The sequence below is a fragment of the Nostoc sp. genome (assembly GCF_036919575.1).
GTDB lineage: Bacteria > Cyanobacteriota > Cyanobacteriia > Cyanobacteriales > Nostocaceae > Nostoc.
The window spans coordinates 1-57,671 of the sequence record NZ_JBALBY010000022.1 but is presented as its reverse complement, the minus strand read 5'-3'; the positions used below and the strand labels follow the sequence as shown (position 1 = coordinate 57,671).

Genomic DNA, 57,671 nt, shown 5'->3' with positions numbered 1-57,671 from the left:
AGTCAGAAGTCAGGAGTCAGAATTCAGGAGTCAGAATTCAGAATTCAGAATTCAGGAGTCAGAATTCAGAATTCAGGAGTCAGAAGTTAATACTTATTCTCCCTCATCCCCCCCATCCCCCTCATCCCCCTCATCCCCCTCATCCCCCTCATCCCCCTCATCCCCCCCATCCCCCTCATCCCCCTCATCCCCCTCATCCCCCTCATCTCAGACACCACTACAAAACTTAACTCAGCTAAATATTTTTCAGATGCTGTTTTATCTAGGAATTATCCCAGCTTTTATCTACAGCATCATCTGGATTCCCCACCTTCAGCTAGATAAAACCTATGGATTTATTGCAGTACATCAGCAAATTTTGAAGTTTCACTTACAGTTAGGTGGCAATAGTCCTAATGTGCATCCTTACTGTGCTGCTTGGTACAAATGGCCGTTAATGACTCGGCCAATGGCATATTATTATCAAACGGCTGAAAGTATCACCGAACGCTTACCTGTGATGGGGCCACCTTTGCCTGCTGGTGCTGGGCAAGTTGTTTATGATGTCCATGCAATGGGCAATCCATTTTTGTGGTGGTTTGGTGTTGCTGCCATGTTGTTTTTAGTCGGGATGCTGCTGTCGCAAGTCGTAATTCATTGGGTGAAGGGAAAGCGTTTTTCTGTACCTGCTACTCTTAGTATTGATACTTGGATTGCTTTGTATTTAGTTATCAATTATGTTGCTAACCTATTACCTTGGGTAGAGGTGACGAGGTGCGCTTTTATTTACCATTATATGTGTGCAGTGGTGTTTGTATTTTTAGCGATCGCTTGGTTTGTTGATCAGTGTCTTCGCAGTTATTATCAACAACTCCGGGCGCTAGGTGTCACTATCACTTTTATCATTCTGGTTGCTTTTATCTTCTGGATGCCCATTTATTTGGGTTTACCTCTCTCCCCTAACGGTTATAAGCTGCGAATGTGGTTCAACTCTTGGATTTAATTAAATAAAGTGGTATTGGGCATTGGGCATTGGGCATTGGGCATGGGGTATCGGAAGAATAATAACTCCTAATTGTACAGACGCGATTAATCGCGTCTCTCCAAACTCCTAACTAATTTCTCAAGTTAATATAGATACATATATATAGATTTGCTTAATACATTGTTTTCACATTTCTTATCACTATGTAGCTTTAATTACTGTTAGACTGTTCAAAGCGCTAGCAGATAATATTAAAGCTGCAAAACGTAACACCAGGGCATGGTGAATTAGATATTAAGTAAAAATAATGAATGAGAAATTATAAAACTTTTTGCATTTATCATTCTCCGTTATTATACATACCTAGTTTTGATGCTCCTGAACAATAGAGGAGGATCGTCATGAAAATGAACTTAGAATTGCCAGGTATTAATTTAATTAGCTTAAAAGAGGCATCGATTCATCTTTCTAGTCAAATTCAGCCTCATGGTGTCTTGTTAGTCTTGGAGGAGCCTGAGCTAAAAATATTACAAGTTAGCACTAATGCGTTAAATATTTTCGGAATCACTGCCGAAACTATGTTACAAAAAAAACTAGAAGATTTACTCGACCCATTCCAAATAGAGAGAATTAAAACAGGGCTATCCGGGACAAATCTTGATTTAATCAATTCCACCAAAGTTTGGGTGCGAAAAACGGGTGATGATTACATCGTATTTGATGCAGTATTTCACCGCAATGAAGAGGGATTTTTAATTATGGAATTAGAACCCGCTATTACTCAGGAAACTATTCCATTTTTAAGCTTTTATCATCTAGCTCAAGGTTCCATAAATCAACTAAAAAAAACATCAAATTTCCGGGAATTTTGTCAAGTTATCGTTGAAGAAGTTCGGAAAATAACGGAATTTGACAGGGTAATGCTATATAAATTTGATGATGATGGACATGGTTCTGTTGTCGCTGAAGAAAAACTAGAAAGCCTAGAACCATACTTAGGACTGCATTACCCAGAGTCAGATATTCCCAAACCAGCGAAAAAATTATTCGCTGTCAATTCGATTAGAATCATCCCGGATTCTTATTGTGAGCCAGTACAAGTTTTTCCTGTCAATAATCCAATTAGCGATCGCCCGATTGATTTAACCAACTCTATCCTCAGAAGTGCTGCTGCCTGTCACATCGAGTACTTGCATAATATGGGTGTTGCGGCAACGCTTACTATCTCTTTAATTAAAGACCAAAAACTCTGGGGGCTAATTGCTTGTCATCATCAGTCCCCTAAATATATTTCCTACGAATTGCGTAAAGCTTGCGAATTTTTGGGGCGATTAATATTTGCTGAAATCTCAGCTAGAGAAGAGACAGAAGACCACGATCGCCAGATAAATCTGACACATATTCAATCACTCTTAATTGAATATATGTCTCAAGACGAAAACTTTATTGATGGTTTAGTTAAAAACCCCCAAAATCTTTTAGATTTGGCTAACGCTCAAGGTGCAGCCGTGTGTTTTGGGGGAAATTGCACGTTAGTTGGTGAAACACCTAAAGAAGAAGACCTGAATTTTTTACTTCAATGGCTGAAGAATAACGTTGAGGAAGAAGTATTCCATACAAATTCTTTGCCACAAATTTATCCAGATGCCGAAAGTTTTAAAAACGTCGCTAGCGGTTTATTAGCTATTCCCATCGCCAAGCGTAATTATGTTTTGTGGTTTCGACCGGAAGTAATTCAAACTGTAAATTGGGGTGGCGATCCTAATCAGGCGTTTGAAGTTAGCCACTCAGAAGGAAATGTCAGTTTATGTCCACGTAAATCATTTGAACTGTGGAAAGAAACGGTTCACTTAACATCTTTACCTTGGAAAGATGTAGAAGTTAAAGCAGCATTGGAACTGCGGAAAGCAATTGTCAATATTGTGCTACGTCAAGCCGATGAACTTGCCCAGTTAGCGCAGGATTTAGAACGTTCTAACGCAGACCTGAAAAAGTTTGCCTACGTCGCCTCCCATGACTTGCAAGAACCTCTTAATCAAGTTGTGAATTACGTGCAGCTGTTGGAGATGCGCTATCGCGAACAACTCGACGAAGAAGCCCAGGAGTTTATCAGCTATGCTGTAGAAGGAGTTAGCCTGATGCAGACTTTGATTGATGACGTGCTGGCATACTCGAAAGTGGATATGCAGGCGATCGCATTTCAAATGACCGAGGTAAAAACAACCTTAGATCGGGCGCTGGGCAATTTGCGTCAACGCATTAATGAAACTGGGGCGACGATCACCCACGACGCCTTACCAACTGTGATGGCTGACAACACCCAACTGATGCAGCTATTCCAAAACCTCATCGGTAACGCCCTTAAGTTCCACAGTGAACAGCCGCCACAAATCCATCTGGGGGCACAAAGGATAGAAGATGCATGGCTGTTTTCAGTTCAGGATAATGGTATTGGCATTGACCCACAATTTAGCGATCGCATTTTCGTGATCTTTCAGCGCCTACACACACGAGATGAATATATCGGTACAGGTATGGGTTTAGCCATCTGTAAGAAGATTGTCGAATGCCACCGAGGGCGGATCTGGGTAGAGTCAATACTGGGTGAAGGCGCAACCTTCTACTTTACTATTCCAGTTGGAGGACGTGAACTTGAGCGTAGAAAGGGGAGAAAAACACAAAATGATTTTTTTGGTCGAGGACAATAAAGCCGACATTCGCTTAATTCAAGAGGCGTTGAAAAATAGTTCAGTGCCACACGAGGTTGTCACAGTCAGGGATGGCATAGATGCTATGGCTTATTTACGCCAAGAAGGGGAATATGCTAATGCACCGCGCCCTGACCTCATCCTCCTAGATTTGAATTTGCCCAAGAAAGATGGTAGAGAAGTGCTGGCGGAAATTAAAACTGACCCAGCACTAAAACGGATTCCAGTTGTTGTCTTAACAACCTCAAAAAATGAGGATGATATTATTGAGAGTTACAACTTGCATGTGAATTGCTATATCACTAAATCCCGCAACCTTAATCAGTTATTCCAAATCGTTAAGAGTATTGAAGATTTTTGGCTCTCTATTGTGACTCTGCCATTGGAGTAAAACCCGAAGATTATGGTTGCGAACTACTTAGTAAAAATCTTGTTAATTGAGGATAACCTAGCTTATGCTAGGTTGTTACAAGAGTTTTTGATGCAAGCCCAGTTCCAAGAGTTTACTCTGGTTCATGTGAAGCGATTGGGGGAAGGACTTGAGGAACTAACTGAGTGTAATTATGATGTTATTTTGTTAGATTTAACTCTACCTGACAGCGAAGGATTGTCATCTCTGCCTTCTCTGATTGGTCAAGCCCCAAGCATACCGATTGTTGTCCTAACCAATACAAATGACGAAGAATTGGCAATTGAAGCAGTGCGACAGGGCGCACAAGATTATCTAATCAAGCGCCAGGTAAATCCAGATGTATTGGTTCGTTCCCTGCGTTATGCGATCGAGCGCAAGCAGCTTTTAGAATCATTACGCACGGTCAACGAAGCGTTACAAATTCGGGTTGAAGAACGAACTGCTGAACTGCTGAAAGCCAATGAACTCAACCAGTTCAAATCTGAATTTGTCTCGATGTTCTCCCATGACATCCGCAATCCCCTAAATACTATTCTCTTGGCTGCTGGATTGCTACAAAACTACGACGAAAAATTGACCAAAGAGAAAAAACTGAATCATTTGCAAATAATTCGCTCGTCGATCAAAAACATGGCGCAGCTATTAGATGAAGTTTCATTCATTGGTAAAGCTGATTCTGGTAGACTGCGATCTGAACTCATCCACTTAGATTTAGAAGCTTTTTGCCGCCAACTAGTCGAAGAAGTTCGATTAATGGCAGGCGAGAACCATCTGACTTTGGTATTCGCCAGTTTTGGGCAATTAGGCGAAGCACTATGGGATAAAAGCTTGCTACAGCACATTTTGTGCAATTTACTTACCAATGCTATTAAGTATTCACTACCAGATGGCGTAGTGCGCTTTGAACTAATTGGTCAAGAAAAAACAGTAATTTTCCGAATTCAAGATTGGGGAATTGGCATTCCTGAAGAAGACCAAAAGCGACTGTTTCAGCCTTTCCAACGTGCGGAGAATGTGGGAATGATTCCTGGTACCGGCTTGGGGCTAGCGATCGCCAAAAAGTCTGTGGAAGCACACGGCGGCGAAATTGTAGTTAATAGTCAAGTTGGAGTAGGCACGACATTTACTGTCACCCTCCCTTTGATCATAATTTAAGTTGTTAGAGGATGCTTTAAAACTATTATGCGTTTTGCATAATTAGTCAATTTTTCACTGATATAGAAATAGAGGCTTGACTTTGAAAGAGCATGGTCTACTTACGATCAAAGGATAATCAAGAAAAGCCTGAAACAACCTATTTTTGTTAACTCACATCACGATGAATTTGTACAGTGCGTAAGTCCTAAATTTTTCAATGTTAGGACTTACGCAAAATATCTCTCAAACTCTGATTTCTCCGTGCCGCGCCAGTTGCTACAAACTCCTCCACCCCCGGAACGCACTGGCTTCTCTGCCCCTCTGCGGTTCGTTATTCCGTAATTCCCAATCCCTTTTACGGTGACGTGTACTTAGGCAGATATAAATCCGAGTTTATTTCGACATTATCGAAATTATCGAACAGCAATATTGGCGCCAGTCGTCAGAATTCATTCTGAATTCTGACCGAAAAAACGGATGAATAATCGGCGTTTTTGCACCCCCACCAAATCGAAAATTTGGTGGTGCAACAATTCCTGCGCCGGTCTCAATCCCCGACTGATTGATTCTGACTCCTGAATTCTGAATTCTGAATTCTTCTTCAATGAGCAAGCGTTTAAAAATAGAAAATTAATTGATAATTCTTCGGAATTTACAAATTTGATTTGTAGTTAATTTATATCTACACAGTGACAGTGCGATTGCCAATTGTAAGGTAAAAAGAAACACCCGAAAGACTTATTTGCAAGTGCTTGACAAATTATGCTTCAAGCATGAGGTATTCGTATGTCTGCAAAACTAGTAAATCCTATGTATATGTCCGACTACCAAGCGAAATCTGAAACTAAATATCCAACTGCAACTGGTGGAAAATGTTTAACGCCGTTTCAACGGAAACTACTGCTAGAAAATTTGTACAAAAGTTTACCGGAATCCTACCGTCAACGAATTGAAATCATGTTGTTGGCAGATGAGGGTAAAACTCAAAGGTCGATTTGTCAAACCTTGGGGTGTTGTGCAGCAACAGCAAGACATTGGATGCACATAGCCAGGGCTGGGATGGCGCACCAATGGCAAGATTGTCCCATTGGTCGCCCGAAAGCAATAAATGACCAGTATTTAGAACGTTTGAAAGAACTGCTTACTAGTAGTCCCCGCGATCATGGCTATGTTTTTCGGCGTTGGACAGCAAACTGGCTGGGGAAACATCTGGTAAAAGAATTTGGAATTGAGGTGAGCGATCGCCATATCAAGCGACTGCTTAAACAGATGGGATTATCCACATTACCAAAACCCAGTCATGCTGAACAAAACAACACTGAACAGGTTCAAGGTTCCAAAATTTTGATTAGCGATCTGAAATCGACAACTATTCCCGATAATTCTGAATTGTTACTTATTAACTTTGCGAAATTAGGAAAAGATGTAGACGTTTATGGCGCAAGATATATCCGCTCAGTTGCTTTCTCTGCAACAGTTCAACAATACTCTGGGTTATTCTCTTTCCACAGAGGAATTTCAACACTGTCTTCAACAAGTTAAATTTCTCAACCCGAAAGTCGGCAAATTCTGGCAAGGAACTGATGCTCAACCAGGAATCTATATTGCGATCGCTGGTAAGGTCAGGTTGCTCTCTAGCGCCGATGAATTAATCGCCACCTTGGAGACGGGAGACTCATTTGGGGAATTTACCTTGTTTAAGGAGGGTGACTTTAAACCTTATGCAGCTAGGGCTTCAGTCAACTTGCAACTGTGCTTTGTTCCGAGTGAGGTGTTGTGGCCACTAATGGGTAAATATCCCCAAATTCGGGAGCATTTGTGGGCTAAGGCACTGTCTCGTAATCCCCAACAAGTGGACTACGATAACGCCCCACTACCGCCATCTGATTTAAAACGGCTGCATGAAACGAAGATTTTGCCAACGCTAGCAGTAGAACCACGCGAGAAAAAGATTAGTAAAGCCTATTTTCCTAACTCCACGCAGCGAGTCGGGCATTTATTACAGCGTGTGATTCAGCGCTATCCGTTTTTTGCCCAACAGAGTGGATCGGATTGCGGTGCAGCTTGTTTAGTGATGGTGTCTCGCTATTGGGGGAAAAACTTTAGTGTAAATCGCCTGCGGGATATGGCCAATGTTGACCGCAATGGGTCGTCACTGCGAGGATTATCGGCGGCGGCGGAAGCCATTGGGTTTAGCACGCGACCTGTGAAAGCGAGTCTTGACCAATTGGCGAAGCAAAACTTACCTGCGATCGCTCACTGGGAGGGAAAGCACTACATCGTTGTCTATAAAATCACTCCTAAACAGGTGATTGTGGCAGATCCTGGTATTGGACAACGCACCCTCAGCCACGCCGAATTTAAAGCCAACTGGACTGGTTACACATTGCTGCTGCAACCGACAGCCATGCTTAAGGATACCAAAGAGACTTCTACCCCCTTTTGGCAATTCTTTGAGTTGATGAAGCCTCACTCTTTGGTAATTCTGGAAGTGTTTGTCGCTTCCTTATTTATCCAGATATTTGGACTTGTGACTCCCTTATTCACGCAGTTAATTTTAGACCGCGTGGTTGTACAGCGATCGGAACTCACCTTAACGGCGGTGGGGTTAGGGTTACTGATTTTTAGTTTATTCCGTGTGGCGATGACGGGGTTGCGGCAATATCTGTTAGATCACACGGCGAATAAGCTCGATTTAGCCCTGATTGTCGGATTTATTCGCCATACTCTGCGGCTACCATTGAGTTACTTTGAGTCCCGTTATGTGGGGGATATTATCTCTCGTGTACAGGAAAACCGCAAAATTCAAAGTTTCCTCTCCGGTGAAGCATTGTCCATCCTACTGGATTTACTCACTGTCTTTATCTATTTAGGATTGATGTTTTGGTACAGTTGGAAAATGGCGTTGCTGGTGTTGGTGATTGTACCGCCTTTTTTCCTGCTGGCATTGATTGCCACACCTTTTTTACAAAAGATTTCTAGAGAAATATTTAATGCTGTTGCTCAGGAAAGCAGCTATCTGATTGAAGCCCTTTCTGGTGTGCGAACAGTTAAATCCACAGCCGTTGAACAGACGGTGCGTTGGCATTGGGAAGAGTTATTAAGTAAAGAAATAAAAACTACTTTTTCGGGGCAAATTATCAGCAATCGCCTGCAAATATTCAGCAACACAATTGAAGCAGTAGTAACTACCCTCTTGCTGTGGTTTGGGGCGTACCAAGTGATTCACAACGAACTAACCATTGGGCAATTGGTAGCATTTAATATGTTGCTGGGAACTATTATTACACCTTTCCAACGATTAATAGTTTTGTGGAATCAATTGCAAGAAGTGGTGATTGCGGTGGAACGCATTAATGATGTGTTGGATGCGGAACCAGAAGAGGATTTGCAGCACCAGGCGCGGCAATCTTTACCACCTATTCAAGGTAACATTTGCTTTGATAACGTGACGTTTCGCTATCACCCGGAAAGCGATATCAATGTTTTAGAAAATCTCAGTTTTGAAATACATAGTGGGCAAATGGTTGCCCTGGTGGGACGCAGTGGTTCAGGGAAAACCACGATTTCTAAGCTGGTTTTGGGGTTATATCCCCCCACAGACGGCAACGTTTTGATTGATGGGCATGATATTACCAGTCTTTCATTGCGTTCTCTACGCGAGCAGGTTGGGGTAGTTGACCAAGATACCTTTTTGTTTGGCGGAACAATTCGGGAAAATATTAGCTTGGCACATCCTGGGGCAACTTTGGCAGAGATTATTGAGGCGGCGCGATTGGCGGGTGCTGATGAGTTTATTAAAAAGTTGCCTATGGGTTATGAAAGCCAGATTGGTGAAGGAGGGGGGATGTTATCTGGAGGACAGCGACAAAGAATTGCGATCGCTAAGGCGTTGTTAGGCAATCCCAAACTATTGATTTTGGATGAGGCGACTTCCCATCTGGATGCAGAGTCAGAAAGGATTATTCAGACCAATTTAAACACAATTCTTCAGGGCAGAACCACCTTAGTAATCGCCCATCGCCTTTCAACTGTGCGGAATGCAGATTTGATTTTGGTGCTGGATCGCGGCATCTTGATTGAGAGTGGGACTCACCAAGAGTTGATGGCAAAGCGGGGACATTATTTTTATCTCAATCATCAGCAGTTGGATGTTGCAGGGTGAAACAAGAAGATAAGCAGGAAGCTTTTCTTGTCTCCCGACTTCCAATACGGTTAAGATCCCCCCGCCTGCGGCAACCCCCCTTTTTAAGGTGGTAAATAAGAGACAAAGCCCCCCTTGTCTCGTTCCCAGTCTCCGACTGGGAATGCATTCCGGGAGGCTCCGCCTCTTGACTAGCGGCAGAGCCGCAATGAGCAGCATTTCCAGCAAGAGGCTGGAAACGAGGTTTGAAAAGGGTTTTAGCTGTAAGTTTACACCAAAGTTTCTTGTCTCCCACTCCCAAAATCCCAAATTGAGCTCAGGAAAAATCATGCCAAACACATTGAATGGAAGGGTTCAAACCCAAATCGATGAGGTAGAACAGCGCGAGGAAATTTTAAGGGAGAAAACACCAGCTAGATCAACTGATGATTGGGCTGACGCGACCAAGGATTTACTTGATAGTTTGCCCCAAGTTTGGACAAGAGGATTACTATATTTTTTGGTGGTGTTTGTGTCGATTATTTTACCTTGGGCGATGCTATCTAAGGTGGATGAAACGGGTACGGCAAGAGGGCGACTTGAGCCAAAGGGAAAGACAGTTAGGCTGGATGCTGCTGTGGCGGGTACTGTTGCCGAAATTCGGGTAAAGGAGGGTGATTCAGTTAAAGCTGGGCAGACTTTATTAGTGTTGGAATCGGAATTAGTTAAGGCAGAATTGCGGCAAGCACAGGATAAGTTGGAGGGACAATTAAATCGACTTTCTCAGTTAAATTCATCTAAAAGTCAGTTAGTTGTATCTTTGACAACGCAACAGCAACAGAACCAATCTCAACAGTTAGAAAAGCAGGCTCAAATTGACCAAGCGCGACAGAATATGAATGCTCTTAGGAATTCCTATGACTTACAAAAAGACGAAAAATTAGCTCAAGTAAATCAGGCACGGCAAACTCTTGAGCATAGTCAAACAGCTAATAAGTTGGTAAACAGTAGTTTGGCGAGTACCGAGCGGGAAGTTGAACGCTATCGTAGTCTTTGGGAGTCAGGGGTTGTTCCAGAAATTAATGTTGTCCAGAAGCAAGATATAGCTAAAGACAAGCAACAGTTATATGAACAAAATCAGTCAGATATTCAGCAGGCTAAATTACGTTTAGGAGAACAAAAAAGTAGTTATGAGCGGACAATTCGGCAAGCAAATGCAGATATTGAGCAGGCACAGTTGCGACTGAAAGAACAGGAAAGGAGTTATCAGACCTTAACTCGTTCCAGCAAGCTTGCTTTGCTAAAAATCGACGAACAACAGAAGAATTTGGAGACAGAAATTACTACGCTTCAGGCAGAAATTGCTCAAAATAAGAGTCAGATTGTTTCGTTAAATTTTCAGTTAGGACAACGAGAGTTAAGAGCTACCGTGAATGGTAGAGTGTTTCAGTTACCGATACAACGGGCTGGGTCTGTAGTGCAGCCAGGAACAATGATTGCAGAGATTGCACCCCAAGGTTCGCCTTTAATAATTCGGGCGCAAATGGCGACAACTGAGAGTGGTTTTTTGCGAAAAAGATTGCCAGTGAAGTTAAAGTTTGATGCTTATCCTTTTCAGGATTACGGCGTGTTGGAAGGAGAATTATTAGTGATTTCTCCTACTACCATAGAGGTGGATACACCTAATGGTAAGGTGGCAGCTTATGACTTGGAAATTGCCATAAAACAAAAATGTCTTCTCTCGGCTAATAAGTGTATTACCTTGCATCCTGGAGATACGGCGACGGCTGAGGTAATTGTTCGCCAGCGTCGGATTATTGATTTTCTGCTTGACCCGTTTAAGCAGTTGCAGCAGGGAGGGGTGAAGTTGTAGGTATTTCACTGTACTTATGTATTCCCAAACCTAACTCTCCAGCCCTCTTTCCTAGCAAGGAAGGGGGAGAAAAAGCCTCTCTCCTACTAGGAGAGGTCAGCATTTCACATTTAATTTAGTCTACATGCTTAGGAGAAACATCATGTCACCAACTATTACCATTACTAACGAAGATATTCTTGAGCAAGTCAAGCTATCTGGCAAAATTCCTGAGATAATTGAAGAGATTGTCACTCGCAAGGTTATAGAAAACGCCGCAGCTGAGGCGGGTATCAAAGTAGAGACTGAGGAACTTCAGAAAGCAGCGGATCAATTGCGATTAATGAATCAACTTCAGAGTGCTGATCATACCTGGGCGTGGCTAGAAAAACAAGGTCTGTCTCTAGACGATTTTGAAAAAATGAATTACATCAACTTGATTAGTAATAAATTATTTCGGCATCTGTTTGCAGATAAAGTTGAACCCTATTTCTTTCAACATCAACTAGACTATGCTCGTGTAGTGTTATATGAGGTTATCTTAAATGACGAAGATTTAGCGATAGAACTTTTCTATGCCATTCAGGAAGGTGAGGTGAGTTTCTATGATGTTGCTCACAAATACATCCAGGATATAGAGTTACGTCGAAAAGGTGGATATCCGGGGATAGTGTATCGTCAGGATTTGAAGCCAGAAATTTGTGCTGCTGTTTTTGCGGCTAAACCGCCGCAGCTTCTCAAACCGATTGTTAGTTCTAAGGGAGTACACCTGATTTTGGTGGAGGAGATTATTCAACTGGAATTGGATAATGCCCTATACCAAAAAATTGCTTCAAATTTGTTTTCTGAATGGCTAAAGGAACAAATCGCTAAAATTGATGTTGTTAAGCAGTTAGACTCTAATTGTTTAAGCTCTAATTCCGAAGCCTAACCTTAAGAGGATGTTTGAAAAGTATTTTTGGTAACATCTAAGGCTCCCAAACCTAACCCCCCAGCCCCCCTTTCCTACAAGGGAATGGCAGGGTGGTTTCATACAAACAGAGAAAAACTGTAACTAGCTTTCAAAGCCTCTCTCCGCTTCGGGGAGAGGTTTGGAGAGGGGTTTTGAGTATACTTTACAACTTTTCAAACAACCTCTAACGGTGTGTAGATGTCTTCAGAGTCAGGATTGAGATATGGACGCTCTAGGTCAATCTTGAAGTAGTCGAAATGTTGGAGTATATATTTCATCCGAGCTTCTTTTGATTCATCACCATTTTTATGAGCTTCTAGTAAGGCATTGGCAACAATTTGACAGCGGTTCCATCCGAAAGTTTCCGAGTATTTAAACAGCACTTTAGGATGAGGGTGTTCGGCTAACCCAATTCCAGGCGCAAGTACCTTAGTAAATATGGGAACATGCTCTTGAAAGTGGGATTTCGTTTCTGCATAGATAATTTGTAAAAGTTGACGAATTACTTCGTAATTGCTCCGATGAAATTGGATAAATCCTGAGTTATAACCTTTGTAATTCAAAGGATTGTGTAATACTTTAAAAGCGAAGGGTAGTTTGATTTCATTCAATCTTGTTGTCACATGCTTCATAGCTATAATTGCCGCTTCTGGAGCGAAGTTGAAGTAAGCAAACACTACCTGATTGGAAGGGTCTTTCCAAGTGCTGGCATCAGTTTCTGCCTCTCCAATTGTTGTATATAAGTCCCATTCAATACTCCTAGATGGCATTAATACTGAGACGGAATCATTAACTGTAGCTAACTGCTCTTCTAACTTAAGATGACGGTTTCGCTGAATGTGAAGAGTAACTCCGTCGTATTTCACAGCAAGACTACCATCAGCTTCTTGCCTCAAAACATGATAGTCTGGGTGAAACCAACCTTTACTCTTATTATTTCTCTCTAGTTGTTCGTAGAATTCCCAATCTACTTCCGTTGAAGCTATCTTCTTTAAAGTTTGGTCATTTGTCTGAAGTCTTTGACTTACTTCTTCCACAAGTGAACCTTCGTAGTGAATTTCATATATCAAGTTTCTTAATAGTAAGTTTAAAGACTCGTCTTGAATCTCCTGAGGCATTTTTTGCAGCTGTGCTACCGTGGCAATAGGAACTTCTAGAGGAGGAAAGCCAGAGTAACTGATACGAAAGTTGGAAGATTCTAGTCGAACCTTGTTAGCAATTTCCAGCAAAGTTTGTAGTAACTGCATAATAGTTGCTCTTAATGCTAGTTGATAGAGGGTAGTCTTGAGTCAATAAGTTCTAATTCTGTTGTATTAAGAACAGAGCTAAAGGATTCGTCTGGCTGGCACAGTAAGCTCTTTGCCACTTGAAGCATACAAATGCCTTGATTATCAAAGCCCTTATGAGACTGAATTCTTGCCATAATTTCAGAAATTAAAGCAAGACCAGCGAATTGAATAACTCGTCTAAGAAAGTCAGGACGCTCTTCTAAAACTTTCGGGTAAGTCTTGATGTAAGCTTTGGTTATAGCGACAGTTGAAGGGCGAACTACTTCCAAAGGGATTGTAGCTAACTGTAGAGATTGCTTCAGTTCAATGGCAGGATGTACAGTTACACTGTTGAGCCATACCAGCAAATAGCCAGCAATCGCTGTTCCTAAATCACAAGCTGGATCGCCCCAGCTACACCTTTCCCAGTCAATAAGCTTAATTAGGCTTTCATCAGAATACTCAGTTGCTAATAATAGCTTCTCCCACTGTCTAGATATCAGAATCTTATTTAACAGAAGGTTATTGTGGGTTAGACAGCAGTGGCGATGATGAACTACAAGGTCTGTAACTGCTTTTTTCAGGTTTTCAAAGCGTTGATAAAAAGCAATAAACTTCAATCCCTCTGCTGGGAATTTAACTAAACTCTCAGGATCAATCTGATCTAAAAGATAGTTAGAATATGGAGGCTGATAGCAAAATTGACCTTCTTTTATCTTCGTCATAAAATGGTAGCAATCTTGAGAATTCATAGTTTCAAGATGCAGTATTGCTAAAGTAGTTCCAATTGCCTCAGCGATGGACGTTGGAAAAGTTCTAGCATTATCGTAATAAGTATCTAAATTGATATAATCAGCAGAGTGTTTGTAAATCAATATCGAGTTGTTCTCATCGAAATGAACCATTTTTGGAAGCAACGATGAAGCGTAAACTAAATCGGGACATAAATGCATAAATGAGTAGATATCATGTTCATTACAAATGTCATTACTAAAGTTATGAATTTGGTGATAACACTCTTGCTTAACAACTAGCTTGCTGTCATCTGCTACATTAACTGTCCAGTGTAAATTTTTACTGTGTTTATCATCAATTGTAATAACTTCTAAGTCGCTTTGTTGGCATATATCAGCCTCTATTAAATAATTAAAAAAGTTTTGATAGTTGAGTTTGATGCTCACAGATAGTCTCCTTTCGGTTTTCTCATTGGACTCATATGGTATATCCGTATCAACACTAACTTTTCCTTTTAAAGCCTGAAAACAGGTGCTGATGATTTTACCGAAGTCTGATTCTTATCCATTTGGTGAAAATAAATGCTAGGCAGGATAATCAAGCCACGGTAAAAGTGGCTTGGAGTTGTCTCCAGAGCCACAAAAATAATTGAAAAAATCAGCTGACTGCAAGTTTGAGTTTGCTACTCAGTTCCCAATACGGTTTGGTTAAGATCCCCCCATTTGTGGCGACTTAAAAAGGGGAGTAAAAAAAAGTTATGAGCAAGCTTTTTTAAGGGGGGGGTTGGGGGGATCTTCAAAATATTAAAACGTTAACCGAACCGTATTGACTCAGATCCCCTGAACGGGTTCTTTGTTAGAGACTGGTTTTTCAATAATATTACAAACACACTGATAGCTTATCTTGCTGCTGAGAGGAGCACTCCTCGCCGCTTGAAGACCACCAAGTACATTACTAAGTTCGTCGTCATTTAATTCATTCAGTAAACCTTCAGAATCGGCGAACAATTCAGCGCCAGCAGGTTCAATGTCATTAATCTTAATATCAGCCATTTAAGTTTAGTCTCCAATACCATTATGTTAGTGATTAGAAATCAAATGGTTAGATTTGACTCCTGATTACATCCTATTTAAAAAAATTGAATATGCATAGACATTTCAACAGAGTTAAAAGACCATAAAAGTTACAGATTTAGGTAAAAATAGTCGGCTATTTCTGGTAAAAATCTATTTTTTATAGAGGATTGTAGAAGTAGATGAGCTTGAGGAGAGACAAAATTAAAATAGTTATGTCCCCATAAATTTTTAACTAACCAAAAGTCACAAAAAATCAGCCCAAGAATCTTCTAAGACTGAACGATAAAAATTTACGGCTATTTCATTGTGGCGGTAGAAGCAAACCCTATGCTTCAGGTTAGACGTGCCGCAAACTGCGCGATCGCTTTCCACAGCCGCTCTAAAATCTACTCTCTCGTCAATCCCTGAGAGTCGCAGACGCTCTGCGTTGGTATCCAAACTCTAGGCTGATCAACAGATATTAAGTAGAGACGTAGCAGTGCTACGTCTCTACATTTTTTTCACCAGATGTCTAAATATATAGCAATACTAAATGATTCGTGAGAGAAAAAAGGCTGAAAAGGTTATAAATACCTACTTTTAATCTCCGTGTTTTCTCACGATTCAATTCAGATTGCTATATTGACTTTATTGCTATTACGACCAGACTGAGACATACTTCTGAAGAAACAATAGCATACCCTATTAGAACAGGCGTAACTCCTCCTTGGATATCAAGCTCTCCGTCAGATAAATCTTTCATATAGCTCTCAGAGTCAGAAAACAGATCATAACCAGTGGGATGTAGGTCAGAGATTGCAATGTTAGCCATTTTCAAATGTACTCCTAAATCAATTTGTTTCAGTTGGGATTAGATTTTGAATTGCTTACTCCCATTACCATAATCTGTTACTTTCTCTATTATTCCAATTTTTTATCAATATAAACGTGCCAAAAAGAATGCCTTTTTATATTAGTTAATTAGCAAGTTAACTGCGCTGTTTATCAGTCGATAAAAAGGATTATTTTTATTTATATAAAATCCCTGATTTTTGCTGATATAATTTAAACATTTATTTTTCCTTACTTACATTAATTTAAGTTAAAAAAACAATAAAAAATCAGCCCAAAAATCCTCTTGGACTGATCGATAAAAAATTAGGCTTATTTCAACAATCTAACTAGTTATTGACCCTTAACCAATGGAATTACTAATAAATATCTTCTGAATTGGCATTGAGATAAGGGCGCTGCAAGTCAATCCCCAAATGAGAAAATTGCCCAAGGATAGCCTGCATCCTCCCCTCAATTGATTCATCTCCTTGATACCAAGTTTCCAACAACCCATTCGCTATAATTTGACAGCGATTCATCCCAAAGCTTTCCTGAATACCAAACTTTTGGTCTGGTTCTTCTGCCAACCCTAAGCCTGGTGCAAGTTGCATGGTGAATAGCGGCACCTCCGGCTGAAAATGCGATTGGTTTTCTGCATAGACAGCCTCAAGTACTTGCCGGACAGCTTCATAATTGCCTTTTTCAAAGTACAATACCCCTGAATCGTAACGCTTGTAGTCATCTGGGTTATACAGCACCTTAAAGTGGAAAAAAATAGGAATGGCATTCAGCCGCCGCGTCAGGCTACTCATAACCACCACTGCACCTTCTGGGCTGAAATTAAAGTATACTCGTACCAGATTTTCATGACTTTCATGTACAACATTGCTAACTGCCACGTAAAAGCCATTTTGCACCAGATTCTTCGGCATCTTGATAGCGACAGAATCACCTACGACAGCTGCCACTTCAGTAGGTTGAAGATGCTTATTCCGTTGAATATGCAGCCTCAAACCACTTTTAATCACAGCTAAACTGCCATCACTTTCTTCTCTCAAAACAGACCAACCAGGATCAAAGTAGCCCTCTCCAAAATTACTTTCATGCGATCGCTCATAAAACCCCACATCTACCCCTAAAACAGTATTATTCTCCAAATCTAGGGGCAAACCATTTCCCTCCCCATCTAGTGCCAATGTACTTTGCATCGAACCGTTGTAATAAATACCGTAAAGAAAACTCCGCAATTGCAAACTCAGATATTTATGTTGCATCTGGGTTGGCATCTTCTGAAAACGTTCAACTGCCTCAGATGGTAATTCCAAAGGTTTATAATCTGAATGGTGGATGGAGAAATCAGATTTTATCTCAATTTTCCGAATAATATCTTGCAGAACATCCAGTAATTGCCCAGTTAAACCAGTCTCTAGGTGAGTTTGAGGAGAATTTAATAATTGCATAACTACTTTAGTAATAACAAAATGATTTAAACAGCAGAACTACTCAGGTGAGTTAATTCAACAGCAGCAGCGCCAAAAATTGTTGGCATCGATTGTACAGGACGGCTTAATAATGTCTTAGCAACCTGAAGCATAACAATCCCCATATTGCCAAACGATTTTTGGTACTGAATCATCGCCTGAATCTGTTGAATCAAAGCAAAACCCGTAAATTGCACCACCCGCTGCAAAAAATCAGGGCGGTGTTCTAGAATTTCTGGAAAAGTGTTTAAATAAGCTTGGGTTAATGTACCAATTGAAGGCTGAAGTAGTTCTAAAGGTGTTATTGCCAAGCGTAAAGACTCTTCAATACTCAAAGAATTACTGATAATCAAACTACCTAGCCAGATTTGTACATAACTAGCAATAAGTGTTCCTAAATCAAAAGCTGGATCTCCCCAAGCCGAGCGTTCCCAATCAATTAGCCGGATAATATTGTTACTGGAATTCTGCCAATCTTTTTGCAGCAGGATATTATTTAGTTTCAAATCATTGTGGGTGAGACAAGAGGGCGTTATAGCATTGCCCAATTCTGCGATCGCGTGCCCCAAGCTATCATAACGTTGATATAGAGCAAAAAACTTTAACCCATCACCAGGAACTAGACCAAAAATTTCCGGTTCAATCCGTTCTAATCCCCGAACTAAATGCGATACTTGATCAGCCATTAAATTATCGGAATTTTTAGAAAAGAATTCCTGATATTCTTGGCGGTTGAAAGTATCACGATGGATAGTTCCTAAAATATTACCAATTGCTGTAGCGATTTCTGTAGGAAAGCTATTTTCCTTGGTATAGAAATCCATTAAATCCCGATAATCATCCAGATATCTGAAGACAATAATGGAATTGTCGGCATCAAAATGCAGCATCTCTGGCAAAAATGAGCGGTAGTTATCAAGGTTTGGAAATCGTTGCAAAAACTCTTTAATTCGCCACTCGCTTAAAAATTCACCAGCCGCTTTCCCTTGCTGATTATGTCGTTCTTGTTTAACTAGAAGTTTGCGATCGCCTGGTAAACTCAGTAATAAATTAAAGTTTTTGGCTGTAAGTGGTTCTACCTTGCTGGGAGGTTGCTCAGACTGATTGCACAGCCCTTGTTCAATTAAATAATGGAAAACATTACGAGAATTTAGTAAAAATGTCATAAGCTTTAAATGTGTCAACTATGTATTATTTGTATGCCAGTATAAAATCATTGTTTTTTGGTAACTGTTGATGACGACAGCAAGAAAAGTTTGATGTCACTAGAATCAGTTAACTAGGTTTTCGAGAATATGCGGTGTCTACGATGGTCACTGAGCTTGCCGTTCACGCAGCGTCTCGTAGAGAAGTGCGGGCTTTGCCTACGCATTTTTATTGTGTAAGAGATTTCCAAGAAATAAATTACGAACCACAGAGACGCAGAGAACACAGAGAGAGGATAAGAGATTTTTGCGTCAGTTTTGGGATATTTTTTTATTTGTAAGTCTCTAATTAAGATTAAGTAATTTGTGGATATAGCAATCCTAAATCATTTGTGAAATCTTCTCTTTCTACACTTCGCGCCCTTTGCGTCCTTTGCGGTTCGTTAAACAAAATAATTTTCACAACTCAGATAGGATTGCTATATAATCTAATTAGTTTTCAATTCTCAAAACACCTGCTTCTTTTTCGATGCGGTCTAGAGCTTTCTTTGCCCGAAAAATAATTCTCAAATAAGCTAGTTGACTATTCCAAGCTGAACGAGGTAACAGGGTTGCTTGAGAGTCAGGAACAGTCGGATTTTCTGAAGGGATAGAGTCAGTAGAGATATTGTTCATAGAAATGGTATTTTGCAGTTTTTAATTACTAGAACTAACTAAAGATGATGCTAGATTTGCTTCTTCTTCCCAACTTTCTGGCCATTGAATGCGATCGCTAGTAAAGTGAAGGCGATCGTTTTCCGGCCAAGGGGCAGTTATCGGTTCTTCAATTAGCCCAAACTCCCCATTGTCAAAAGGATTCCCATCCGCCCGACGCTGAAGAAAAACTCGCTCTCGAATACCGCCTTTTTCCTGAGTGAGGGCGCGATGATGACAATAAGGATTATTGCCTCTCTTATCAAAGAAAACATGAGCAGTCCAACTGCAACCACCTCGACAGAGTTGAGCAAATTCACAAGTCTTGCAAAAACCCCATAAGTGTGATGTTCCTTTAGGAGTATCAGCTCCGAGATTAAACCGTAGTTCTTCAGTTTCTTCAATAATTGTCCGTAGTGAATAGTCGCGGATGTTGCCGCCAGTGTATGCTGTGGTAGGCAGTGAAGGACAACCTTTGATAGCACCATCGGCTTCGATGCCTAAAGAAGACAATCCCGCATTGCACCCCTGCCAAAAAGTCCAAGCATCCCCTCCTCCCCGCAACATCCGCTCATAAGGCCCGTAGTAGCCAATATTATTTCCTGGTTGTAGCTGCACCCCTTCTCGCTTTGCGCGTTGGGCAACACGAGCAATCATCGGATATACATCTAGTAGTTCATAAGGTTGCAGCAGAATTTCACTATTATCTGCGGCATTCCCCATTGGTACAGTCAACTGAATTTGCCAAGCAAAGATGCCAGCGTCGCGCAGATGTTCGTAAATACGAGGAAATTCTGGTGCGGAGAGACGATTGATTTGAGTATTGCAACCGAATGGTATACCAGCTTGTTTGAGATTGCTCATAGTCTGAAACGCCCATTGCCAGGAGCCTTGTCTACCACGGAGGCGATCGTGAGTTGCTTCTAAGCCATCAACCGATACAGATACCACACTAATTCCAGCTTCCTTCATCCGGTGTGCTGTCTCCAGAGTGATCCCATAACCCCCAGTGGTCATACCGCAAAGCATTCCAGAAGAAGTAATTGCTTGGGCAATCTCTAGCCAATCAGGACGCAGAAATGCTTCACCACCAATTATGGTTACTTCAGTGATTCCCACTTCCGCCATTTGTCTAACTAAATCAAGGGCTTCTGCTGTAGAAAGTTCGTTCGCCCTTGCATGACCAGCACGAGAACCGCAGTGCTGACAAGCTAGATTACACTTTAATGTAATTTCCCAAACTGCATAACTAATTCGGCGATAAGTCATTAAAATACCTCAATTAAATTATCTGCAAACGGACGGATATACAGCAGAATTCAGAATTAAGGAGTCAGAATTCAGAAGTAAAACAGGCTTTATCCCTGGCTTTGAGACTTAGCTTGTGTACTTCACTAACCTGAAATCTGCTGTATCTTCATCCATCCCTAGAAATCTGAGCTTATTATTCAAATTTGTTCAGGAATAAACAGATTACTAAGCAATAACTCCATAGGCTGGCTGAACAACTCCATACACTTGCTGTTGCTGTAGTTTAGGCGATCGCAACCACCACTTAAAACATGATGGCTGTACGCCGTTTTTTCCAGTCAACCCGCCAAAAACGGTTTCTAATTCTTTTTCATCTAAATCCCTGAGTTCACCCTCACTAGTAGTTGACTCCAATAATTGAGTCGTATATTCTTCAAACTCTTCCTGAGTGAAATCATAGCCAGCATCATTGACTATTCGGCTAGCTTCATCTTTACTTGGAATATCTTGAAGTTGAGCGCGGAATGTTTGGTCATTTGCCACTCTTACATAAAAGGCTTGAACATTTTCTAGAGACATGATTTCGTCCTAAAATTATTTAACTACAGACCTAGCTTTGCTTAACCAAAAATCGGTGTTGCCACCTCAACTGCTAGCTCAGATGCGTTGTAGTTATCTGTAATAACTTGCGGACAACGCATACAAGCTGCCTTGCCTTCTTGCTGCCACCACCGACAATCTCGGCGTATGGAACAGGGTGGTAGTTCTTCTGCTACTACAGGTAACTTTTCTACAATTCGCATTGCTAGACGACAATCTTGCCCATCAAAATGCTGACAACCTTTAGTAGCACAAGGTGCCGCCGTCCGAAAAATTTCGGCAGGTGTAATTGGACTAGCTTTTGCTATTAGTTCATCCGTAATAGGTTGGGGCTTTTTGAGATAAGCTACACGGGGTTCTGTCACTGTCCCACTGACTACACCAAAGACAACACTATCCACAAATTCGGGTCTAGCACTGGGACAAAGTGTAGATTTATCAGTAGCAGCAAATTCTTCCATCAATTGAGCCTCCAAGGAAGAGAACCTTTATGACAAAAGGGGTTGTTCTGGATATGGTGCTATGATTCCTGTCGTGGTCCAAATAGGGAGTTTAATAAATTGACTAGTTGTTCCACCTGCAATGCTTTTGATTTCCTCATCAGACAAAGCATCTTCTACATCTAAACCTTGGTTCCGTCGTTCCACCGCATTTTTGACAGCATCATCAATTAGATCGTTAATTTCAAGTTGACCCTTATGCTTTCTTTCCATGTTGATTTTCCTCTGAATATTGACATTTTTAGGCTGAAACACTGAATAAAATTGCCTAATTATGTCCTGATTTTAGCAAAAAGGAAAACTAATAACTCTATTGTTAAGAATCTGAAATAGACATAAATAAAACTTTTATGTCCCTAAAACATGATTTTTTAAATACCCTATTTTTGGGGAGAGACATATATTCAGTTAATCAAGCCATATACTCTTGCATAGTAATGTAAATTGAATATTTCGAGTAATTAATTATGACCATTGACTATAATATTTATGTCCCAAAATTATTGCCAACTGGCAGGCAATGTTTAATGAAAATACACCCAGATAAACTCCTAAGAGATTATCTGATTTATAAAATGTCAATATGCCAAGCAAAATTTAGCGTTTATGCGCTAGATGCTCATACTGTCACTACCCCTGACTCACAACTTCTTGCTTGACAAATAAAGCCCGATAAACAGGTTCACCCTTTTTTTGCGTACCTATTTCCCGTTCTGTGGGGACTGGTAACGGATTTTCGGCTAACCATTCTTCTGTACCAACTCTTTGAAAAGCTGGATTTTCAGCAAAGCGATCGCGCATTTCCACTGCAACAAATTCCATATCTGATTGCAGAAATACAACTCCACCAACCGCAAGATAATTAGCTAATTCTGCCACTAGTTCAGGTTGCACTACACGACGTTTCGCGTGGCGGGTTTTAAACCAAGGATCGGGGAATTGAATTGTAACGCGTTGTAAACTTTCTGGAGTCAGGGAAGATAAAAGCGATCGCAAGGAATTATTCACATTGCAAAATAAGTAGTGGAGGTTTGTGAATCCCAACTCAGAACGTAACTTATTCGCCTCCACCACCAGAGGTTCCCGAATTTCCAAGCCGAGATAATTCCAGTTGGGTTCAATCTGGGCCATATTCACCAAAAACTGTCCCTTAGCGCAGCCAATATCTAAATGTAGTGATTGATTTGGCTTTGCATAAATCTTTTCCCAGTCAAGGGGACTTGCTGGTGTTTGATACTTTTTACCAAGTGGATTAACATGCTGACGGACTCGGACTGCTGCCAAAATTTGCTCTCCTTTACGTGAAAATGACTCATTTATTAGCAAGCTGGTAAATTTGTGGGTGCGATCGCTAAAATATGCGGTGGCGGTTGAAGACTAAACTTAGCCTAACCCGGTGGACGCGATGCAAGTAAATTGCCACAAGCATTGCAACAAGCGCAAAGTGAGTTAAAATCCATGTTAGCTTAATTATAGTTTTTTGTAGGTTAGGCAAGAAAATCTGAAAAAGTTTGTAGGATGGGTTAGGCAAAGCCGTAACCCATCGCTTATTTTTTGTTGAATGTAGATAAAAGATAATAATTACTGGTTTTGCTTCACTTAATCTGATTTGATATTTATTGTGGATATATAAAAATGAAACTGCAAGAAAATTCTGTAAGATGGGCTTTAAACCATGTAGTTAACTATAGTGATACTGATTTATTTCCTAAACCTGTTGAATTTGACATTCTTCAGGAAATTGAAAATGAAGCAATTAATAGGTTTAAAGACATAGACTTAGGAAACTATCAACATAATCCTTCAAGAAGATTTATAGTACCCAAGGATGAAATTTCATACAGGATAGCAACACAACTAGATCCTTTGGATAATATTATATTGACAGCAATTATTTACGAATTTGGACAATTGATCGAAAATCGAAGAATATTAATATCTGAAAATAAAGTATTTGGTTATAGGTTTGCGCCCCAAAATGATTGGAGTTTATATAATCCAAGGGTTTCTTGGTTACAGTATTGGGAAAATTGTAAAAATAAGATATCAGACTATAAATATGCAGTTTCCTTAGATATAGCAGATTTTTACAATCAAATATATCACCATAATATTGAAAATCAATTAATCCAATCTGGATTTCCTAATCAAGTCAAAAAATGGTTAATGAATCTCCTAGAAAGCGTGACAGCAAAAGTCTCTAGAGGAATTCCTATTGGACCACATGCTACACACTTATTAGGAGAGCTTTCATTAGTTCCTGTAGATAACAGCTTATCTTTGAAAGGTTTAGATTTTTGTCGCTTTGTAGACGATATTATTATATTTTGTAACACTCCACAAGAAGCAAAAATTATTATTTATCAGATGGCAGAAATCCTTGACAGGCAACAAAGGCTAATACTACAGAGACATAAAACAAAAATATATACAGCAGATGAATTAAACCACCATTGTATATCAATGACTAAAGACCAGCCAATCAATAGTGATGAAGAAAATATTATAAATATAATAAAAATGTATTCATCAAGCAATCCATACACAAGTATAAATATTACAAAACTGCCAGATCCACAATTATACTTTTTTTCCAAACATTTTGTTACTCAAATATTATCTAAGTATTTGAATAGTGATGAACCAAATTATACACGTCTCAGATGGTTTTTAAGAAGACTTTCGCAAGTAGGTATTCCGTCAGGGGTGGAATTTTGTATTGATAATATTGATATTCTAACACCAGCAATTAGTGATATATGCCACTACTTAATAACAGTAAATAATAGTTATAATGTTGATTGGAAAATATTAGGAAGTAAGATTTTTCATGTTTTAAATAGTGATTTGATAAAATCAAATGAATATTTTCAAATTTCCCTTATGAGCCTTTTTGCCAGAAACGCATCACTAAATAATGCGAGTCAACTTATTGCTTTATATCAAAACTCTCCATCAAGTTTGAGACGAGAAATTTTATTAAGCGCTTATTCTCAAAATATGGGTGACTGGATTCGAGAGCTTAAGGAAAGTTATCCTAGTATGGATGTCTGGTGTAAACGTGCATTTATTATCGCATCAACATCTTTACCTGTAGAAGAGAGAAAATTCTTTTTGGATTATGTAAAAGATTATAATTTGTTGAATGAATTATTAATAAAATGGGCAAAGTCAAAATAAAAAAGAGTGAATCAAGATGTGCCTTCTGCAAAGGGCGATCAGATAAATCGAAGCCATTCGTGTACTGCAAAGCAGAACTATGAAGAGTAGGGTAGCAGCTTGTCCTCAGACATGGGACTAAAATTGAGTCAAGCAATGTACTATCCCCACACCATCACACAAAAATACTCAAATCCAGAGAGTCACAGTTGACGAGATATAAAATCCAATCAATCATCAGTTGAATCATCAATCATTTCCGGTACTAAAGCTGGGTTACTTTTACGTTCTTCTGGTGATTGCTCCCGAATAACATCGTCGATTCTAGCAGGATGTTTGATTTTGTCCAGTACCTCTGGACTTAGTTGCGATGGATCGCCTTCTGGATTCGACTTTTCAGCTTGACTAGGAACTGTTTCCTTATTCATCACTATTTCCCTAAACTTATACCCCAAGCTTAAGTTCTTCTAGAGTGAATACACACTATCTTGGGACTTAATTTCACACAGTAGTGGTAAGAAAGACGTCACCGAACAGCCCGCCCTTAGACATCGCTCTTTGTAGACCAAAGATGATTTACTAAACTAAATAGCCTATACCATAAAAAGCGTAAATATTCAGTACTTTCCGTTTCACTCAATTAGGAAATAAGCAGTGTTACCAAACAAGCCCCCCGCTAACAATGAAACTCAACGCTGGACATTTGCTCAACTTTTTGGACTGGTAAAGCGTAATCCCCGAATGATTTCGCAGTGGGTAATCCTCTGGGTACTTGTGGGGACTGCTGGTGGTCTATTTGCGGCGTTGTACTGGAATGTTTTAGAGTTTTTAACTCACAGACTCCAGCAATTTGAGGGTTTTAGCCTGCTGATAGTGATGCCACTTAGCGGTTTATTTATCGGTCTGGTGATTCATTTTTTGGGAAATCCCGGTGAAATCGCCGTGATTGTTGATAATATCCATTTTCGTGGCGGACGCCTAGATGTTCGCAAAAATCCCTCAATGATTCTTGCTTCTCTAATTAGTATATCGGCAGGTGGTAGTGCTGGTCCAGAAGCACCACTGGTACAGGTAACAGGTTCTTTTGGTACTTGGGTTGCCGATCGCTTAAAACTCCAAGGTGAAGACCTCAGAACTATGAGTTTAGCAGCGATGGCGGCTGGCTTCACTGCCTTGTTTGGCGCACCTCTTGGCGGTGCAATGTTCGCCCTGGAGATTTTGCACCATCAGCATATTGTGGAATATTACGAAGCCTTAATGCCAGCCATTGTTTCGAGTTGCGCTAGTTATGTGGTGTTTGCAGCAATTACCCACTTGGGAATTGCCCCTACTTGGCATTTTCCTCAGTATCACCTAGAAAAGATTGATGATTTTGCGATCGCAATCTTGTTCGGAATTATCGGGGCGGGGGCGGGATGGATTTTTATGGGCATTTTTCGGGGCTGCGATGCCTTTTGGCAAGCCATTTCACGTCTGGGCATCTTTGCCCTGATTCCCGTCCCCATTTATGTACGCACAACACTAGCAGGATTGGGACTTGGCACTTTAGCAGTTTTATTACCCCTGACGCGTTATTTTGGACATGAAGAGTTAGATTCAGTCCTCACTACTAGCTTTGGTGCTGTTTTTCTCTTAACTCTAGCTGTTGGTAAAATGGCTGCCATTAGCATTACGGTAACAGGTGGCTGGCGCGGTGGATTCATCATTCCCCTGTTTTTCACTGGTGCTTGTATTGGTAAAGCAGTAGTAGTCTTAATTCCGGGACTTAATCCTGCCCTTGCCATGATTTGTACAATGGCGGCTGTGAATGCAGCCGTAACCCGCACACCTATAAGTACGACTTTGCTACTGTCAAAACTGACTAACTTGAGTCCCTTTACGCCAATCCTTTTTGCCAGTTTGATTGGATTTTTTCTTGCCCCGAAAGTTCCCCTGATCGCATCTCAACTCAAATCCGAAAGAGAAGCTACCAATGAAACAAGTGCCTGAGTTAGCTGCCCAGGCATAAAAAAGCAATATATGCTAAGATTGTATCAAATTATAGCAATTATTCAAGAGCAATTTAGAATAATTTTGCGCTTTGTTGAGTAAAAAAGCTAAAATCTACGATTTTTGGAGATTTTTAGGTTATGACAACCTCACAGGAGAGGATTATCCCGATAGACTTGCGAACCGAAATGTCGCAGTCTTATCTGGAATACGCCATGAGCGTGATAGTGGGTCGGGCGTTGCCAGATGCCAGGGATGGTCTAAAACCTGTGCATCGTCGCATTCTCTACGCAATGCACGAGCTAGGTCTGCTCCACGATCGCCCCTTTAAGAAATGCGCCCGTGTGGTGGGGGAAGTATTAGGTAAATATCACCCCCACGGCGACACGGCAGTGTATGACGCCTTGGTGCGGATGGCACAGGATTTTTCGATGCGATCGCCCTTAGTTAACGGGCATGGTAACTTCGGTTCGGTAGACAACGATCCGCCAGCCGCAATGCGATACACCGAATGCCGCTTGCAAGCTTTAACTAGTGCTGGTCTACTGCACGACATCGAATTAGAAACTGTAGACTTTGCCGATAACTTCGACGGTTCCCAACAAGAACCCACAGTTTTACCAGCCCGGATTCCCCAGTTATTGCTCAACGGTTCCTCTGGAATTGCCGTGGGTATGGCCACCAACATTCCCCCCCACAATTTGGGCGAATTGATTGATGCTTTGGTAGCTGTGATCCACAATCCAGAAATCACCGATCTGGAATTAATGGAGTATGTTCACGGCCCAGACTTTCCGACTGGGGCGCAGATTTTGGGGACATCTGCGATTCGAGAAGCTTACACTACTGGGCGTGGTTCCATTACCATGCGTGGTGTCGCTAACATTGAAACCGTTGAACAGCGCGGACGCCCAGATAGAGAAGCAATTATCATCACCGAATTGCCCTATCAAACCAACAAAGCGGCGCTGATTGAAAAAATCGCCGAAATGGTGAACGAGAAGCGTCTAGAGGGCATCGCAGACATCCGGGATGAAAGCGATCGCGACGGGATGCGAGTTGTGATCGAACTCAAGCGTGATGCTTATCCCCGCGTCGTTCTGAACAACCTCTACAAGCAAACGCCACTGCAAGCCAACTTTGGGGCGAATATGCTGGCGTTGGTGAATAGCGAACCCCAAGTACTCACCCTCAAGCAGTTCTTAAGCGTCTTCTTGGATTTCCGCATCGAATCCATTGCCAGACGCACCCGTTACGAACTGCGGAAAGCTGAGGAACGCGACCATCTCCTGCAAGGGTTATTAATTGCCCTGTCCCAGTTAGATCCGATTATTGTCTTGATTCGCCATGCACCAGATGCGCCCACAGCTAAAGGCGAATTAATCACAACTTACGGACTCTCAGAAGTGCAAGCAGATGCGATTTTGCAGATGCAATTGCGGCGGTTGACTGCCTTAGAAGCAGACAAAATTCGTCTGGAACACGATGAATTGCAAGTGAAGATTACCGACTTGCAAGATATTTTGGCACGTCGGGAGAGAGTGCTGGAAATCATTGAAACCGAAGTCGCGCAACTGAAAACTAGCTTTGCTACACCCCGCCGCACGGTGATTTTACCAGGGGAAGGGGAACTAGATGACCGTGACCTAATTGCTAATGAAAAAGCGATCATTTTGGTTACAGAACAAGGCTACATCAAACGGATGCCAGTCAACACCTTTGAGGCGCAAAGCCGTGCTACCAGAGGTAAAGCCGCAGCCAAGGTGAAAGATGATGACACCGTTGAGCATTTCTTAACTTGCTGCGATCACGACAGTATTTTATTCTTTAGCCAGCGTGGTGTCGTTTACTGCCTGAGAGCGTATCAAATTCCAGTGAGTTCGCGTACCAGTCGCGGGACACCAATTGTTCAAATGCTACCCATTCCCAAAGAGGAAAAAATCACCTCGATTGTACCCGTTGACGAGTTTAGCAACCAAGAATATTTGGTTATGCTCACCAAAGGCGGGAATATCAAGAAAACCGAATTGGCAGCGTTTAGTCATATTCGCGCCAATGGCTTGATTGCGATTTCCTTAGAAGAAGGCGACCAACTGCGGTGGGTGCGACGCGCTAAAGCAGAAGACAGCGTAATCATTGGTTCTCGTCACGGAATGGCGATTCACTTCCGGTGCAACCACGAACAATTGCGTCCTTTAAGTAGGGCGACTCGTGGGGTGAAAGCCATGAAACTGAAAAATAAAGATGAACTGGTGGGCATGGATATTCTCCCCGCAGCAGTTCTTGCCACTTTGGATACAGAAATAGAAGTAGAAATTGAAGATATCGAAATTATCGAAGCAGTCGAAACAGAAGATATCGAAATTATCGAAACTAATGAAGAATCCGCAGAAGTACCTGGCAACGGCAGTATTGGCCCTTGGGTATTAGTAATTACAATGGCAGGATATGGTAAGCGCGTACCAGTTGCCCAGTTCCGACTGCAAAATCGTGCTGGTCAGGGTTTAATGGCAACCAAGTTCAAAAACCGCAAAAACAAAGACAAGCTGGCAACCCTACGCATTGTCAACGACGATGACGATGAAATGATGATGGTGACAAATCGCGGTATTATCATCCGTCAAGCGTTGAATGCGATTTCTATCCAATCGCGATCGGCAACTGGAGTTAGAGTGCAGCGTTTAGATGAAGATGACGCGATTACCGGAGTGGCAATAGTTCCACCTGATGCTGTCGATGCAGAAGAAGCAGAGTAAAAAGCAGGGGGAGAGGTTAACCGCCTTACTCCCTTACTTGATTGCCTTAACTAGCGGCATTTTAATGGGGCTAACTGTCGCCCCAGTAGGTGCATGGTTCTTGGCTTGGATTGCCATAGTTCCCCTCTGGGTGCTAGTTGTCACTTCAGCCAAAGGTAAAAACCAATACCCCCCGGCTTTCCTGTGGGGTATCGCTTATCATGGTGTCGCCCTATCTTGGATTACCGGAATTCATCCGATGACATGGTTGGGCGTTCCTTGGTTGCCAAGTTTGGCAATCACCCTTTTTTGTTGGGGATTTATCAGTGTCTTGGGTGGGGTATTCCTTACTATTTGGGCGGCTGTAATGGTTCGCCTAGTGGGACAAAAACCGTGGTTACGTGTACTGATTGGTACAGCCGTCTGGTGCGGCTTAGAGAGTCTGTGGAGTGCTGGTCCTCTGTGGTGGAGTTCCCTGGCTTACACACAAAGTCCGCATAATCTCGTGATTTTACACCTTGGTCAACTCTCTGGGCCTAATACTGTGACAGCAGCAATAGTTGCCGTCAATGGTTTAATTGCTGAAGGATGGATGAAGCGCCAAGATGCCAAGATTTCCTCCGCGCCTCTGTGGTTTGTTAATAAATACTTTGCGAGCGCCACAGGATTATTAATTAGCTTACACCTGATTGGTTTGATCTTATACAGCCGTCCGATCGCTCAACCCCCAGAAGCAGCCTTGAAAGTGGGGATTGTTCAGGGTAATATCCCGAACCGACTTTTACGAAGTTCCGAAGGGTTTCGTCGCGCCCAAGAAAATTACACCAGTGGGTATATAACTTTAGCAGACCAAGGTGTAGATGCAGTCCTGACCCCAGAAGGAGCCTTACCTATTTTCCAGCGTGACTTGATGGGAACTGCCTTAGTCGCAGCCGTGAAACTAAAAGGTGTAGTTGCTTGGATTGGGGCTTTTGGCGAACGGGGAGCCAGTTATACAATTAGTTTGTTTACTTTCAATGCTAAGGGTGAAATTGTCAGCCGCTACGACAAAGCCAAACTAGTACCTCTGGGAGAATATATTCCTTTTGAAGGAATTTTAGGCGGAATAGTTCAGCGCTTGTCGCCTTTGAATGCACACCAAGTTGCCGGTTCAGCAAATCAGTTATTTGACACTCCTTTTGGTCGAGCGATCGCTAGTATATGTTACGAATCTGCTTTTCCTGAGCAATTTCGCCGTCAAGCTGCGGCGGGTGGGCAATTTATCCTCAGTTCTTCCAACGATGCCCATTACACTGCATCCATGCCATTCCAGCATCATGCACAGGATATGATGCGGGCAATTGAAACTGATCGATGGTCAGCACGGGCAACTAATACCGGATATTCAGCCTTTGTAGATCCTCACGGTAGAACCTTGTGGATATCTGGATATAATACCTACGAAACTCATGCTGAAACAATTTATCGGCGACAGACAAAGACTTTATATGTGCGTTGGGGTGATTGGTTGACACCCTTGTTATTGATATCTTCTGGAGGAGCTTGGCTAGTGATTCAACTTAGGGATACAAACAAAATAAACAAAAACCTCACCCTGTCCTGACGGACATCCCTCTCCTTAACAAGGAGAGGGACAGGTTTTGCATAGCAAAACCAGGGTGAGGTTCTTTTATTTCTGTAGAACCTGTGCGATCGCCTGAGAAATCGGTAAGCCAGGACACCGTTCCAGCCAGAAGAACTCGCCAACTGGGTTGACTTCAAGGAATATATGACGACCATCAGGAGTTAAAATGATATCAATCGCTCCGTAGTTCAAGCCAAATTCTGCCATGAGTTTGAGCAACTTCTCTTCCACATCTTGGTGCAAGGTGTATGATTCCCTGCTTACAGCCAAAACCCTTTTAAAATCTCGTTTCCAGCCTCTGGCTGGAAATGCAGTTCCTGGTGGCTCTGCCGCCAGTAAGAGAGGCGGAGCCTGAATGACGGGCATTCCCAGTCGGAGACTGGGAACGAGACAATCTTAAAAGCTGCTTATAGACTGGCTTTCACGTTAAGTTGACACCAATGAGCTTTTTCTGTGCCCCTACCGCGTGGTCTATTTACCTGAAAATAGCTGTAATTTTTCAGGGGCAAAGTTATCGCTGGGCGCTTGTTGAGAGTAGTGTATCTGCGATCGCTTCCGCAATCGGATAGTCCAAATCTCTCTCCAGCATTCCCCACTCTCCTGTAGGGTTAATTTCCAAAAAAACGTATTCCCCTGATGGTGTTTGGATGAAGTCAAACGCTCCAAAAGTCAGTTCAAATTTTGCCATAAAAGCATGGAGACAACGGATTATTTCATCAGGTAATTCATCGGGTTGCCACGTACAAGCCTCTTTTGTCGGACGTCGCCAGTCTTGGGTAGATGCTGAATAACTAGATGCGTTTAATGCTCCGACAAACAGTTTACCATTTACATACACCGCCCGTAGTTCTTGCCGTTTGGGGATTTGTTCTTGAAACACAACTGGACAATAGCGCAGTGTCTCGGCATCAACTAAATCTTCTTCTTTAACTGCGCTAGTGTACATAAAAAAAGAGGAGCCTTCCATACTGTACGAAAGAGGTCTGAGGAGTTTAGCAACCATTTTTCCCTTGACTCGGTGGAAAAACTCTCGTGCTTCTTGAGGATTGTTGGTGACAAGAGTCTGAGGTATGGCAAGACCAACTTCCGATGCAACCCGCAGTTGGCGTAACTTGTTTTCAGCTGCATTAATCCGTTGTAAATCATCCACCCATGTAGCTTCTCTGAGACTATCCCAAAAGCCATCTAAGGCGGCCAATGATTCTCCACTACATGCTGCTTGAAATTTTGGAGCCAATTCTTTACTCAACTCAGGTTGCCAAATACGCCGCATCCATACTGCTTGCACCTGCTCTGTATTCAACGAGCGTAGACGCGGAGCGGCTTGTCCTAAGACATCGCCATATTCTAGTCTATGATTGCTCCCAAAGTTACTAAAATTAGCCTGGAGTTTGACTGTCATCGGAAATTTATCGGTGTCTAGCCGAAATGGTTGTGCGCCTCGTCTTGTAAGGGCTTGGGCAACTCTATCTATTGTGAAGTAATCACCACTGTGGGTAATTAATAAAACTACATCACGCTCATGGTGCATAAAACATCTTGAATTTGTTCTTGCGTTTTCCCTACTGCAAACTATTAACAGGGAAAACCACTTAAAAAGCAAGCAATAATGGGAAGCCAACCCCTGGTAGGGGTTGGCAAAGCTAAGAGTAGATTTCTTGCAAAAAAGTTTTGTGGTAGATTAGATCCGTTGAACAAATTGTCAAAAAGTTAACTGGCATTTCCAAGGTCATAATTATAAATGCCAGCAATTAAGTAACAGCCCAATGTAAAACGTTGGAGGTCTACTGCCTGTGCTTGTACTTTAAATCACAGCTTCTTGGTGTTGACAATCAAAAACAACCATGTAGGAAGCATTTGGTATTTCTTGAGGAAGGTGTCGCATATAGCCATCAGCATCAGAACGGCTGCGGAAGCGAGCAACAATCTCCCGTTGCGTATTAGGAAGTAGACGAGCGATCGCCCAAGAATTGAGGCGTTCTTTATAGGCAATAGGCTGACTGTCTGATTTGGAAGCTTTGTTATCCGTATTTTCTGGCATAATTATGTTATCCGTATGAAATTTCATGAAGGGCGTTAATTAGTTTCTGAGTAGAAATGCACTAACGCTTTTTTTTATGCTGCTGCCACCTTGTTATTCGATTATTTTTAGATTGTCAACACTTAGCGCTATATTTTAGACAAACTAAGTTGGAACTTTCAGATACCTATGAATCTCAAAGCCTTCATTTGCAATTGTTTCCAGGACACAACAATGCTCAAGCAGAAGTTTGCAATTATATTGTTTGTATAATTTTTGTACATATACATAAGTGAAGTCCGTATCAGTGGTCAGAGTGAAAATCAATGTCTGAAAATCTACTATTAAAAACTCAGATAACGTGCGTAGGGTTAATCGGCGCAGATACACTCTTAGGACTTACGCAAAACTACACAGCGTAGGGGCAATTCATGAATTGCCCCTACCGTAAAATCAGGGTTTGGGCTATTGTTTGCGTAAGTCCTGACTCTATTTTCTCTAGTACAGCCCGGCGGACTACACGCCTACGCTAAAGCCATCTTGCGGGCATTTACGTTTTTTATAGTTAGTTTAGAATACTGAAATCTTCCGAGTTTCTTTAGATATTAAAAAATGAAGTTTTCTCATCTGTTTACTATAGTTTTAGGCAGAATACATAGTGCAATTGTTTACAGCTATTTTCAGGTAAATAGACCACGCAGTAGGGGCACAGCAATGCTGTGCCCCTACGACAGATGTGGTTCAAATAGATGAAAACTGCTGTAAGTTAAAATGTCTTGACTAACTGCCATAAAATAGTTAATATTTTTCCGTAAAATTAGAGTTATGATCATGGAAACACCATTTGTAACATCAATAATTCAAAAAGTAGCAGAGGAAATAGGAGCAGTAGTTTTATTAGACCCAGAATGCACCTTTGTGGGACTGATTACCTTTAAAAACGGCAATAAAAGCTTTTTTCGTACTAGCAGGTTTAGTATTAATTCTTCTGGTTCAGTAGCAATAGCTAAAGACAAAGGGGTTTCGAGCTTTTTTCTGAATAAATTTGGCTATAAGGTTACTGAAGGGAAAACATTTTTTAGTGAAGAATTATGCGAAGAAATAGCTAATTCCAGGAATATAGATGCAGGATTCTATTATGCTAAAGAGTTGGGATTTCCCGTAATTGTCAAGCCGATTAATCTCAGTCAAGGAGTATTTGTTACAAAGGTTCACAACAAGCAAGAATACTATCAAGTAGCCAAGAAAATCTTGCAAAAAATCTCAGGATTTATTGTTGAGCGATTCTATAGTGGCAATGACTATAGAATTGTAGTACTTGATGATGAAGTAGTTTCGGCATATCAAAGAATTCCCTTATTTATAATAGGAGATGGTCAATCTAATGTTTTAGAACTTATGCAACAGAAACAGGAAACTTTTATCAAAAATGGGAGAAAAGAAATTATAGATTTTGAAGATTACAGAATCAACAAAAACTTGCGAAGACGGAAGCTAAATTTTAATAGTGTTATACCCAAGAATAATATAGTTTATCTTTTAGACAATGCCAATTTATCGACTGGAGGCGAGGCAATAGACTTTACTGAAAATATCCATCCTGATTTTCAAAAATTAGCAGTAAGTATTACAAAAGATATGGAATTGAGATTAGCAGGTGTGGATATTCTTACTAGTGATATAACATCACCAATGGGAGATTATACGATCATTGAAGTAAATGGCGCTCCTAGCTTAACTCACTATGCATCATTTGGTGAAGTTCAGACCAAGAGAGTAGAAAATTTATATCTCAAAGTTCTCAAAGCACTTGAAAATGAGAATCACAGAGAAAAGCATTGATTTTGACGCTTTGGCGGAGTAGAAGTTGCTCCGCTCCTCAATTCTTTTTCAATTCTAGCTATAGCGGTTCCCAGGTACATGAAGTACATATCAAAACCTCACCCCCAACCCCTCTCCTTAATAAGGAGAGGGGAGATAAAGGACAGCTTTATCGGGGTGAGGTTAAGCTGTACCTATATCTCTTCACCACTCCTTATCTAGTAGGGATTCAAATTCAGCTTGTAAGGCAGTCATATCTGCCAATCTTGTGACTAGTAAATTATCCTTACCAGCATCACTTAAACGTACTTTCCAATAACGAATACTGTCTGAGTTGTTCAACCAAAACTGAATCACGGTATCTACGACTTGATCTAGATTCCAACCCCACTTTGTTGGAACTGATTCCACTGATTCTATAAACGTATCTAGTGTACACGTATGCATTCCCAAGTATTCCACGCCTTGGTGGGGTGGTTTTTGCCCATTTTGCTGTTGATGATTAAAAAACTGTAAAAGTGGAGATACGCCTACAATATCAAAAGTGTATTTCATGCTAGTACTCCCAGTTTTAAATTACTTACAGGAAAGCTTGAGTTTTTTCTAATATAATACCTGACAAGTAACTAAAGCATCTAGAAAAAGTATAGTTTTGGTCTATATCATAGGCATTAACACTCAGCCATAAGTTAGCACTAACAAGCCGAGAGTGCTATTTTTTGTTAATAGTTTGATTTATTATTAAAGAGTTTAAGACATTAATTAAGTTGCGTATATATTTTTGTAGTTCATGTTTTTACTTCCAGTTAAGGGGACGAATATTGTTAAAGTTAATCACGTCAACTTCTACACTCTGAAGATAACTTGCTAGTTTGAAATCATCAGTTATTACAAGATACTTCCCTTTAGATAAAGTCAGGATTCCACTATCAGTAAGTCCGAATTTGACAAATTTTTCAGTATTAACAGCATCTAAACTATAGGAATCATATTTTATTTCTGAAAAAATCTCGGTAGTCTTGTAGTGGACTGTCTACGGCTAAAATGTTGCAAAAAAATTGTAGTAGCGCGGCAAGCTTAATTTGTTGGGTTAAATAATCATAGAATAGTTTTATCTGGGACTTTCTAGTTTTTTTGAACCCAATGTTTTAAGGCTGACGTCCTAGTAGGTTGGGTGGAGGCTTTGCGTAACCCAACATCCTGATAATGTTGGGTTGCGCTCCGCTCCACCCAACCTACGTCTAATGCACTATTTTAGCCTAGACAGTCCACTACGTGCATTTCAAAAATCAAATATTAGTCCTATATTTACGTAGTATTCATCCATAAGAGCAACATTTTTAACAAATTGAGCAAATATTGCAAAGCACTGAGAACGTTCAGGTTCACCAAGTTGATTTGCGAGGCTATTAACTTCTGTCAGAATATTCGGAGTTGTTACAAGCTTTTGAAAGCGTGCAATAAATTCTAGCAGAAGCTCATAATCTTCTGGTAGAAATTGCTGGGTTCGATTAAATTTAGTTATTCGTTCTTAATTGACGCTCCCAACTAAGAAGAGAAGCAGGATATTTGTATCAATTAAAATTCCTTTTTGGCAATAACGACGAACAAGGGAAGCAATCAAATCTTTCATACTTGTCTAATTTTCATTGCTTCTACTTCGCCAGTTTCAGAATTTACCTTAAAAAGTTTATATTCTCGTTCATACAACACAGGGGTAGAAGCAAGAGAGGTAGGAATTAAGTCTTCCAATCGACTTTTAGGAGGTTTTTTAGGAATATCAAATCCTAAAGTAATCAACCAGAAGCTTTTATCCTCAGAAAGTTCAACTTCTTCAAGTCTCAAATCTCCTAATGAAGAACCATCATGTCTTGCATGGATTTTATGTATTCATAGGCAGCATTTACTGCTGTTTTGACATCAATCATAATCTTAGTTGTTCACTGAACTAATTTTCCCATTTAATACCTGATTATAAATCTTTTGTAAAAAATCTCTGACTTCTGTTGGTTTGCGGAGAATAATAACTTGCTGATTTGGTGTTAGTTGACTAAGCTTTTCGAGAATTTCAGGACGACGAGTAATTGGGTATGACCATATATATTTGATAAATTCCCAGTTCAATCTTTCAGGACAATCTGATGCTATATCAGGTCTAGATTGTCCAGCATAAATGAAGCGACGTTTAATCACTCGTGACAAACATAAAAGACGGGGAAAATCCAAAAAAATTACCGTATCTGCAACCGATAAACGAATGTCGAGAGTACTGCCATAGTTACCATCCATAATCCAAGATTCTCGTAGTGTTAGGTCTTGAATTATGCTCTGCCATTCAGCTTTTGGAGTCTCAACCCAGCCAGGATTCCAGTACCAAGCATCCAAGTGAATCACTTCTAAGCCTAAGATGGTTCCCAGTTCGCGGGCTAGGGTAGATTTACCAGCACCCCCAGAACCAATGATTAAGATTTTCTTCATCTTTGGTTTGCATCTCCCTTTTCAAGCTCAAGAGGGTAAGCATTACTCACCCAAATAACCGTCTTCAGAGGAACTCAATACGCCGCTACAATAGTACCACTACAAGGATTATTGCCCAAATATTGATATTATGACCACTGCTACGACTGTAAAAACTGAGTATGAAGCGATTATTGGTCTAGAAACCCATTGTCAGCTAAGTACCAACACCAAGATTTTCTCTAATAGCTCTACGGCATTCGGTGCTGACCCCAATACTAACATTGACCCGGTTTGTATGGGTTTACCTGGGGTCTTACCTGTACTCAATGAAAAAGTATTAGAATACGCCGTAAAAGCTGGTTTGGCACTAAATTGTCAAATCGCTAAATATAGCAAATTTGACCGTAAACAGTATTTTTATCCCGATTTACCCAAAAATTACCAAATTTCTCAATATGATCTACCGATCGCAGAACATGGTTGGTTAGAAATTGAGTTGGTAGATGCTGAGGGGAATCCGACTCGCAAACGCATTGGCATCACACGTCTGCACATGGAGGAAGATGCTGGAAAATTGGTACACGCAGGCAGCGATCGCCTCTCCGGTTCTTCCTATTCTCTGGTAGACTACAATCGCGCAGGTATACCGTTAGTGGAAATTGTCTCGGAACCTGATCTGCGTTCTGGACTAGAAGCTGCGGAATATGCCGAAGAGTTGCGTCGGATTGTGCGCTATCTCGGCGTGAGTGACGGCAATATGCAAGAAGGATCTCTGCGCTGCGATGTCAACATTTCTGTGCGTCCGGTGGGACGAAAGGAGTTTGGCACCAAAGTAGAAATTAAAAACATGAACTCCTTCAGCGCCATCCAACGGGCGATTGACTACGAAATTGAGCGCCAAATTGCCGCAATCGAAGCAGGCGATCGCATTATCCAAGAAACTCGTTTGTGGGAAGAAGGCACTCAACGCACAAGTAGTATGCGGATTAAGGAAGGTTCTAGCGATTACCGCTACTTCCCCGAACCAGATTTAGCACCAATTGAGGTGACAAATGAACAATTAGAGAAATGGCGCAGCGAATTACCAGAACTACCAGCCCAAAAACGCCATCATTATGAAAGTGAGTTGGGGCTTTCGCCTTATGATGCGCGAGTGTTGACAGAAGATCATCCAGTAGCCGAATATTTTGAAACTGCGATCGCATCTGGAGCAAATCCCAAAGCTGCTGCAAACTGGATTACTCAAGATATTGCAGCACACCTCAATAAGCAAAAACTCAGTATCACTGAAATCGCCCTGACTCCCAGCAATTTAGCAGAGATTATCACTCGCATTGAAACGGGCAAAATTAGCAATGCTCAAGCTAAAGAAAAGTTGCCAGATTTGCTCAGTGGTATTTCTCCTGAGAAAGCCTTTGCTGGTCAGGAGTTAATCACCGATCCTAGTATATTGGAACCGCTCGTTGATGAAGTCATAGCCGCCAATCCCAAAGAACTAGAAAAGTATCGCAACGGTAACACCAACCTCAAAGGCTTCTTTGTCGGACAAGTTCTGAAAAAGACAGGCAAACGTGCTGATCCTAAGCTGACTAACGAATTAGTGGAGAAAAAATTGTCCGCCTAGTAGTTTGTTAAGTCAACTTTGCGGGGGGATGAGGGAGATGAGGGAGATGAGGGAGATGAGGGAGATGAGGGAGATGAGGGAGATGAGGGAGATGAGGGAGATGAGGGAGCAGGGGGAAAATTCTACCCTTCCCCATGCCCAATGCCCAATGCCCAATGCCCAATGCCCAATGCCCCAAGTCAGTATTTTCCCGGTGTTTCTTCACAGAATCTTCATATAAAAAATGGTGACAACCCGCATACCTAAAATGATATGCTGTGGTAAGTAGATGCACCCTGATGATCTGGAGAGCTGCCTAAGTAGCTCTCTTTTTTATTTGATTTTTGTGGTATTTACGGTTAACTTTATAATAATATTAAAAAGAATTTCCATAAAGTAAGTATTAATCCTTAGATTATAAATTATAGAGTGTACTAAGTAGATGCACCGTGATGATCTGGTGAGCGACCCAAGTGGCTCTCATTTTTTGCTTTTGTCTTTCGTCATAAGAAAGGTAAAAACAATTATGCCAATGGCCAACTAGTGCATTATTATTGCCATCAGTAAATAAACTCACAATAAAAGGGACTGGGAAGCAGGGGAAGTAGAGGGAAACTAATAACTCCTGTACAGACGCGATTAATCGCGTCTCTCCTAACTCCTAACTCAGCACTTTTGCAAAGCACAAATTGACCTATCCAACCTGATAGTTATAAGGAAGAATAATGACAGAAGATTGGCAAAAAATAACAGGTGGCATCACAGCACCAAGGGGGTATCAGGCGGCGGGAATTACCGCAGGGTTGAAACCTTCGGGGTTGCCAGATTTAGCTTTGATATTCTCAGAGGTGGAAGCGATCGCAGCTGGTGTATTTACCACCAGCCAAGTTAAAGCTGCCTGCGTAGAATATTGTCGCCAACGCTTGCAAGCTAAACATAGCGCTCGCGCCATCCTCTGCAACGCCGGACAAGCAAATGCGGCTACAGGGACTCAAGGCTACCTTGATGCTTTAGAATCTGCTATGGCAGTAGCCCAAGCCTTAAACATCTCGTCTGAATCTGTGTTATTGGCTTCCACAGGCGTGATTGGTCAAAGAATTAAGATGGATGCTTTGCGAAGCGGAATTCCCAAGGTAGTAGCAGCACTCTCAGAAACAGGCTCAGATGCCGCCGCCGGAGCAATTATCACTACAGACTTGGTAACAAAATCCATTGCCCTAGAGACAACTATAGGCGAACGCCCGGTACGAATTGGTGGCATTGCCAAAGGTTCCGGTATGATACATCCCAACATGGCAACCATGCTGGCATTTGTGACTTGTGATGCTGTGGTTTCGCCTCACCTTTGGCAGCAAATGTTAGCAAGGGCGGCTGATAGAAGCTTTAATTCCATTACCGTAGATGGTGATACCAGCACCAATGACAGCTTAATTGCCTTGGCAAACGGTCAATCTCGCACTCCAGCAATTACAGAATGGGGCGCAGAAGCAGAGAAATTAGAGGCGATGTTAACAGCAGTTTGCCAGCATTTAGCCAAAGCGATCGCTCGTGATGGTGAAGGCGCAACCTGTCTAATTGAAGTGGAAGTGACAGGCGCTCATGATGAACTCTCAGCTAGACAAATAGCCAAAACCATCGCTGGTTCATCCTTAGTTAAATCTGCAATCTTTGGACGTGACCCCAACTGGGGACGCATCGCCGCCGCCGCCGGACGTGCAGGCGTGCCCTTTGAGCAAGAAAACCTGCAAATTAAACTAGGGAATTTTTTAATGTTAGAAAATGGTCAACCTCTAGAATTTGACCGTGCAGCAGCAAGTGCTTATTTGAAAAAAGCAGTTGTTGATTCTTCCCTCCCCAAAGACTTCATTGCTACCAATAATAGTAATGATTTATCCTTTGATAGAAGCACTATCAAGGCTCAACAAGTAGATAATCCGGTGATCATTGCAGTCAACGTTGGCAATGGTCATGGTTCAGGTAAAGCTTGGGGTTGTGATTTAAGTTACGACTACGTGAGGATTAACGCCGAATATACTACATGAACGACTCACAACTGTTTGCTAGGTTGAGACATTAAAATCTCGTTTACTGGCTGCGATCGCTTTGCCAAATCTAGCTTGATTAATCATTACTACCAACTTCGTAACTATGCTTTAGACTTACTCTTTAACCGCTTTGCCAATGATGACGTAGGTTAAGCTAATCGTCATTCTCCTAACTTCTGACTCTAAAAAATGCTTCCTTCCAGACGAGTTTATTTATTGTTGGTTTTGGGTATAGCGATCGCCCTGATCCTATCCCTTTTTCTCAGCATTACAGCAGCGATCGCCATCACTTTACTATTTGATGCGATCGTTCTCGGATTGATGGTTGTAGATGGTTTACAGGTGCGGCGTTCTCGCGTGCAAATTAGCCGCGAATTACCGTCACGATTATCGATTGGGCGGGATAATCCAGTGGTGCTGAAAGTGACATCGCCAAATACTAACGCCCTAATTGAAATCTGCGATTACTACCCAACAGGGTTTGGCGTATCTGCACCCGCACTCCGGGCGATTGTTCCCAATAACAGCACTCAGGAATTGACGTATACCGTCAAGCCGACACAACGGGGAGAGTTTCCTTGGGGAAATATTCAAGTCCGACAGTTGGGAATTTGGGGATTAGCTTGGGATGATTGGCAAATTCCCCAAAGTCTGCCAGTGAAAGTTTATCCTGATTTAGTGGGATTGCGATCGCTCACAATTCGTCTGACACTGCAATCATCGGGATCAATGCGCCAATCTCGCAAAACTGGTATTGGTACAGAATTTGCCGAACTACGGAACTATCGCACTGGTGACGATTTGCGGTTTATTGATTGGAAAGCTACCGCCCGTCGGGTTGGCGCCTATAGTAATGCAATGCCACTGGTGCGGGTTTTGGAACCAGAACAGGAACAAACATTACTTATCTTGCTTGATCGTGGCCGGTTGATGACAGCAAAAGTGCAGAGTTTGCAGAGATTTGACTGGGGAATGAATGCAACTTTATCCTTAGCTTTGGCGGGGTTACATCGAGGCGATCGCGTGGGAGTTGGTGTATTTGACCGCCAGATGCATACGTGGATTCCCCCAGAACGCGGTCAACATCATTTGAATCAGCTAATTGATCGCCTAACTCCAATTCAACCAGTGTTATTTGAATCTGATTATTTGGGGGCGGTGACAAATGTTTTGCAGCGACAAACTCGCAGGGCGCTTGTAGTGGTGATTACCGACTTAGTTGATGTCACCGCTTCTACAGAACTCCTCGCCGCCCTCTCCAAGCTAGCACCCCGCTATCTCCCGTTTTGCGTGACTCTCCGAGATCCGCAAGTTGATCGTTTGGCACACACCTTCACAGATGATATTACAGATGCTTATGCCCGTGCAGTGGCACTTGATTTATTAATGCAACGACAAGTAGCATTTGCCCATCTGAAACAAAAAGGTGTATTGGTACTAGATGCACCAGCAAATCAAATTGCCGATCAGTTAGTTGAGCGATATCTGCAACTCAAAGCGCGAAATCAACTTTAGCGGCGTTGCATTGATGAATCGGATTGGAGATGCTTAAAATACTACCTCCCATCTCGTGCCGCTTAGGAACGTGGATTAAATAAAATGCAAAACTTCATCCTGTATCTAGCTTCCCTCTCCAATACATCGGAGAGGGATTGAGGGTGAGGTAAGCCAGGGACATAAATTCTATGTTATTTAATTCTTATTCCTTAGTGATGCCAGAGCGCTAAGTAAGTGGGTCAAATTAAATATAAAACCTCACTCTGCCTCCGGCTTCCCTCTCCTTACCAAGGAGAGGGATTGAGGGTGAGGTTTTATCTTATATTTAATTGTGCCTTCCTACTTAATTACAGCAGTTTTCATGTATTTGAACCACATCTGTTGTAGGGGCACAGCATTGCTGTGCCCCTACCGCGTGGTCTATTTACCTGAAAATAGCTGTAAGATTAAACAACCACAAAATTGTTTTTGGTTAGTGACAATCCAGCAGATAATTGTGCAAATTTTATCTGAGTAAACCCAGACGCACTGCCATCTTGGTCAAAATACAGTCCACCTGTGATATTGTCATATATAAATCGTTGATTGGTAACTTCAGTTCTTAAACTTGAGTTTAGTGCTATTTACGATCGCAAAGAACTCACCGAAATTTGAAGTTTTCGGTATCCTTATATATGTCACCCTTGAGGATCACTAATATTTCTCAAAGATTCACCCGATGAAAAGGCTTTTACGTAAGACTTATCTAACTATCTCAGTTAACACTAATTGTATTGAATAATCGAATGCGAGGTGCTATTTTGAACACCTCGCAATCCGTGCCGCTTAGTGAGGGAAAAACCCTAATTCCGATTAAACAACCACAAAATTGTTTTTGGTTAGTGACACTCCAGCAGATAATTGGGCAAATTTTACCTGAGTAAATGCACCCCCACTGCCATCTTGGTCAAAATACAGTCCACCTGTAATATTGTCATAGATAAATCGTTGATTGCTTGTCGTTGCAGATGTTCCGAGGGTAAACTGGTTTGTCTTAAGTGAACCGATTGATAACCCACCACCAAAACCAGCAGCCGATACCTGAATGAATTCATTAGTCGCCTTGAAGTCATAAAGACGATCAATCCCCTCATTGTAACTCTTGAAAACAAAGGTATCAGTCCCAGCTCCTCCATAGAGGGTATCATTACCAAGACCACCTATGAGGATATCATTACCATTGCCACCTGTGAGGATATCATTGCCATTCCCACCATCAAGGGTGTTATTACCAGTGGCGCCAGAGGCAAAGAGAGAATCATTGCCATCGCCACCAAAGAGTAGGTTATTGCCTGTTGAACCGCTAGCACTCAAGGTATCGTTACCTGCACCACCGTTGAGGGTGTTCTTGCCAGTGGAGCGAGAGTCGTATGTGGTGGAGACGTTGCGGGGGTCGTTTTCGTCTCCAGGAGTGTAGCTGTAGTAGCCAGAGATGGAGATATAATCATTGCCATCGCCACCATTGAGCAGGTTATTGCCTGTTGAACCGCCAGCACTCAAGGTATCGTTACCAGCGCCACCGTTGAGGGTGTTATTGCCAGACGAGCGAGAGTCCTGGAAGTCGTAGTCATTTCCTTTGTAGTAGCCAGAGATGGAGAGAGAATCATTGCCATCGTCCCCAGAAAGCAGGTTATTGCCTTTTGAACCCTCAGCACTCAAGTTATCCTGACCTGCACCACCGTTGAGGGTGTTATTGGCAGACGAGCGAGAGTCGTACTCGTCGTCTGGGTATGTGAAGCTGTAGTAGCCAGAGACGGAGAGAGAATCATTGCCATCATCTCCAGAGAGCAGATTCTTGCCTGTTGAACTGTTAGCGCTCAAGTAATCGTCACCAATACCACCGTAGATGGTATTATTACCTGCACCACCAATGAGAGTATCATTCCCCGCACCACCTTGCAGCAAGTCGTTGCCACTCTTACCGTCGATTTTGTCTGCACCGTTACTACCCAGTAGGGTATCATTACCATTAGTGCCAATGATATTTGCCATAACTTTTACTTACCTAAATCAATTTTTTCAGTAACTTCATCAAGTTGCTGTTAGTGCTGTTTTATAGCACTAATAATCTGGGAAAAGTTAACCTTTTCAGCATACTGTCATGTCAACACTTTTCGCTCCGTCGGAAAATGTCTTTAATTTTTAATTGTTAAGTCCTCCTTGTAGGCTATTGCCCGTGGGTGTTTAACTGGAAAATAGGTAACATCTAAATAACCCCACAATGATTAATTACATCCTAATTTACTTAGATGTCTATATTTGAAGAAACATCTTTGCATATTCTTCACACTATTTGCCGGCAAATGTATCTAAAAGTACTGATCTTTGTATAATCTTCATATTTTTTTAGTTGATAAGGAATAAAGAGAACCGTTATAGGTTATCAAAATTACGGACGCAGACATGACCAGACTGAGCCAAGAACACTTGTATTGATCAATTACAGCTATTTTCAGGTAAATAGACCACGCAGGTAGGGGCACAGCATTGCTGTGCCCCTACGACAGATGTGGTTCAAATACATGATTTCTGCTGTAACTTCAATATCCTTGGAGCCACTACTTCCAAGTTAATGCTATCTATTCTAAATAATCCGATAACAGCCTATTCGTTTCATTGAAAGCGGCGGGAAACTCCATCCGCAGCTGTCTGTAGAGAGATAGCCGCCCCGCCGCTTTAGTCCTGCCGTCAAAAGTCATTGGTCATTGGTACTAATGACTAATGACTAATGACTAATGACTAATGACTAATGACTAATGACTAATGACTAATGACTAATGACTAATGACTCCACCCACAAGGGGATGGAGTTTTTTATAGTTATTATGTACTATTTTTTCCGGTGGAATAGTTGAAGGTGCCGAATGTGAGTTCTAGTTGACTCAGACCTGTCAAGCTACCACATAACAATACTTGGTCGCTAACTCGCAAGTCCATGCCGCCATCAGGATAGCGGATAAACTTACCATCTCGCCGGATCGCCTGTACTTGTACTCCGTATTGCTTGCCGATATCTAAATCTGCAAGGGTTTTACCTAGCGTTGGCGCATCTGCATTAACTGTAATCCACTGACAAGCACTATTTTCTCCGGGAACAGCAGCTTGTCCCTTGGCGAATTCTGCTAAAGCTGCTAGTTCTTCATCTGCTCCCACTACTAGCAAGCGATCGCCATCTTCCAATTTGGTTTGATTATTGGGATAATCGATTTCATCCCCGTTAACGCGGCGAATTGCCATCAAACTCGCTCCTGTTAAATAGCGCATATCTGCTTCTTCTAAGGTCATGCCAGTTAAGGGCGAATCAGATGGTAAAGGATACCAGCGCTGATTTAAATCGCGGGTTGCTTGGCGCAAATCACGAGCAACTTCAGTTGCAGAACGCTCTGGCCGCAATTCTAAATAATGATCGTTGCGGATTTGCTGCATTTCTCGTTGGATGACATCTGGCGACAACAAGCCTAAGCCAGTTAATAAATGAGTTGCCATTTCTAAGCTGGCTTCAAACTCTGGTTGCACAACTTCTCTGGCTCCTAATTGATACAGCACTTCAATATTTTTATCCTGGGTAGCACGGACAACCAAATCTAATTCTGGGCGCAATTCTAAAGCGCGTTTTAAGCAAAGACGCGTACTCATGGGGTCTGGAAGTGCGATCGCCATTCCTTTGGCATGATTCACCCCGGCGGTTTCCAGAACGTGTAAACTCACGCAATTGCCATAGACATAAGACACCCCAGCCTCACGTAACTGCTGAATTCTACTTTCTGATTGGTCGATTACTACCACAGGTAGGTCGTGTTGCAGCAACAATTTCACTAAATTTTTGCCGACTCGCCCATAGCCACAGACTACTACATGGTCTTTGAAGGGCAAATCTTCTGATACATCCCGCGCCTCTTGTTCTTCTAAATACGGTTTCAACCAGGGGATTGATTCGGCAAAGTTAAATAAAAATGGCACTAACCGCAGCACAAATGGGGTAAGCATGAGTGTGACTGCGGTGGTTCCCAAAATTAATAAGTATATTTGGTGGGACACCAGCCCCAAAGACTGCCCTTCACTAGCGAGAACAAATGAAAATTCCCCAATTTGCGCCAGTCCCAAACCGGCGATGATGGCTGTTTTCAACGGGTAGCGGAATAGTTTCACTAGGGGGGTGATAATCAAAAATTTACCGACGAAAACTAGTGCCACTAACCCTAAAATTAATTCTAGGTTGTTCCATAAAAACACTGGGTCAATTAACATCCCAATGGCAGCAAAAAATAAACTGGCAAAGATATCTCGCAGTGGTTCGACATAAGTCAGGGTTTGATCGGCGTATTCCACCTCAGAAATCATCAAACCTGCGACAAATGCCCCCATTTCAATCGACAGCCCCAAATGTTCTGTCAGCAAGGCAATGCCCAAACATAAAGCTACAACCCCTAATAAAAATAGTTCTTTACTTTCGGTACTGGCTAACAGTCGCAACAAAGGCGGTATTAGCCAAATCCCCGCAGCGATCGCCCCAGCAGCAAATAAACCAATCAAAGCTAGGGCTGTTAGTACGGCGATACCAATGGTTTCTGCTGGCTGGTTGAGGGCTGGTAAGACTGCTAACATCAGTCCTAGTGCCAAGTCCTGTACTACCAAAATACCCAGCATCACTTGCCCGTGGGGTGTTTCTGTTTCGTTATCTTCCATCAAGCACTTGAGGACAACGGCTGTGGAAGACAAGGACAAAATACACCCCAAAAACATCCCCTTAGCAGGTAAAGTTCCCCAGGCTCCGGTTAACCCGCATACTACAACTGTTACTAAAATTGTTAGAGCAATCTGGAGTCCACCGCCACCAAGAGCGATCGCTTTTACCTTCTTGAGTTCCGCAAAGGAAAATTCTACACCCAAGGCGAATAACAAAAAGGCAACCCCGAACTGTGCCAGAGTCTCTACTTGAATAATTTCTTTAATCAGTCCCAGTCCGGCTGGCCCAATGATTATCCCGCCAATCAGATATCCTAGCAGTACGGGTTGTCGCAAAAGTGCTGCCAACAGTCCGCCACAGGCTGCAACGCCTAGAACTAAAACTAAATCAACAATTAACCTAAAATCTTCTTCCACCAGTTTTAAAAGAACTATTAAGACCTATTAATTTAGGATACAAAGTTTTATGATTTCAAGGCTATTGAGGGTTGAAATTTAAACGCAAAGGGGCGCAGAGGGAAGCGCAGAGGCACGCAGGGAATTCGCTACGAATTAATCAAATGCTGTACTTAGCGATCGCCTATCCAATTCCTCTGACTCACACCGGATGCGGAAATCGCCAGTATAATAACTAATTCGGTGGCTTATTGTAGTATGAATAATCGGTGTAAAGTTAAGGCTACAGCTTGTTTTCAGATAAATGGTCATGTTTGAACGATATGAAGACGAGGGACATACTATATTTCATGGCGATGCCCTACATATTTTGTCTAGTGAGATTTCCTCTGAATCTGTAGATATTGTTTTTATCGATCCTCCCTACAACATCGGAAAACGGTTTTCAAATTTCTACGACAAATGGGAGTCTGAGGAGGAGTATGCGAAGTGGGCATATAAATTACTTGATGAATGTCTTCGGATATTGAAGCCAAATGGAACCCTATATGTGATGACAAGCACTCAAGCGATGCCATACTTTGACCTTTACTTAAGGCAGAAAATAGTAATTCTTAGCCGAATTGTTTGGCATTACGATAGTTCTGGAGTTCAAGCAACAAAATACTTCGGCTCAATGTATGAGCCAATACTTCACTGTGTTAAAGACAGAAGCAATTATATTTTCAATTCAGGTGATATTAAAATAGCAGCAAAAACAGGCGCACAGAGGAAGTTGATTGATTATAGAAAACCTGTTCCAAGCCTATACAATACACAAAAAGTACCTGGTAATGTCTGGTACTTTCCTCGTGTGAGATATCGAATGGAAGAATATGAAAATCATCCCTCACAAAAACCCGAATCATTACTAGAGAGAATTATTCTTGCAAGTAGTAATCAGGGTAGTATTGTGCTTGATCCATTCGCAGGAACTTTTACATCTGCTGCTGTGGCAAAACGTTTAGGGCGGATTTCTATTAGTATAGAATCTCAAGAAGAATATCTGAGAATTGGTCTGAGACGTGTTCTCGGATGGAAAGAATACAAAGGAGAAAAGTTATTATCTCCGCAAAAGAACAATAGTATAAAAAACAAAAATGGGCAAAAAATCAACGCCCAAACAGGGGAAGTTTTTTGATGCCGATAGTAGAGCATAAATTCACAAAATTAGTTAATCGCCAAAGTTAAAATGAGGACAATTAAATCTTAGGCGAGCTAAGGGCACTCAGTAGCAGCAGTGACCACGGCAGTTTAATATCAGGTATGAGCCATGAATACTTTCTCAGTACAGGTAGTGCAGCCGGCAACACAAAACGCAGAGAGCGTAACGATGCAGGCCGATGGCCATTTTCATCTACAATTCCATATTGCTTGGCTAGTTCGGCAACAATCTGCACACGTCCTGTACGGGGCATGAGATTTGGCTGACAAGCAAGTGCAGCAATCACCCGTCCAGTTAATAAGGGAGTTTCCCAGTTGTAGCGATCGCTGATGAATGAGTTATTCTTTTCGGTAGCATTGGTTTGATTCATTTGGGAAGCAAAACGGGAAAAAAGCTCAGTACCAACAATACCTGGCCAAATGGAAACAGAAGCGACATTATAGGGTTTTAACTCAACAGCCATATCAGCTGCTAGGCGATCGCAAGCTGCTTTACCAGCACCATAAGCTATATTAAAAAAATAAGACATACTACCCCATGAGGAAATGGTGCAAATTAGTCCAGAGTTACGCTTGGTCATCATTCGGGCAGCAAAAATACTCGCAACATAGTGACTACGAAGACCAACGTTGTTGCAAGCATCCCAAAGACTTGGTTCAAAATCCCAAAAAGGCTGCCCATAAGCGTCTTTTATTGCCTGAACTCCTGAGTAAGCATTATTCACCAATAGGTCGAGTTGTCCATCCTGCTCATCTTGGATGCGTTCAAACAATAAACGCACGTGCTGATCGTCGCTGTGGTCTACTTGGACAGGAATGCACACACCACCAACTTCCTCTATGGCTGATTGGGTTTCACTAAGACTCCCTGAAACTGCATCACTCGATGAGTTGTTGAGGCTGCGACCTGTGACGTAGACAGTTGCACCAGCCTCAGCCAAGCCTATAGCAATTCCTCTACCAATTCCCCGTGTAGCACCTGTTACCAATGCCACTTTCCCCTCAAGGTGTTTCATGATCGCTTTTTTCTGCGGTTAACGATATAGCCAAACACGCAACAGTGAAAGCAATTGTTCGGTATCTACGGGTTTGGTGATGTAGTCTGAGGCGCCGGCTTCAATACACTTCTCACGATCGCCTTGCATGGCTTTAGCGGTCAGTGCAATAATCGGCAAAGATTTAAATTGCTCGTTTTGGCGGATTAAGCGTGTTGTTTCGTAACCATCCATTTCTGGCATCATTACATCCATCAAAACGACATCAATATCTGGTGTACTTTCTAACAGAGTAATCCCCTCTCTGCCATTTTCAGCATATAAAACCTGTATGTGATAACGCTCCAACATACTGGTAAGGGCGAAGATATTACGCATATCGTCATCGACAATTAGCGCTTTCTTGCCAGTGAGTAAGTAGTCTATGGAATGCAGTTGTTCGAGTATTTGTCGTTTGGTTGCAGGTAAATTTGCTTGGACTCGGTGTAAAAATAATGCTGTTTCATCGAGGAGACGTTCGGGCGATCGCACATCTTTAATGATGATTGTCTCTGCAATCCGTCTGAGTTCCGTTTCTTGAGCTTTGCTAATTTCTCTACCAGTATAGACAATAATTGGTAAAGTTTTACCGTGAGGTAGAAGCTTTATCTGGTCGATCAGTTCAAACCCTGTCATGTCGGGTAGCCCTAAATCGAGAACGAGGCAATCAAAATGCTGTGAGCGAATAGCTTCTAGGGCTGCTGCACCCGTAGCAACAGCAGTGGTCGAAACATCACTGTTACCAATCAACTCCACAATACTAAGGCGTTGAGTGTCGTCGTCTTCGACTACCAACAAATTTTTCACTTGGCGCTCAACAAAACCTTTAATTTTTGTCAACGCCTCGGATATGATCTCGCTGGTTAAGGGTTTTTGCAGATATGCGATCGCACCTAGTTGCAAACCGCGTTGTCTCCCTTCCTCAACTGTCATAATATGTACGGGAATGTGACGGGTATTTGGGTCATGTTTTAGGCGATCCAATACCGTCCAACCATCCATTTCGGGCAATCGGATATCTAGCAAAATGGCTGAAGGCAAGAATTGCTGCGCTAACATCAAACCTGTACTCCCGGTTTGGGCAGTGATTACCTTGAATCCGTGCTGTTGCGCCATCTCTAGAAGGATACGCGCAAAATTAACGTCATCTTCAACAATTAGTAACACGCGATCGCCTCTTTCAATAGTAGTGCGATCGTCATTAATCATTGTAGAGACGCGATTCATCGCGTCTGTATTAGACCCGATTAATCGCGTCTGTGTTGACTCAGGACTCAGGACTCGGAACTCGGAACTCAATTGTGGTAAGTAGAATGTAAAGGTGCTACCTTGAGCGGGTTGACTGATTAGTTTAATTTCGCCGCCAAAGAGACGGGCGATTTCGCGGCTAATTGATAAGCCTAATCCGGTGCCGCCGTATCTCCGACTCGTAGAGCCATCGGCTTGCTGAAATGCCTCGAAAATCACTTTTTGCTTTTCGGGGGCAATGCCAATGCCTGTATCGCTGACTGAGAAGGCAATCACAAGCTGGGCGCGATTTAAAGTTTCCTGATCGTTGCTCCATCCCTGCTTCGCTACCGCAATCCGTAAACGTACCTCCCCATGCTCTGTAAATTTAAAAGCGTTGGAGAGCAGGTTTTTCAACACCTGTTGTAAGCGTTTGACATCTGTATATATAGTCAGTGGCAATTCGGGAGTAAATTCAATTGCAAATGCCAGTCCTTTGCTCTGAGCGATTTCTCGGAAGGTACGCTCAGTTTGTTCGCCCAACTCTGTCAATGGCATTTGGGTCATGTCAATTGACATCGTTCCAGATTCAATTTTAGCGAGATCCAGAATGTCATTGATTAAGGTCAATAAATCAGTACCGGCTGAGTAAATTGTCTGGCTGTATTCGACTTGTTTATTGGTGAGGTTGCGATCGATATTATCTGTTAATAACTTCGCTAAAATTAACAAGCTGTTTAGCGGTGTCCGCAGTTCATGGGACATATTGGCGAGAAATTCTGATTTGTATTTTGAGGAAAGCGCGAGTTGTTCAGCCTTGTCTTCTAAAGACAGCCTTGCTTGTTCAATTTCCCGATTTTTGCGCTCGACTTCTTTCTTCTGCATCGCCAACAATTCTGCTTTTTCTTCTAATTCAGCGTTGGTTTGTTGCAGTTCCTCTTGCTGTCCTTTGAGTAAATCTTCGGAAGTTTTGAGTGATTGGGCTTGTTGTTCTAAACGCTTGTTGGTTTCCCGGAGTTCATTTTGCTGGGTTTGGAGTTCTTCAGCCAAAGATTGCGACTGCTTGAGTAATTCTTCAGTTCGCATGGATGCGGCGATCGTGTTCAGGACGATCGCTATACTTTCGGTAAGTTGGTCGAAGAATGTCAAATGAATTTCGCTAAAGCGGCGGAAGGATGCTAATTCTATGACTGCTGTCACTTGTCCCTCAAAAAGCACAGGTAACACCACAGCATTAAGTGGAGTTGCTTCTCCTAAACCAGAACCAATTCTTATATAATCACTTGGTACATCTGTCAACAGTATTCGCTCTTTTTCTAAAGCGCATTGTCCCACCAAACCTTCACCCAATTGGAAGCGGTTAGCTAAATGTCTGCGTTCGCGGTAAGCGTAGCTACTAATTAGTTTTAAATACGGTGTATGTTCGAGAGAGTCCATCAGGAAGAATACGCCGTGTTGCGCTCCTACTAATGGTGCTAGTTCTGAGAGAATTAGTTTAGATACGGTTTCTAAGTCTCGCTGACCTTGGAGCATTCGGGTAAACTTGGCTAAGTTAGTTTTCAACCAGTCTTGTTCGGTGTTTTTCTGCGTTGTCTCCCGCAGATTTGCAATCATCTGGTTGATGTTGTCTTTGAGTATCGCAACTTCCCCTAGTGCTTCGACGGCAATTGAACGAGTTAAATCGCCCTTAGTTACAGCTGTAGCAACTTCTGCGATCGCTCGCAACTGGGTAGTAAGTGTAGCAGCAAGTTCATTTACATTATCTGTCAAATCTTTCCAAGTCCCAGCCGCCCCAGGTACTCTAGCTTGTCCGCCTAATTTCCCTTCGATTCCCACTTCTCGCGCCACGGTGGTTACTTGATTGGCAAAGGTCGCCAGGGTATCAATCATTTCGTTGATTGTCTCTGCCAAAGTTTCAATTTCTCCCTTGGCATCTAACATTAGTTTCCGTTTCAAGTCACCGTTGGCAACTGCCGTTACAACTCTGGCAATCCCGCGCACTTGTGCCGTTAAATTCCCCGCCATCGAGTTAACGTTATCAGTTAAATCTTTCCAAGTCCCGGCAACACCTTGAACTTGCGCTTGTCCGCCCAACTTACCTTCAGTTCCCACTTCCCGCGCCACCCGCGTTACTTCACTTGCAAAGGAACTGAGTTGATCAACCATTGTATTGGTTGTATTCTTCAAATCCAAAATTTCGCCTTTGGCATCGACGGTAATTTTCTTCGATAAGTCGCCATTTGCTACGGCTTTCGTCACTTCGGCGATGTTGCGAACTTGTCCGGTGAGGTTCCCCGCCATTGAGTTTACATTATCCGTCAAATCTTTCCAAGTTCCGGCAACTCCTCTGACGTAAGCTTGCACACCAAGTTTCCCTTCCGTTCCCACCTCACGGGCAACCCTGGTAACTTCTGATGCAAAGGAATTAAGTTGATCTACCATTGTGTTAATGGTGTTCTTAAGTTCCTGAATTTCCCCTTTCACATCAACAGTGATTTTCTTCGAGAGGTCGCCGTTTGCTACAGCTGTAGTAACTTCGGCAATGTTTCGCACTTGTGCCGTCAAACTTCCCGCCATGAAGTTTACACTATCAGTTAAATCTTTCCAAGTTCCGGCGACACCTTTAACTTCTGCTTGTACGCCCAACTTCCCTTCAGTTCCCACCTCACGCGCAACTCTTGTAACTTCACTTGCAAAGGAATTAAGTTGATCTACCATCGTGTTAACGGTATTCTTCAACTCTAAAATTTCACCTTTGACATTAACGGAGATTTTTTTAGATAAGTCGCCATTAGCTACGGCGGTGGTGACGGCGGCAATGTTTCGCACCTGTGCCGTTAAGCTTCCCGCCATGAAGTTTACGCTGTCGGTTAAATCTTTCCAAGTTCCAGCTACGCCGCGCACATCTGCTTGCACGCCTAGTTTACCCTCGCTTCCCACCTCACGCGCAACTCTTGTGACTTCCGATGCAAAAGAATTTAGTTGATCCACCATTATATTGATGGTATTCTTAAGTTCTAGAATTTCGCCTTTGACAGCAACAGTAATTTTTTTCGATAAGTCACCATTTGCGATCGCAGTCGTAACTTCAGCAATGTTCCGCACCTGCGCCGTCAAGCTTCCCGCCATGAAGTTTACGCTGTCAGTCAAATCTTTCCAAGTTCCAGCAACGTCTTTCACTTCCGCTTGGACACCCAATTTACCTTCAGTTCCCACTTCACGGGCGACTCTTGTAACTTCACTTGCAAAGGAACTGAGTTGATCTACCATCGTGTTAATGGTATTTTTCAACTCCAGAATTTCACCTTTCACATCAACAGTGATTTTCTTAGAAAGGTCGCCGGTTGCAACGGCGGTTGTCACTTCGGCAATGTTCCGCACCTGTGCCGTTAAGCTTCCCGCCATAAAATTCACACTATCAGTCAAATCTTTCCAAGTTCCAGCCACGTCGCGCACTTCTGCTTGAACGCCCAGTTTACCTTCACTTCCCACCTCCCGCGCAACTCTTGTAACTTCTGATGCAAAAGAATTAAGTTGATCTACCATTGTGTTGATGGTATTTTTCAACTCCAGAATTTCACCTTTCACATCAACAGTGATTTTCTTGGAAAGGTCGCCTGTTGCAACGGCGGTAGTCACTTCGGCAATGTTCCGTACCTGTGCCGTTAAACTTCCCGCCATAAAGTTTACGCTGTCAGTTAAATCTTTCCAAGTTCCAGCCACGCCGCGCACATCGGCTTGGACACCTAGTTTACCTTCACTACCCACCTCACGAGCAACCCGCGTTACTTCACTTGCAAAAGAACTGAGTTGATCCACCATTATATTGATGGTATTCTTAAGTTCGAGAATTTCACCTCTGACATCGACGGTGATTTTTTTAGATAGATCACCATTGGCGATCGCAGTAGCAACTTCGGCAATATTTCGCACCTGTCCAGTAAGATTACCCGCCATTAAGTTAACGTTGTCAGTTAAATCTTTCCAAGTCCCCGCTACTCCGCGAACTTCTGCTTGTACGCCCAACTTCCCTTCAGTTCCCACCTCACGGGCAACTCTTGTCACTTCCGATGCAAAGGAATTCAGTTGATCTACCATTGTATTGATAGTGTTCTTCAACTCCAGAATTTCGCCTTTCACATCCACAGTAATTTTCTTAGATAAATCGCCATTCGCCACCGCCGTTGTCACTTCCGCAATATTCCGCACCTGTGCCGTCAAACTTCCCGCCATGAAATTCACACTATCGGTAAGGTCTTTCCACGTACCCGCTACCCCGCGCACTTCTGCTTGACCGCCCAATTTTCCTTCAGCACCCACCTCACGAGCAACTCTTGTTACTTCCGATGCAAAGGAATTAAGTTGATCCACCATGATGTTAACGGTGTTTTTCAACTCTAAAATTTCGCCTTTGACATCCACAGTAATTTTCTTGGATAAGTCGCCATTAGCTACCGCCGTTGTCACTTCCGCAATGTTACGGACTTGGGCAGTAAGATTCCCTGCCATCAAATTAACGTTGTCAGTTAAATCTTTCCAAGTTCCTGCAACTCCTTTAACTTCAGCTTGCACGCCCAACTTCCCTTCAGTTCCCACCTCACGGGCAACTCGCGTTACTTCCGATGCAAAAGAATTAAGCTGATCCACCATCGTATTGACGGTGTTTTTTAGTTCCAGAATCTCGCCTTTCACATTGACGGTGATTTTTTTGGATAAGTCACCATTTGCGATCGCAGTGGCAACTTCCGCAATGTTGCGAACTTGTCCGGTGAGATTACCCGCCATCAAGTTAACGTTATCAGTCAAATCTTTCCAAGTTCCAGCCACACCTTGTACTTCGGCTTGAACACCCAACTTACCTTCAGTTCCCACCTCACGCGCTACCCGCGTTACTTCCGATGCAAAGGAACCAAGCCGATCTACCATTGTGTTAACGATATTAGCAGTTTGAAGAAACTCACCTTGCAAGGGTCTGCCGTCAATTTCTGTAGCGATCGTTTGCGATAAGTCACCATTAGCGACCGCTCGAATTACCCGAGTAGTTTCAGCTGTCGGTTGGACTAAATCTTTAATCAGAGTATTGACAGAAGTAACACAATCTGACCAAGAACCGCGAACATCTCCGAGAGAGGCGCGATCGGCAATTTTGCCTTCTTTGCCGACAACATTACCAATTCGCTGTAATTCCGCCGCCATCCGCTCATTTTGATCAATAATATCATTAAGCGTATCAGCTATTTTCCCCGCCACACCAGTATGATCTATAGGCATCCGAGCCGAGAAGTCACCTTGTTTAACAGCATTCAGCGTTCTTAGTAGCTGATTTAAATCTAGATTGTCGCTGTCTCTAGTTAACTGTTCGGTTGCCATAGCCTTATCCTGAGATTTATTCTTTAAAAGTTTTTTGTATTTTTTCCACCCTGTACCTGCTTAAGGTACTTTCAGGTAATGCTTAACGCTTCTTGACCTTTGGGCAATGGTTGAGTTAATTTTAACCCTGATACAGCTGCTCTTTAGCTAGTAGTGCTGCTAGCCCTCTCTGAAGTATCATGATCAATCATAGCTAGCTGGCAAATATTTCTCCAGAAACCCAAAGAGTAAGCAAATTGGGGAATTTAAGAAAATTTTTATGGTCGCTGATCAAATCTCTGCTTTCCTCTCTGCGTTCTCCGTGCCTCTGCGGTTTAAAAGTTATTTATTGAACCACTCCAGGTACAGAGAACACAGAGAAAAGAGGAATTATTATCCAAAAATTTTACCCACCTTGAAAGGGCTAGATTATCGGATTTATCCATTGACAATAAATACCAAATATGTATGACGTGAAAAACCAGATCTTTCGTAGGGGTAAAGCGCATTGCTCATTGGTGTCAACTTAACGTGAAACCCTTGTCAAAACGTGATATTGAGTTCATTCACTGACCATTACTCAACGCGTTACCCCACCCTAACCCTCCCCTTATAAAGGGGAGGGAACCGGATTTTCTTTTTTCCCCCCAATACATCGGGGGGACTAAGGGGGGTAAAACGCCTGTGGGATAAGCGTTTAGGCTTAAGTTGACACCAATGGCGAGACGCCCACCCCACAAGATTGGGTAATTTATTTATTGGAAGTCCCTAATAGGACTTACGCATTGACAAGGTTGCCAAAAAGTGAAGTAAGTGAAAACAAGGAAATTTTCAGGCGATCGCTACGGACTTGTGTTGTAAACCAAGAGGCTCGTCTTCTGAACCAAGAGGCTCGTCTTCTGAACCAAGAGGCTCGTCTTCTGAACCAAGAGGCTCCTCTTCTGAACCAAGAGGCTCGTCTTCTGAACCAAGAGCCTCCTCTTCTGAACCAAGAGCCTCCTCTTCTGAACCAAGAGCCTCCTCTTCTGAACCAAGAGCCTCCTCTTCTGAACCAAGAGCCTCCTCTTCTGAACC

42 protein-coding genes and 1 pseudogene (1 of these 43 running past the window's edge) are annotated in these 57,671 nt (G+C 42.2%); 18 read left to right on the top strand and 25 right to left on the bottom strand.

Annotation, left to right across the window (positions count from 1 at the left end; all coding sequences use genetic code 11):
- From V7K27_RS07210 to V7K27_RS07175, 8 genes are all read left to right on the top strand, one after another.
- Nucleotides 1-982, top strand: the 3' portion of a protein-coding gene (locus V7K27_RS07210) for a dolichyl-phosphate-mannose--protein mannosyltransferase (protein WP_334945701.1). 689 nt of this gene lie to the left of the window's left edge; the window shows 982 of its 1,671 coding nt (coding positions 690-1,671); its start codon lies off the left edge, out of view; its stop codon occupies nucleotides 980-982.
- Nucleotides 983-1,365: 383 nt separating this feature from the next.
- Nucleotides 1,366-3,672 carry an ATP-binding protein gene (locus tag V7K27_RS07205; protein ID WP_334945699.1) on the top strand — a complete coding sequence of 769 codons (2,307 nt, stop codon included), beginning with the start codon at nucleotides 1,366-1,368 and terminating at the stop codon, nucleotides 3,670-3,672.
- Nucleotides 3,617-4,063, top strand: coding sequence for a response regulator (locus V7K27_RS07200; RefSeq protein ID WP_334945697.1), 447 nt, complete (start codon nucleotides 3,617-3,619; stop codon nucleotides 4,061-4,063). Before V7K27_RS07205 ends, V7K27_RS07200 begins: the two co-directional genes overlap by 56 nt.
- Nucleotides 4,064-4,075: 12 nt before the next feature.
- Complete coding sequence (locus V7K27_RS07195; RefSeq protein ID WP_334945696.1) at nucleotides 4,076-5,239, top strand: hybrid sensor histidine kinase/response regulator; 1,164 nt, start codon at nucleotides 4,076-4,078, stop codon at nucleotides 5,237-5,239.
- Between the two features lie 768 nt (nucleotides 5,240-6,007).
- Nucleotides 6,008-6,763 (top strand): helix-turn-helix domain-containing protein, encoded by a 756-nt coding sequence (locus V7K27_RS07190; protein WP_334945694.1) that lies wholly within the window; start codon nucleotides 6,008-6,010, stop codon nucleotides 6,761-6,763.
- Entirely contained in the window at nucleotides 6,657-9,386 is a 2,730-nt protein-coding gene (locus V7K27_RS07185; RefSeq protein WP_334945692.1) for a peptidase domain-containing ABC transporter, read from the top strand. Before V7K27_RS07190 ends, V7K27_RS07185 begins: the two co-directional genes overlap by 107 nt.
- A 307-nt stretch (nucleotides 9,387-9,693) precedes the next feature.
- Complete coding sequence (locus tag V7K27_RS07180) at nucleotides 9,694-11,217, top strand: HlyD family efflux transporter periplasmic adaptor subunit (protein ID WP_334945690.1); 1,524 nt, start codon at nucleotides 9,694-9,696, stop codon at nucleotides 11,215-11,217.
- Between the two features lie 142 nt (nucleotides 11,218-11,359).
- Complete coding sequence (locus V7K27_RS07175) at nucleotides 11,360-12,127, top strand: peptidylprolyl isomerase (protein WP_334945688.1); 768 nt, start codon at nucleotides 11,360-11,362, stop codon at nucleotides 12,125-12,127.
- Nucleotides 12,128-12,321: 194 nt separating this feature from the next.
- Here V7K27_RS07175 and V7K27_RS07170 read toward each other — a convergent pair whose 3' ends face one another.
- The 12 genes from V7K27_RS07170 to trmB form a co-directional block, all read right to left on the bottom strand.
- Entirely contained in the window at nucleotides 12,322-13,395 is a 1,074-nt protein-coding gene (locus tag V7K27_RS07170; RefSeq protein ID WP_334945686.1) for a T3SS effector HopA1 family protein, read from the bottom strand.
- A 17-nt stretch (nucleotides 13,396-13,412) separates the two neighbouring features.
- Nucleotides 13,413-14,597 (bottom strand): phosphotransferase family protein, encoded by a 1,185-nt coding sequence (locus V7K27_RS07165; RefSeq protein ID WP_334945684.1) that lies wholly within the window; start codon nucleotides 14,595-14,597, stop codon nucleotides 13,413-13,415.
- Between the two features lie 384 nt (nucleotides 14,598-14,981).
- Nucleotides 14,982-15,203, bottom strand: coding sequence for a bacteriocin (locus V7K27_RS07160; protein ID WP_334945682.1), 222 nt, complete (start codon nucleotides 15,201-15,203; stop codon nucleotides 14,982-14,984).
- A 267-nt stretch (nucleotides 15,204-15,470) separates the two neighbouring features.
- Nucleotides 15,471-15,665 (bottom strand): hypothetical protein, encoded by a 195-nt coding sequence (locus V7K27_RS07155; RefSeq protein ID WP_334945681.1) that lies wholly within the window; start codon nucleotides 15,663-15,665, stop codon nucleotides 15,471-15,473.
- A gap of 752 nt (nucleotides 15,666-16,417) precedes the next feature.
- The gene (locus tag V7K27_RS07150) at nucleotides 16,418-17,500 is read right to left on the bottom strand and encodes a T3SS effector HopA1 family protein (protein ID WP_334945679.1); all 1,083 of its coding nucleotides are present in this window, start codon (nucleotides 17,498-17,500) and stop codon (nucleotides 16,418-16,420) included.
- 26 nt (nucleotides 17,501-17,526) lie between these two features.
- Nucleotides 17,527-18,687: an aminoglycoside phosphotransferase family protein gene (locus V7K27_RS07145; protein WP_334945677.1), complete on the bottom strand. Its 1,161-nt coding sequence runs from the start codon at nucleotides 18,685-18,687 to the stop codon at nucleotides 17,527-17,529.
- Nucleotides 18,688-19,158: 471 nt separating this feature from the next.
- On the bottom strand, nucleotides 19,159-19,341 hold the full coding sequence (locus tag V7K27_RS07140) for a hypothetical protein (RefSeq protein ID WP_334945675.1): 183 nt from the start codon (nucleotides 19,339-19,341) through the stop codon (nucleotides 19,159-19,161).
- Between the two features lie 21 nt (nucleotides 19,342-19,362).
- Complete coding sequence (locus tag V7K27_RS07135) at nucleotides 19,363-20,628, bottom strand: nif11-class peptide radical SAM maturase 3 (protein ID WP_334945673.1); 1,266 nt, start codon at nucleotides 20,626-20,628, stop codon at nucleotides 19,363-19,365.
- Nucleotides 20,629-20,835: 207 nt separating this feature from the next.
- The gene (locus V7K27_RS07130; RefSeq protein WP_334945671.1) at nucleotides 20,836-21,189 is read right to left on the bottom strand and encodes a Nif11-like leader peptide family natural product precursor; all 354 of its coding nucleotides are present in this window, start codon (nucleotides 21,187-21,189) and stop codon (nucleotides 20,836-20,838) included.
- A 41-nt stretch (nucleotides 21,190-21,230) separates the two neighbouring features.
- Complete coding sequence (locus V7K27_RS07125) at nucleotides 21,231-21,671, bottom strand: nitrogen fixation protein (RefSeq protein ID WP_334945669.1); 441 nt, start codon at nucleotides 21,669-21,671, stop codon at nucleotides 21,231-21,233.
- Between the two features lie 27 nt (nucleotides 21,672-21,698).
- Nucleotides 21,699-21,923: a hypothetical protein gene (locus V7K27_RS07120; RefSeq protein ID WP_334945667.1), complete on the bottom strand. Its 225-nt coding sequence runs from the start codon at nucleotides 21,921-21,923 to the stop codon at nucleotides 21,699-21,701.
- A 417-nt stretch (nucleotides 21,924-22,340) separates the two neighbouring features.
- Nucleotides 22,341-22,994, bottom strand: coding sequence for a tRNA (guanosine(46)-N7)-methyltransferase TrmB (gene trmB, locus V7K27_RS07115; RefSeq protein WP_334945665.1), 654 nt, complete (start codon nucleotides 22,992-22,994; stop codon nucleotides 22,341-22,343).
- 351 nt (nucleotides 22,995-23,345) lie between these two features.
- Here trmB and V7K27_RS07110 point away from each other — a divergent pair, with 351 nt between their 5' ends.
- Nucleotides 23,346-24,890, top strand: coding sequence for an RNA-directed DNA polymerase (locus tag V7K27_RS07110; protein WP_334945663.1), 1,545 nt, complete (start codon nucleotides 23,346-23,348; stop codon nucleotides 24,888-24,890).
- Between the two features lie 209 nt (nucleotides 24,891-25,099).
- On the opposite strand, the gene V7K27_RS07105 is transcribed toward V7K27_RS07110, so the two are convergent.
- The gene (locus V7K27_RS07105) at nucleotides 25,100-25,297 is read right to left on the bottom strand and encodes a hypothetical protein (RefSeq protein WP_334945661.1); all 198 of its coding nucleotides are present in this window, start codon (nucleotides 25,295-25,297) and stop codon (nucleotides 25,100-25,102) included.
- Nucleotides 25,298-25,523: 226 nt separating this feature from the next.
- Between V7K27_RS07105 and V7K27_RS07100 the strand changes: the two genes are divergently transcribed.
- The 3 genes from V7K27_RS07100 (at nucleotide 25,524) to lnt (ending at nucleotide 31,196) form a co-directional block, all read left to right on the top strand.
- Nucleotides 25,524-26,858, top strand: a complete 1,335-nt coding sequence (locus tag V7K27_RS07100; RefSeq protein ID WP_334945659.1) for a chloride channel protein — start codon at nucleotides 25,524-25,526, stop codon at nucleotides 26,856-26,858.
- A gap of 140 nt (nucleotides 26,859-26,998) precedes the next feature.
- Entirely contained in the window at nucleotides 26,999-29,614 is a 2,616-nt protein-coding gene (gyrA, locus tag V7K27_RS07095; RefSeq protein WP_334945657.1) for a DNA topoisomerase (ATP-hydrolyzing) subunit A, read from the top strand.
- Nucleotides 29,595-31,196: an apolipoprotein N-acyltransferase gene (lnt, locus tag V7K27_RS07090; RefSeq protein ID WP_334945656.1), complete on the top strand. Its 1,602-nt coding sequence runs from the start codon at nucleotides 29,595-29,597 to the stop codon at nucleotides 31,194-31,196. Before gyrA ends, lnt begins: the two co-directional genes overlap by 20 nt.
- A 66-nt stretch (nucleotides 31,197-31,262) precedes the next feature.
- Here lnt and V7K27_RS07085 read toward each other — a convergent pair.
- From V7K27_RS07085 to V7K27_RS07075, 3 genes and pseudogenes are all read right to left on the bottom strand, one after another.
- Nucleotides 31,263-31,460 (bottom strand): annotated as a pseudogene (locus V7K27_RS07085) (MvdD family ATP-grasp ribosomal peptide maturase); the annotation flags it as partial.
- A gap of 268 nt (nucleotides 31,461-31,728) precedes the next feature.
- Nucleotides 31,729-32,748 carry an MvdC family ATP-grasp ribosomal peptide maturase gene (locus V7K27_RS07080; RefSeq protein WP_334945655.1) on the bottom strand — a complete coding sequence of 340 codons (1,020 nt, stop codon included), beginning with the start codon at nucleotides 32,746-32,748 and terminating at the stop codon, nucleotides 31,729-31,731.
- A gap of 273 nt (nucleotides 32,749-33,021) precedes the next feature.
- Nucleotides 33,022-33,258 carry a hypothetical protein gene (locus V7K27_RS07075; RefSeq protein ID WP_334945653.1) on the bottom strand — a complete coding sequence of 79 codons (237 nt, stop codon included), beginning with the start codon at nucleotides 33,256-33,258 and terminating at the stop codon, nucleotides 33,022-33,024.
- An 810-nt stretch (nucleotides 33,259-34,068) separates the two neighbouring features.
- Here V7K27_RS07075 and V7K27_RS07070 point away from each other — a divergent pair.
- Complete coding sequence (locus V7K27_RS07070; RefSeq protein ID WP_334945651.1) at nucleotides 34,069-35,079, top strand: cyanophycin synthetase; 1,011 nt, start codon at nucleotides 34,069-34,071, stop codon at nucleotides 35,077-35,079.
- A 183-nt stretch (nucleotides 35,080-35,262) separates the two neighbouring features.
- Here the strand turns inward: V7K27_RS07070 and V7K27_RS07065 are convergent, their stop codons facing one another.
- The 3 genes from V7K27_RS07065 to V7K27_RS07055 form a co-directional block, all read right to left on the bottom strand.
- Nucleotides 35,263-35,613, bottom strand: coding sequence for a hypothetical protein (locus tag V7K27_RS07065; protein WP_334945649.1), 351 nt, complete (start codon nucleotides 35,611-35,613; stop codon nucleotides 35,263-35,265).
- Nucleotides 35,614-36,687: 1,074 nt separating this feature from the next.
- Nucleotides 36,688-36,903 (bottom strand): hypothetical protein, encoded by a 216-nt coding sequence (locus tag V7K27_RS07060; RefSeq protein ID WP_334945645.1) that lies wholly within the window; start codon nucleotides 36,901-36,903, stop codon nucleotides 36,688-36,690.
- An 87-nt stretch (nucleotides 36,904-36,990) separates the two neighbouring features.
- Nucleotides 36,991-37,536: a DNA topology modulation protein gene (locus V7K27_RS07055; protein ID WP_334945643.1), complete on the bottom strand. Its 546-nt coding sequence runs from the start codon at nucleotides 37,534-37,536 to the stop codon at nucleotides 36,991-36,993.
- A 130-nt stretch (nucleotides 37,537-37,666) separates the two neighbouring features.
- On the opposite strand from V7K27_RS07055, the gene gatB reads away from it, so the two are divergent.
- From gatB to V7K27_RS07035, 4 genes are all read left to right on the top strand, one after another.
- Nucleotides 37,667-39,142 (top strand): Asp-tRNA(Asn)/Glu-tRNA(Gln) amidotransferase subunit GatB, encoded by a 1,476-nt coding sequence (gene gatB / locus V7K27_RS07050; RefSeq protein WP_334945641.1) that lies wholly within the window; start codon nucleotides 37,667-37,669, stop codon nucleotides 39,140-39,142.
- A gap of 18 nt (nucleotides 39,143-39,160) precedes the next feature.
- Nucleotides 39,161-39,388 (top strand): hypothetical protein, encoded by a 228-nt coding sequence (locus tag V7K27_RS07045; protein ID WP_334945639.1) that lies wholly within the window; start codon nucleotides 39,161-39,163, stop codon nucleotides 39,386-39,388.
- A 458-nt stretch (nucleotides 39,389-39,846) separates the two neighbouring features.
- Nucleotides 39,847-41,163 (top strand): bifunctional ornithine acetyltransferase/N-acetylglutamate synthase, encoded by a 1,317-nt coding sequence (gene argJ / locus V7K27_RS07040; RefSeq protein WP_334945637.1) that lies wholly within the window; start codon nucleotides 39,847-39,849, stop codon nucleotides 41,161-41,163.
- A gap of 192 nt (nucleotides 41,164-41,355) precedes the next feature.
- Nucleotides 41,356-42,681 carry a DUF58 domain-containing protein gene (locus tag V7K27_RS07035; RefSeq protein WP_334945635.1) on the top strand — a complete coding sequence of 442 codons (1,326 nt, stop codon included), beginning with the start codon at nucleotides 41,356-41,358 and terminating at the stop codon, nucleotides 42,679-42,681.
- Nucleotides 42,682-43,515: 834 nt separating this feature from the next.
- On the opposite strand, the gene V7K27_RS07030 is transcribed toward V7K27_RS07035, so the two are convergent.
- The 3 genes from V7K27_RS07030 to V7K27_RS07020 all read right to left on the bottom strand — a co-directional run bounded on the left by V7K27_RS07030 (nucleotide 43,516) and on the right by V7K27_RS07020 (nucleotide 48,096).
- Nucleotides 43,516-44,694, bottom strand: a complete 1,179-nt coding sequence (locus tag V7K27_RS07030) for a calcium-binding protein (RefSeq protein WP_334945634.1) — start codon at nucleotides 44,692-44,694, stop codon at nucleotides 43,516-43,518.
- A gap of 831 nt (nucleotides 44,695-45,525) precedes the next feature.
- Nucleotides 45,526-47,805, bottom strand: coding sequence for a cation:proton antiporter domain-containing protein (locus V7K27_RS07025; RefSeq protein ID WP_334945632.1), 2,280 nt, complete (start codon nucleotides 47,803-47,805; stop codon nucleotides 45,526-45,528).
- Nucleotides 47,806-47,940: 135 nt separating this feature from the next.
- Nucleotides 47,941-48,096, bottom strand: a complete 156-nt coding sequence (locus V7K27_RS07020; RefSeq protein ID WP_334945630.1) for a hypothetical protein — start codon at nucleotides 48,094-48,096, stop codon at nucleotides 47,941-47,943.
- Between V7K27_RS07020 and yhdJ the strand changes: the two genes are divergently transcribed.
- Nucleotides 48,095-48,964 (top strand): adenine-specific DNA-methyltransferase, encoded by an 870-nt coding sequence (gene yhdJ, locus V7K27_RS07015; protein WP_334945628.1) that lies wholly within the window; start codon nucleotides 48,095-48,097, stop codon nucleotides 48,962-48,964. The two genes, V7K27_RS07020 and yhdJ, sit on opposite strands and share 2 nt — an antisense overlap.
- Nucleotides 48,965-49,025: 61 nt before the next feature.
- Here yhdJ and V7K27_RS07010 read toward each other — a convergent pair whose 3' ends face one another.
- From V7K27_RS07010 to V7K27_RS07000, 3 genes are all read right to left on the bottom strand, one after another.
- Nucleotides 49,026-50,003, bottom strand: coding sequence for an SDR family NAD(P)-dependent oxidoreductase (locus tag V7K27_RS07010; RefSeq protein ID WP_334945626.1), 978 nt, complete (start codon nucleotides 50,001-50,003; stop codon nucleotides 49,026-49,028).
- A gap of 18 nt (nucleotides 50,004-50,021) precedes the next feature.
- Nucleotides 50,022-56,618: a HAMP domain-containing protein gene (locus tag V7K27_RS07005; RefSeq protein WP_334945624.1), complete on the bottom strand. Its 6,597-nt coding sequence runs from the start codon at nucleotides 56,616-56,618 to the stop codon at nucleotides 50,022-50,024.
- Nucleotides 56,619-57,428: 810 nt separating this feature from the next.
- Nucleotides 57,429-57,671, bottom strand: a 243-nt coding sequence (locus tag V7K27_RS07000) for a hypothetical protein (RefSeq protein WP_334945622.1), incomplete at its 5' end; no start/stop codon positions are given.

Excerpts from the sequence above, each read along its gene's own strand:
- V7K27_RS07190 (WP_334945694.1), top strand. The coding sequence starts at position 6,008 with ATGTCTGCAAAACTAGTAAATCCTATGTATATGTCCGACTACCAAGCG.
- V7K27_RS07110 (WP_334945663.1), top strand. The coding sequence starts at position 23,346 with ATGAAACTGCAAGAAAATTCTGTAAGATGGGCTTTAAACCATGTAGTT.
- V7K27_RS07020 (WP_334945630.1), bottom strand. The coding sequence starts at position 48,096 with ATGACCATTTATCTGAAAACAAGCTGTAGCCTTAACTTTACACCGATT.
- V7K27_RS07080 (WP_334945655.1), bottom strand. The coding sequence starts at position 32,748 with ATGCACCATGAGCGTGATGTAGTTTTATTAATTACCCACAGTGGTGAT.
- V7K27_RS07010 (WP_334945626.1), bottom strand. The coding sequence starts at position 50,003 with ATGAAACACCTTGAGGGGAAAGTGGCATTGGTAACAGGTGCTACACGG.
- argJ (WP_334945637.1), top strand. The coding sequence starts at position 39,847 with ATGACAGAAGATTGGCAAAAAATAACAGGTGGCATCACAGCACCAAGG.
- V7K27_RS07170 (WP_334945686.1), bottom strand. The coding sequence starts at position 13,395 with ATGCAGTTACTACAAACTTTGCTGGAAATTGCTAACAAGGTTCGACTA.
- gyrA (WP_334945657.1), top strand. The coding sequence starts at position 26,999 with ATGACAACCTCACAGGAGAGGATTATCCCGATAGACTTGCGAACCGAA.
- yhdJ (WP_334945628.1), top strand. The coding sequence starts at position 48,095 with ATGTTTGAACGATATGAAGACGAGGGACATACTATATTTCATGGCGAT.
- V7K27_RS07160 (WP_334945682.1), bottom strand. The coding sequence starts at position 15,203 with ATGGCTGATATTAAGATTAATGACATTGAACCTGCTGGCGCTGAATTG.
- V7K27_RS07185 (WP_334945692.1), top strand. The coding sequence starts at position 6,657 with ATGGCGCAAGATATATCCGCTCAGTTGCTTTCTCTGCAACAGTTCAAC.
- gatB (WP_334945641.1), top strand. The coding sequence starts at position 37,667 with ATGACCACTGCTACGACTGTAAAAACTGAGTATGAAGCGATTATTGGT.
- lnt (WP_334945656.1), top strand. The coding sequence starts at position 29,595 with ATGCAGAAGAAGCAGAGTAAAAAGCAGGGGGAGAGGTTAACCGCCTTA.
- V7K27_RS07145 (WP_334945677.1), bottom strand. The coding sequence starts at position 18,687 with ATGACATTTTTACTAAATTCTCGTAATGTTTTCCATTATTTAATTGAA.
- V7K27_RS07105 (WP_334945661.1), bottom strand. The coding sequence starts at position 25,297 with ATGAATAAGGAAACAGTTCCTAGTCAAGCTGAAAAGTCGAATCCAGAA.
- V7K27_RS07055 (WP_334945643.1), bottom strand. The coding sequence starts at position 37,536 with ATGAAGAAAATCTTAATCATTGGTTCTGGGGGTGCTGGTAAATCTACC.
- V7K27_RS07070 (WP_334945651.1), top strand. The coding sequence starts at position 34,069 with ATGGAAACACCATTTGTAACATCAATAATTCAAAAAGTAGCAGAGGAA.
- V7K27_RS07030 (WP_334945634.1), bottom strand. The coding sequence starts at position 44,694 with ATGGCAAATATCATTGGCACTAATGGTAATGATACCCTACTGGGTAGT.
- V7K27_RS07135 (WP_334945673.1), bottom strand. The coding sequence starts at position 20,628 with ATGACTTATCGCCGAATTAGTTATGCAGTTTGGGAAATTACATTAAAG.
- V7K27_RS07195 (WP_334945696.1), top strand. The coding sequence starts at position 4,076 with ATGGTTGCGAACTACTTAGTAAAAATCTTGTTAATTGAGGATAACCTA.
- V7K27_RS07150 (WP_334945679.1), bottom strand. The coding sequence starts at position 17,500 with ATGCAATTATTAAATTCTCCTCAAACTCACCTAGAGACTGGTTTAACT.
- V7K27_RS07180 (WP_334945690.1), top strand. The coding sequence starts at position 9,694 with ATGCCAAACACATTGAATGGAAGGGTTCAAACCCAAATCGATGAGGTA.
- V7K27_RS07130 (WP_334945671.1), bottom strand. The coding sequence starts at position 21,189 with ATGTCTCTAGAAAATGTTCAAGCCTTTTATGTAAGAGTGGCAAATGAC.
- V7K27_RS07140 (WP_334945675.1), bottom strand. The coding sequence starts at position 19,341 with ATGAACAATATCTCTACTGACTCTATCCCTTCAGAAAATCCGACTGTT.
- V7K27_RS07005 (WP_334945624.1), bottom strand. The coding sequence starts at position 56,618 with ATGGCAACCGAACAGTTAACTAGAGACAGCGACAATCTAGATTTAAAT.
- V7K27_RS07120 (WP_334945667.1), bottom strand. The coding sequence starts at position 21,923 with ATGGAAAGAAAGCATAAGGGTCAACTTGAAATTAACGATCTAATTGAT.
- V7K27_RS07035 (WP_334945635.1), top strand. The coding sequence starts at position 41,356 with ATGCTTCCTTCCAGACGAGTTTATTTATTGTTGGTTTTGGGTATAGCG.
- V7K27_RS07125 (WP_334945669.1), bottom strand. The coding sequence starts at position 21,671 with ATGGAAGAATTTGCTGCTACTGATAAATCTACACTTTGTCCCAGTGCT.
- V7K27_RS07075 (WP_334945653.1), bottom strand. The coding sequence starts at position 33,258 with ATGCCAGAAAATACGGATAACAAAGCTTCCAAATCAGACAGTCAGCCT.
- V7K27_RS07065 (WP_334945649.1), bottom strand. The coding sequence starts at position 35,613 with ATGAAATACACTTTTGATATTGTAGGCGTATCTCCACTTTTACAGTTT.
- V7K27_RS07205 (WP_334945699.1), top strand. The coding sequence starts at position 1,366 with ATGAAAATGAACTTAGAATTGCCAGGTATTAATTTAATTAGCTTAAAA.
- V7K27_RS07175 (WP_334945688.1), top strand. The coding sequence starts at position 11,360 with ATGTCACCAACTATTACCATTACTAACGAAGATATTCTTGAGCAAGTC.